Below are 56,126 nucleotides of genomic sequence, written 5' to 3' on the forward strand. Positions count from 1 at the left end.
GAGAGCGCTTCCCTGACACGGAAGAGGTCACTGGTTCAATCCCAGTATCGTCCACACACCGGAGCCCCCGGCCGCCTCGCGCGGCCGGGGGCTCTTTCGTGCGGGCTCCTCGGTGCTGTCCGGGTCAGCTGGAGAACAGCATGCGCCCGAAGCTCTTCTGGCGGTGACCGTAGTGGCCGCCGCCATGGTGACCACCGGCGTGGTGACCGCCGCCGTGCGGGGCGCCCCAGGCGGGTGCGCCCGGGGCGGCGGGGGCCGCCGGGTACTGCGGAGCGGCCGGCGGGGGCGGGGGGCCGGGCTGGGCCCACTGGGACTCCAGCCGGGCCAGCGCCTCCAGCTCGCCGTAGTCCAGGAAGATCCCTCGGCAGTTGTTGCACTGCTCTATCTGAACACCATTGCGGTTGTATGTGTGCATCTGTCCAGGGCACTTCGGACACTGCATGCTCGGCTCAACTCCTCGCCGGTCGGTCCTGCTTCTCGTTTCGCCAGAACAGACTCTGTCCGGCGGCGGTCGGTTGCACCCTACTTCGCGTGATCTCGATTCAACTCCGTGGGTACGGGGGTGGTTGCCGGGGTGGGCACTGTGGTGGGTGCTGTGGCGGGTGCTGTGGCGGGTTCGTCTGGTGGGAGGGCCGCCATTCTCGCCACGGCGTCGATGACGGACTGTTCCACCTCGTCCAGCGGGCGGTCGGCGGCGAGGGCCTTGGTGAGGGTGGTGGCGGCCGTCTGGACGGTGAGGGCGCGGGCCGCGATGTCCAGGGCGGGCCAGGGGTCGCCGTCGGGCGGGACGGCGGGGCCACGGGCGGCGCGGTAGGCGGTGAGGAAGCGGGTCCACTCGTCGGGGGCGAGGAGTCCGCAGGCGTACCAGGCGGCGGGCCGGGCGAGGTCCCAGGCGGGGACGCCCACGCCGAGGTCGTCGACGTCTATGAGACGCCAGGGGCCGTCCGGGGCCGGGTGACGGACGAGCTGGCCGAGGTGGAGGTCGCCGTGACACAGGGTGGTGGCGTCCGGCATGGGGGCCTCGGCCCGGGCCCAGGCCGGGAGGGCGGCCCAGGCGCGCAGGACGGCGGAGGTCGCGGGGTGCGGGCCCGCTGCGCGCAGCCGGTCGACGGCACGGGCCGCCTTCGCGGGGCCGCGCATCGGGGGGAGGCGGGTGGAGTCGGGGGCGGGTGTGCGGTGGAGCGTGGCGAGGAGGGTGGCGGCGGCCTCCCACGGGGCGGCGTCGGGATCCTCCGGGTCGACCGGGGTGCCGTACGGCCAGAAGGTCACCGGGCGGCCGTGCAGGGAGACGGGGTCCGGGCGGAGCGGGGGGACGAAGACGCCGGGGAGGTGGGCGGCGGTGGCGAGGAGGGTGGTGAGGTGGGCCGGGTCGGTGGTGGGGGCGTGGGCCTTCGCGACGGTGCCGGCATGCCGGACGACGGTGGCGTCCGGGCGATCGGCGAGGGTGGCGGCTCCGCAGGCGCAGCCGGGGGGTGGGGCGGGCGGGGTGGGGCGGGTCATGCCGGTGGGGTGGCCGGGGTGGGAGTGGGCTGCGGTTCTGACTTTGGCCGTCAGGGCGGAGAGGAGGGTGGTCACGGGGGCCTTTTGGGGGTGGGGATTGGCTGCGGGCGTTTGTGGAGGGTACGGGAGGGAGGGTGGGGGTGCGGGGGGTTGGGGGTGGGGGCGCGGGGGGGGCGGTGGTCGGGGGTGGGGGTGACCGAGTGGGGAGGGACGTACATGTGGGGGTGGAGGGTGCGGAGGAGGTGGAGGAAGTGGAGGAAGCGGAGGGGTGAGTGTGTGTGGGTGTGTGGGTGGGTGCGGTGGCTTGGCGCGGGAGGGCCAGTGGGTGGGGCTGGTGAGCGTGGCCCGGCTGCCGCCCGGCGGGGCACGCAGGGCCGGGGGGGCACGCACGGCCGGGGGGGCACGCAGGGCCGGGGGGGCACGCAGGGCCGGGGCGGCACGCACGGCCGGGGCGGCACGCACGGCCGGGTGGACGCAGGTCTGGGGGCACGCACGGCCGGGGGCTGGTGAGGAGGGTCCGGCTGCCGCCGGCGGGGGGTGCGGGGCGGCCGGAGTCGCGGCGCGCGTGGGCCGGCAGGCGGCATGGGGCCGGAGGGGGGCGCGAGGTCGGCGGGGGCAGGGACACGGGTGGCCGTTGCTGGTCCCGGCGTGCGGGGGCTCTGGGCTGCCGGGCAGGTGTGAGGGCCCTTGGGGCGCGGAGGCGGCGGGCTGTCACAGGGCTCGGTGGAGGACGGATGGGCCGGCGGGGCTCGCTCGGTCGCTCGGTCGCTGTAACTGGCCGCGCCTGGTGGGGAAGGTGCGCCGCGAGGGGGCGGGCGTCGGTTGGCGTGGCTCGGGGTCGGGGACGTGCCGGGCCTGGGGGATGTGCCGGGCTCGCGGGATGTGCCGGGCCCGCGCGTGGGCGCAAAGCAATGCCGGCGCAGCTCCCCAGCTGCGCCGGCATTTTTTGCCGTCCGCCGCACCCCCGTCCCCACGGGGTTATGGGTGGATGTCCCCGCCCGGACCGCTCTTCCGGGCCTGGGGTCGCCGCTCAGCGCCCCAGCATCACGCCCACGGACGACGCCTGTGTGGCCACTGTCTCCCAGCCGTCGAAGACGACGAGGAGCAGGACCGCCAGGGGAAGGGCCATCAGCGTCGCCACCAGCGGGTGGCGCCTGTCCGCACGGCGCGGGCTTTCCTCTTCACGGATCAGTGTCCGCGGTGCCGTGTGGGCCATGGTCCCTCTCCTGACCGAACTCAGTTGTCGTTGGCAGCGGCGGGTGTCTGACCTCGGGGGACGAGTGCTGCACCCGCCGCTTGACCTCAAATCTAGGTGCGCGGGCGGCGCCGGGCGTCATGCCCTCGTACCGATTGGCGGGCCTCCCGGAGGATGAGCCACCTGCCGGTGAGTACTCCCCTGGGTGGAGACCAGGTCCTACGTCCTGGCCTAGGTCTCCGGGTCTTCCCGGAGGGGGCGCCCGGTCTGCCCGGACTTTTCCGAGCCGTCCTCCCGGGGTACCGGCTGCTCGACCAGAGCCAGCACACGGGTCGCCATGAAACGGGCCGTCCGCACGGGCGTGCCATTCCGAGTGACTTCGCTCACTTCGACCACTCCCCGGCGTACCGCCGTCTCCACGCGGCGGCCCGCCCGGCTCGCCACCACCTCGTACGTACGTGTCGTGTCCCCGGCGTCCACGACTATCTCCACACGATCACCCTTCACGCGGCCAATCCCCCTTCGATGTCGGCCCGTTGAGATCATGAGCGGCCCGAAAGCTCCCTGTTCGCACGCTCTCTGACCACTCTTCAAGTGTCCCACCCGGCACTGACAATCCGTCGGGCCGAGAGGGCGCGGCCTCTGCGCGCGGGCGGCCGTGGAAACGTAAGCTGTGGCTCGTCATACGGACCGGGCAGCGGGGATGAACATGGCGATGATGCGCCTGAGGCGCGAGGACCCGCGCGTCGTCGGCTCGTTCAAGCTTCACAGACGGCTCGGCGCGGGCGGGATGGGCGTCGTCTACCTGGGCTCCGACAAGAAGGGCCAGCGTGTCGCGCTGAAGGTGATCCGGCCGGATCTGGCGGAGGACCAGGAGTTCCGCTCGCGGTTCGCGCGTGAGGTGTCCGCCGCCCGGCGGATCCGGGGCGGGTGCACGGCCCGGCTGGTCGCGGCCGATCTGGAGGCGGAGCGGCCCTGGTTCGCCACGCAGTACGTGCCCGGTCCCTCGCTGCACGACAAGGTCGCCGATCAGGGGGCGCTGACCGCGGCCGAGGTCGCCATGGTGGGTGCCGCGCTGTCCGAGGGGCTGGTCGCGGTGCACGAGGCCGGGGTGGTGCACCGGGACCTCAAGCCGTCGAACATCCTGCTGTCGCCCAAGGGGCCACGGATCATCGACTTCGGCATCGCCTGGGCGACGGGCGCCTCGACGCTCACCCATGTCGGTACGGCCGTCGGCTCGCCGGGGTTTCTCGCGCCCGAGCAGGTGCGCGGCGCGATGGTCACGCCGGCCACCGATGTGTTCTCGCTGGGGGCCACCCTGGCGTACGCCTCGACCGGTGACTCGCCCTTCGGGCACGGCAGTTCCGAGGTGATGCTGTACCGGGTGGTGCACGAGGAGGCGCACCTGGACGGTGTGCCGGACGCCCTCGCCCCGCTCGTACGGGCGTGTCTGGCGAAGGATCCCGACGACCGGCCCAGCACGCTCGATCTGTCGTTGCGGCTGAAGGAGATCGCCGCGCGGGAGGCGCAGGACATGTACGACGGGCGTCCGCCCGCGCCGCGCGCCGCCGAGGCGGACCGGCCCACCGGGCGGCTCGCGGACACCTATCCGGAGCCGCAGCGGGTGCAGCGGCGTCCGCAGGGGCAGCGCGGGGCGACTCCGCCGCCACGGGGTGCCACTCCCCCGCCGCGCGGGGCCACGCCTTCGCGCGGGTCGGCTGCCGCGCGCGGCAACGCGCCCTCGCGCGGGGGCGGCGCGTCCCGTCCCGATGGTCCCGGGACCGGGACCTCGCGGTCCGGGGCGCGGCCGACTCCCGCCGGGCGCGGCACGCCCGCCGCGCGGAGCAACACGCGTTCCGGCGGGCAGTCCGCGCAGCGGCGTCCGCCTCCGCGCGGTACCGGGACGCGGTTGCGGCCCGCCAATCCCCGGCTGCTGCGGCAGCGGATCTTCGTCTTCGTGGTGGTGACGCTGCTGGTGGCGCTGGGGATCGCGCTGGTGCAGGGGTGTCAGGGGCCGGGCTGAGGGTTCGGTCCGAAGGCGGTTCGGGCCGCGGAGGGTTCGGGCCGGAGACGGTTCGGGCCGGAAGGCTGCGCCCTGTGGAGTGGTTGTGGTGCGGGTGCGGAGGGTGCGGCACGCGCGCGTGGGTGTGGTTTTTGCGGTGCTCGCGACACGCCCGGGGGCCTGAAGGCAGGGGCCGACCGGCGTGTCGGATGCGGGACGCGGCGGTGTCTACAGCTGTGGGCGGCCCGTCGCCACCGCGTAGAAGGCGACCGCCGCCGCGGCGCCCACGTTGAGGGAGTCCACGCCGTGGGCCATGGGGATGCGGACCCATGCGTCGGCCGCGACCAGAGCTTGGGTGGAGAGGCCGTCGCCCTCGGCGCCGAGCATCAGGGCGACGCGGTCCATGCGGTGGGGCGCGGCCTCGTCCAGGGACGCGGCCTTCTCGTCGGGGGTGAGGGCCAGCAGGGTGAAGCCTGCCTCACGGACGGAATCCAGGCCCCTGGGCCAGGTGGTGACGCGGGCATAGGGGACGGAGAAGACCGCGCCCATGGAGACCTTCACACTGCGGCGGTAGAGCGGGTCGGCGCAGTCCGGGGAGAGCAGCACGGCGTCCATGCCGAGGGCGGCGGCCGAGCGGAAGATCGCGCCGATGTTGGTGTGGTCGTTGACCGACTCCATGACGACGACCCGGCGGGCGCTCCGGAGCAGGTCGGCCGCCGTGGGGAGCGGCTTGCGCTGCATGGAGGCGAGGGCACCGCGGTGGACGTGGTAGCCGGTGACCTGTTCGGCGAGTGCGGGGCTGACGGCGTAGACCGGGGCGGGGAGTTCGTCGATGACGTCGCGCATGACGTCGACCCATTTCGCGGACAGCAGCATCGAACGCATCTCGTAGCCCGCGTCCTTGGCCCGGCGGATCACCTTCTCGCCCTCGGCGATGAACAGGCCCTCGGCGGGTTCGCGTCTGCGCCGTAGCTCCACGTCGGTCAGGTCCGTGTAATCGCTCAGGCGCGGGTCGTCGGGATCATCGACGGTGATGAGATCGGCCACAGGGTGTTACTGCCTTGTCGTGCGTGCGGTGCCAACGGCTGGGAATGAGTTGCGTTACCCGGGGTTACTCGCGGGTGGGGGTGCCGGGGCGGGCGGCGGGGTCCGGGCCCACGTTCACGACCTCGCCCATGACGATCACCGACGGGGGCTTCACCTCGTGCGTGCGGACCGCCTCCGCGACCTCGGCGAGGGTCGTGTCCACGCGGCGCTGGGCGGCCGTGGTGCCCTCCTGGACCAGGGCGACCGGGGTGTCCGGGGACTTGCCGTTCGCGATCAGGGTGTCGGCGATCTTGCCGATCTTGTCGACGCCCATGAGGATCACCAGGGTGCCGGAGAGCTTGGCGAGGGACGCCCAGTCGACCAGGGAGTTCTTGTCGTCCGGTGCGATGTGGCCGCTGACCACGGTGAATTCATGGGCGATGCCCCGGTGGGTGACCGGGATGCCCGCGGCCCCGGGCACGGAAATGGAGCTGGAGATGCCGGGGACGACCGTGCAGGGGATGCCGGCCTCGGCGAGGGCCTGGACCTCTTCCATGCCCCGGCCGTAGACGTACGGGTCGCCGCCCTTGAGGCGTACGACGGACTTGCCCTGCTTGGCGTGTTCGATCAGGGCGTTGTTGATGGCCTCCTGGGCCATGAAGCGGCCGTACGGGATCTTCGCGGCGTCGATCACCTCGACGTGCGGCGGGAGTTCGGCGAGCAGGGCGCGCGGGCCTAGGCGGTCGGTGATCACGACGTCGGCCTCGGCGAGCAGGCGCCGGCCGCGCACGGTGATCAGGTCCGGGTCGCCGGGGCCGCCGCCGACCAGGGCGACGCCGGGGGTGCGGGTGCGGTGGTGGGGGGCGACGAGGGTGCCGTCGCGCAGGCCCGCGACGACCGCGTCCCGGATGGCGGCGGTGTGGCGGGGGTCGCGGGACCTGGAGTCGGTGGTGAGGATCGCGACCGTGACGCCCTCGCTGTGGCCGGTGGCCGGGGTCCAGGCGGTGGCGGCGTCGGCGTCGTCGGCGCGGACGGCCCATACGCGGTGGCGCTCCGCTTCCGCGGAGGCTCGGGCGTTGGCGTCGGGGTCGCTGGTGGCGATCAGGGCGTACCAGGCGTCCGCGAGGTCGCCTTCCGCGTATGAGCGGCGGGACCAGGTGATCTCGCCGGTGTCCGCCATCGCCTCGACCGAGGGGGTTGCCTCCGGCGAGATCAGCAGGATCCGTGCGCCGGACGCGATCAGGGCGGGCAGGCGGCGCTGGGCGACCTGGCCGGCGCCGAGTACCACGACCTTGCGGTCGGCCAGGCGGAGTCCTACCGGGTAGGCGGGGTGTTCTGCCATGGGTGTGGCTCCTTGTGCGGGCGGGGGGCTTGGTGGGTGGGTGGGTGTGTGTGGGTGTCGGTGTGAGTGTGGGGTGCGGTGTGGGTGGTGATGCCCTGACGTGCGGATTTTATGTCGGGGGGGTGGGGGTGTGCGGGTGGGGTTCGGGCGCGAGGGGTTGTGGGGGGTGGGGAGGGTGGGCGAGTGGCGGTTGTGGGGGGCTGGTCGCGCAGTTCCCCGCGCCCCTTACGGCGTTAGCCCCCAGGGCGTAAACCGTCGCAGTGTCGGGCCTCGGGGCGTCACATCGCATCGTGGCTGACCTTGGGGCGTCGGACTTTGCCTGCGTCGGGTTCATCCGCCCGTTGGGTGGGCCCCCGGCCCCCTTCCCGGCGTCGGAGAAGGGGGCCCGGGTGTTACTTCTCCGTGACGCCGGCCGAGTCGAATGTGGCGACCTCGTGCATCGCTCTGGCCGTGCTCTGGACCATGGGGAGGGCCAGGAGGGCGCCGGTGCCCTCGCCCAGGCGGAGGTCCAGGTCGACCAGGGGGCGCAGGCCGAGTTTGTTGAGGGCGGCCACATGGCCCGGTTCGGCGCTGCGGTGGCCCGCGATGCAGGCGGCCAGGACCTCGGGGGCGATGGCGCGGGCGACCAGGGCGGCGGCGCCCGCGCTGACGCCGTCCAGGATCACCGGCGTACGCAGGGACGCGCCACCGAGCAGCAGGCCGACGATCGCCGCGTGTTCCAGGCCGCCGATCGCGGCGAGGACGCCGATGGGGTCGGCCGGGTCCGGCTGGTGGAGGTCGATGGCCCTGCGCACGACCTCGGTCTTGCGGGCGAGGGTCTCGTCGTTGATGCCGGTGCCACGGCCCGTGACCTCGGACGGGTCGGTGTCCGTGAAGACCGCGATCAGCGCGGCGGACGCGGTGGTGTTCGCGATGCCCATCTCGCCGGTCAGCAGCGCCTTGTTGCCCGCGGCCACCAGATCGCGGGCCGTCTCGATGCCCACCTCGATCGCCGCCTTGGCCTCCTCGCGCGTCATCGCGGGGCCGGTGGTCATGTCGCCCGTGCCCGCGCGGACCTTGCGCGGCAGCAGACCGGGGGTGGCGGGGAGGTCGGAGGCCACACCCACGTCCACGACACACACCTCCGCGCCGACCTGGCTCGCGAAGGCGTTGCAGACCGCTCCCCCACCGAGGAAGTTGGCCACCATCTGGGCGGTGACCTCCTGCGGCCAGGGGGTGACGCCCTGGGCGTGGACCCCGTGGTCACCCGCGAAGACCGCCACCGCCGCGGGCTCGGGGATCGGCGGCGGGCACTGCCGGGACAGCCCGGACAGCTGCGCGGAGATGATCTCCAGCATGCCGAGCGCGCCGGCCGGCTTGGTCATCCGCTTCTGCCGTTCCCACGCCTCGCCGAGCGCCTTGGCGTCCAGCGGGCGGATCTGGGCGACGGTCTCGCCCAGCAGGTCGTGCGGCTCCTCACCGGGCAGCGCGCGACGGCCGTACGTCTCCTCGTGCACGACCCACGACAGCGGGCGGCGTCTGGACCAGCCGAACTGCGCCAGCTCGCATTCCTCCGGGAACTCGTCCACGTACCCGACGCACAGGTACGCCACGACCTCCAGGTGTTCGGGCAGGCCGAGCGTGCGGACCATCTCCCGCTCGTCGAAGAACGAGACCCAGCCGACGCCCAGGCCCTCGGCGCGCGCCGCCAGCCACAGGTTCTCGACGGCCAGCGCGGAGGAGTACGGCGCCATCTGCGGCTGGGTGTGCCGGCCCAGCGTGTGGCGGCCGCCGCGGGTCGGATCGGCGGTGACCACGATGTTCACCGGGGTGTCGAGGATCGCCTCGATCTTCAGTTCCTTGAACTGCTTCGCCCGGCCCTTCGGCAGCGACTTGGCGTACGCGTCGCGCTGGCGCATCGCCAGGTCGTGCATCGCGCCGCGCGTCTCCGTGGAGCGGATCACCACGAAGTCCCAGGGCTGCGAGTGCCCGACCGAGGGCGCGGTGTGGGCGGCCTCCAGGACCCGCAACAGCACCTCGTTGGGGATCGGGTCACTGCGGAAGCCGTTGCGGATGTCCCGCCGCTCCCGCATGACCTTCAGCACGGCCTCGCGCTCCGCGTCGTCGTACGCGGGGGCGGCCGGCGTACTTGCCGGTGCGCCTGCCGCCGTACCTGCCGGCTGGGGTTCCGGTGTCTCCGGGAGTTCCTCGGCCACGGGGATCTCCGGGGGCTCCGGGGACTGTTCGCCGACCTCCTGCGTCACCTGGATCACCTGGACCACCTGGGTCTCCAGGATCGCCTGGTCTTCCTGCTCGGCGGCCCTGGTGTCCAGGTCGTCCGCGTGCTGTACGACTCCGGCGTCCTGCTGCTCCCCCGCCGAGGGCGTCTCCTCGGCCTCGCGCGGGGCCGGGACCGTGACAAAGGGTTCCGGCTGGGCGGGGGGCTCGGGGGCCTGCCGCGGCTGGATCGCTTCCGGCGGTACGACGATGGGGTGCGGTGGGGTGGGGGCGAGGTGGGGAGTGGTGGGCACCTGGCCGGCCACCGGGACGAACTCGCCCAGGGGTTGGTGGGGAGGAGTCTCCACCGGGGCTTCGGTCACGCCCTGCGCGGGGGCTACGGGCTCGGGCTCGGGAGCCTCGTCGGGTGCGGGTGCGGGTGCGGGTGCGGGTGCGGGTGCGGGTGCGGGTGCGGGAGCTGGGGCGTGCTCGGGGGCGGTGACATCGGTGTCCAGGGCCGGTACGGGCATGGGCTGCGCCTCTGCCACCGGCGCGGGGGTGGGCGTCGTACCGGAATCGTCGGCCGGGGCATCCGCCGGGACCGGGACGGCAACCGGCTCCTCCGCCGTCGGCACGGGCACGTCCGCCGCGACCGCCTCGACCGCAGCGGCATCGAGCGTGCCCGTCGGTCCCGGCTGCTCTCCCGGAGCCGTGACGCCGGGTTCCTCTCCTGTGGTCGCGGCGCCCTCCACGCTCGCGGCGCCGCCGGGCTCGGGTGCCACGCCGGGCTCGGAGCCGTCGTACGACTGAGGCTGCGCTTGCGGCTGCGGCTGTGGCTCCGGCTGCTCGACGACCGGCTCCGGGGCCGGTTCGACGGCCGGTTCCACGGCCTGCTCCGCGACTGGCTCGACGGCCTGCTCCACAGCGGGCTCGATCACGGGCGCGGTCACGGGCGCGGTCACTGGCACGGTCACGGGCGCGGTCACGGGCTCGATCGCAGGCTCAGGGACCGGCTCGGTGACGGGCTCAGTGACGGGCTCATCCACAGGCTCGACGGACGGTTGTGCGGCCGTCTCCACGACCGGCTGCGCGATCTGCTCCGCCGCCACCGGCTCGGCGACAACCCCCACGGCCCCGCCCGCCATCACGGGCTGCGGCACGAGCGCCGGGGCAACCGTTTCCGCGGGTGACGGGGTGACCGGCGCCAGGGTGGGGGCCGCGGGGCCCCAGGGGGCGGCGCTCTGAGGGGCCGTCTCGTGCAGGCGGGAGGTGTCGAGGTACTCGGGGCCGGGGGGGCGGGCCGGGACGCCCGCGGGGCCGCGGTCGGCGAGGGAGCGGACCGGGCTGGCGGAGGCGTCGGGGGTGGGCGGGCCGAGGTGCAGCGGGCGGCGCGGGGCCATCGCGGCGGCGGGCACGGCCGGGCCGGGGAGCCGGACGCCGGTGAGGTCGACGTGGCCGCTGTCCCGGCCCGCGGTCTCGTGTGCGCCGGGCTGGTGCGGGGCGTCGGCCACCGGCACCGCGTCGGCCACCGGCTCGGCCTCGACCACCGGCTCGGGCGCGGGCGGCGCCACCTCGTTGCCCCATGCGCTCTGGGCACCCGGCAGCAGCAGGTCTTCGTCCTCGGAGAGGAAGGTGTACGCGCCGGGCGTGGGGACTCCCGGCTGCTCCACCGTGCCTGCGTGCTCCGGCAGTCCCTCGCCCGGGATCTGGCCGGTGTCGGTCATGCGTACCCCTCGCCCATCGGTTAGTGCTCCTGCCAGCTCACCCGGAACGGCGCACCGACCGCCCGCAGTGAAGAACGAGCGTGCGTGCCCTGCGGCACGAACGACCCGCCGGAAAAGACGACAAAGCCATACGGTGGCATTGTCGCGGGCATTCACCCGCCACGACAGCTTGATCCGCGACGGCCCGCTGTGGACTGCGCCACGTTGCGCGTCCCCCGGTACGTGCCGTACCACACCCATCCCAAAACGGGCAGGTTTTCCGGACATTGACCGACGACTCGACGGGCTTCCGGCTGCGGTACAACGATCGGCCAGCCTACCGCGCGCGGTACGACAACCGGATCACAGGGCGCATGCGAGCAACCCCTTTTGACCTGCTTCGCCGGGGTTTTCGGCCGACTTTGTACGGGCCTTCGCTAGGGGCGTCCCAGCTCGCCGGAGATCAGGAAAGCGACGCTGCGTTCCGTCTCGGTCCAGGCCCTGGTGTCCAGTTCCACGGACTGGAGCAGGGCGCACTCGATCCGGTAGCCGTGCTCGGTCAGCTCGCGGCCGATGCGCTCGGCGGCGTCGCGGGTGGCGGCGTGGGTGACGATGCGTTCGGGGCGTCGGTCGGCGACCGCGAGGACCACGGCCGCTCCGCCGCCGCCGACGCGGACGACATCGGGCTCGGGGAGGTCCTCCAGGGCGTGCGGGGCGATGCCGTGGACGATCTGGAGGTGGACGCCGTGCCGGCGGGCGGCGGCGTCGGTGCGGGCGCAGGCGCGCGGGTCGAGGTCGACGGCGATGACGGCGGCGCCCGCCGCGGCGGCCTCGGTGGCGAAGGCGCCCGCCCCGCAGCCGATGTCCCAGACCAGGTCGCCGACGCGGGGGCCGAGGCGGGCCAGTTGGGCGGCGCGCAGCACCTGCCGTTCGCCCTCGGCGAGTTCACCCCCGTACGCCTCGGGGGGCCGGGTCCAGCCGCGCGGTCCGGCGGCCGGGTCGCGGCCCGCGATCCAGCCGCCGCCCTCGACATGGGCGACGGGACCGCCGATGACGATGACCACGTTGGGGTCGCGCCAGATGCGGTCGGCGGCGTTGTCCGAGCTGACGACGGAGACCTTCTCGCGCCCGGTGCCGAGTTCCTCGCAGACGACGAAGGAGCGGTGCACCCCGTCGAGCAGCAGGCCGAGTTCGGCGGGTCCGGCGCCGGGTGAGGTGAGGACGGCGACTTTGGTGTGGGCCCGGCATACGTTCACCGCGCGTCGCAGGGTGCGGGGGTGTGCGACGACCACTTGGGCGTCGTCCCAGGGCATTCCGGCGCGGGCGAAGGCGGCGGCGACGGAGGAGACCGCGGGGACGACCTCGACCTCCAGTCCGTGCTCGGGCGCGCGCAGGGCGCGTACGACACCGAAGAAGCCGGGGTCGCCGTCGGCGAACACCACCGCCGTGCCGCGGTGGGCGGCGATCCGGCGGGCGGCGAGGGCGAGGCTGCCGAGGCGGACGCGCTCGGCGGTGCCGGGTACCTCGGGCAGTGCCAGGTGATGGGCGGCACCGGCCACCAGTGTGGCGGCGCCGAGGGCGGAGCGTGCCGCGGCGGTCAGCGGCGAGCCGTCCCAGCCGATCACCGTGACCCGGTCGGCCATGGTCGTCAGTCTCCAGGGGGGGGATGTGCGCAGGTCGTCGGGTGCTCGCGGCGGGCGCGGGCTCCGAGAGCGTACCCCGCGATCAGTTCGGAGCGCGGCACCGCGTTCGGTCCGGCCGGGCGCGGACGGACGGACGGACGGACCGGAGAGTCTGCGGGAAGGACTGTGGTGCCCGCTCGGGTCGGGGCGGGGGTATGGCGATCGGTTCCCGTCGGGATGTTCACCCCCCGTCGGGATACGGCCGTCAGTTCCAGTCGGGATACGAGTGGAAGCCCCCGGTGTCCGCGAGTTGGCCGCTGGTGCCCTCCAGGTCCTCCGGGAGCAGGCTCCAGACGATGTAGTCCGTGCGGGCCTCGCTCCAGGTGCCGTTCTCCGCGCGGACGCGCGCTATGCAGGCGCCGCGCAGCACGCCCTCGCTGATGCTGCCGATCTTCTGGGCGACCTGCTGGGCGGCGGTGTTGTCGGCGCCCGTCCGCAGCTCGATCCGTTCGAACATCTGGTCCTGGAACAGCCATCGGGCGGTGGCGAGCGCGGCCTCGGAGGCATAGCCCTCGCCCCTGGCCCAGGGGGCGATGAGATACATGAGTTCGGTGGAGCGGACATGCCAGTTGGTCCTGCCGAGGCGGATGACACCGACCAGCCGCTGGGTGAGGAACTCGGTGACGGCCAGGTCGAGGCCGCGGCCCGCGACCCGCTCGGCGAGTGCGCCCCGGCTGATCCAGGCGCGGGCGGCCGGTTCGGAGAACGGATGCTCCACGTCCGTCCAGGCGACGACCTGCTCGTCGTTCATCATCTCGGTCAGCGCGGGCACGTCGTCGTCCTCCAGCGGACGCAGCACCAACCGCTCCGTGCTGATGGAGATGGTGGGAAAGGTGCTCATCATGCGCCGCTCCGTAACCGTCGGTGTGACCGTCTCAGCCGTCAAGTCCCGCTGAACTGCCCAGCATGCAGCATGCGAGCGCCGCGTCGCACCACGGGGTGCGCTCCGTCGTGGGGAGCGCACCCCGTGGTGCCGGCGGTCGCGGGGTCAGCCTCAGGCCACCGGAAGCACCGAGCCCTGGTACTTGTCCTCGATGAACTTCTTCACGTCGGCGGAGGCCAGCAGCTTCGCCAGCTTCTCGACCTGCGGGTCGTCCTCGTTGCCGCGTTTGACGGCGAGGATGTTGGCGTAGGGGTTGTCCTTCGCGGATTCCAGCAGGACGACGTCCTTCGCCGGGCTCAGGCCCGCGTCCTGCGCGAAGTTGTTGTTGATGACCGCGGCGGCCACGTCGTCGAGCGAGCGCGGCAGCTGGGCGGGTTCCAGTTCCTTGAAGGTGAGGTTCTTCGGGTTGTCCGCGATGTCCGCGGGGGACGCGTCGGTGCCCGCGTCCGGCTTGAGCGTGATGACGCCCTGCGCGGCCAGCAGTTGCAGGGCCCGGCCCTCGTTGGTCGTGTCGTTGGGCACGGCGACGGTGGCTCCGTCGGGCAGCTCGCGGACGTCCTCGACCTGCTTCGAGTACACGCCCATGGGCGGCAGATAGGCGTCCACGACCGGGACCAGGTCGGTGCCCTTGGCCTCGTTGAAGTCGTCCAGGTAGGGCTTGTTCTGGTAGAGGTTCGCGTCCAGCGAGCCTTCCTGGAGGGCGGTGTTGGGCACGACGTAGTCGGTGAACTCGCGGATCTCCAGGCTGAGCCCGGCGTCGGCGGCGAGGTGGTCCTTGACGTACGTCAGGACCTCGCCGGCCGGGACCGCGGTGGCGCCGACGACGAGGGTGTCGCCGTCGGCGCCGCCGCTGCCGGAGCCGGTGCCGGAGCCGCAGGCCGTGAGCGCGAGGCCCAGGGTGAGTGCGGCGGAGGTCGCGAGCAGTGCGGTGCGGCCGCTGGGGGCGCGGTGCTTCCCGGTGTGCTGCTTCACGGCGTCCTGCTTCTCGGCGTCCTGCTTCTCGGCGTGCTGCTTCTCGGCATGCTGCTTCACGGTGTGCTGCTTTCCCGTGCTCAGAAGGCAGCGACGACGGAGCCGTCGTACGTGTCGTCGATGAACTTCTTCACCTGGGCGAGGTGAGCAGCTCGGCCAGTTCCTTGATGCGCGGGTCGTCCTCGTTGCCCTGCTTCACCGCGAGGAAGTTGCCGTACGGATTGCCCTCGGGGGACTCGGCGACCAGGGCGTCCTTGGCCGGGCTGAGGTCGGCCTCCAGGGCGTAGTTGCCGTTGATCACGGCCGCGTCGACATCGCCGAGGGAGCGCGGCAGCTGGGCCGCCTCCAGCTCCTTGAACTGGAGGTCCTTCGGGTTGGACGCGATGTCCTTGGGCGTGGCCTCGTAGCCGACGCCGGACTTCAGGGTGATGACGCCGTTGGCCTCCAGCAGCTTCAGCGCGCGGGCCTCGTTGGTGGTGTCGTTGGGGACGGCGACCGTGGCGCCCTGCTCCAGTTCGTCGAGGCTCTTCAGGCCGTCGGAGTAGACGCCGAGCGGCTCCAGATGGACGGTGGCGCCGGGGACGGCAACGATGTCGGTGCCGTTCTTCTCGTTGAAGTCGTCCAGGTAGGGCTGGTGCTGGAAGTAGTTGGCGTCGACCTCGCCGTCCTGGACGGCCGTGTTGGGGGTCACGTAGTCGGTGAACTCCTTGACCTCCAGTTCCAGGCCGGCGTCCGCGGCGAGGTTGTCTCTGACGTAGTTGAGGATCTCGGCGTGTGGGATGGCGGTGGCGGCGATGGTGAGCGGACCGTCGGCGCCGGCGCCGGAGTTCTCTTGCGAGCCGCAGGCGGAGAGTCCGAGGGTGAGGGCTCCGGCGGCGAGGGCAGCGGTGGTGATCTTGGCGGTGTTACGCACGAAAAGTGCCTTTCCTGTGGGGTGGTGCGGCCCCGCGGTGGTGTGCGGGGCGCGCGGGCATATGGGGTGGGCCGGACGGCCCTCGGGAAGGGAGGGGTGGGGCCGGACGGCCCCGGTGGACCGGGCGTGGGGCCGGACGGCCCTCGGGAACAGGGGAGGTGGGGCTAGACGGCCTTGCCGATCTCGGCGGTCCCGGTCTCCTTGGCCCGCAGCAGGGCGAGCCGGGGCAGCGGGCCGGACGCGCCGCCGCGGCGGTGCAGCCTGCGGGCCGCGTAGTCGCCGGCGAACTGGATCAGGGAGATCCCGACGGCGAGGATCGCCACGGTGATCCACATCAGGCCGGTCTCGAAGCGCTGGTAGCCGTAGCGGATGGCGAGGTCGCCGAGTCCGCCGCCGCCGACCGTGCCGGCCATCGCGGAGTAGCCGATGAGGGCGATGACGGTGGTCGTGGTGGAGGCGATCAGGGACGGCAGGGACTCGGGGATGAGCACCTTGCGGACGATGGTCCAGGTGTTGCCGCCCATCGACTGGACGGCCTCGACCAGTCCGTGGTCCACCTCGCGCACGGCCGTCTCGACCAGCCGGGCGAAGAACGGGATGCCGCCGATGGCCAGCGGGACGATCGCGGCCTCGCTGCCGATGGTGGTGCCGGTGACCCAGCGGGTGAAGCCCATCAGCGCGACCATCAGGATGATGAACGGCATCGAGCGGCCGACGTTCACGATCTGCCCGATGACCTTGCTGACCACGGTGTTCTGGAGGAGCCCGCCCCGGTCGGTGAGGACCAGCAGCACCCCGATCGGCAGACCGGCGGCGACGGCGATCAGGGTGGACCAGCCGACCATGATCAGGGTCTCGGTACACGCCTGCTCCAGCAGGGGCTGTATCTCGGACCAGGTCACTGGGCACCTTCCTTGGCGAGAGTGGGCCGGGCGCCCGTCGTGTCGGTCCCCGCACCGGCGGCGGCGTCGCGGTCACCGGCGGCGTCACCGGCCGGGTCGGCGGCCCGCTCGCCGACCACGTCGATCTGGAGTCCCTGCTCGCGCAGGAACCCGACGGGCACGACGTTGTCCTCGTAGCGGCCGGGCAGTTCGATGCGCATCCGGCCGACCTGGAGGCCGCCGACGGTGTCGATGGCGGCGCCGAGGATCGAGATGTCGATGTTGTAGGTGCGGGACAGCTGGGAGATGACCGGCTGGGTGGCGGTCTCGCCGTGGAAGGTGATGTCGAGGACGGTCCGGTCGTCGGCCGAGGCGTCGCCGGTCACCGGGAAGAGCGCGGCTGCCAGTTCCGAGCCGGGGGTGGCGAGCAGTTCGCTGACCGTGCCGGACTCGACGATCCGGCCCCGGTCCATCAGGGCGGCGGAGTCGCAGACGCTCTTGACCACATCCATCTCGTGGGTGATGAGCAGGACGGTCAGGCCGAGTTGCCGGTTGAGGTCGCGCAGCAGGTGCAGGATCGAGCGGGTGGTCTCGGGGTCGAGGGCGCTGGTGGCCTCGTCGGAGAGCAGCACCTTGGGGTCACCGGCCAGGGCGCGGGCGATGCCGACGCGCTGCTTCTGGCCGCCGGAGAGCTGGGCCGGGTAGGACTTGGCCTTGTCGGCGAGGCCCACCAGGTCGAGCAGCTCCAGCGCCTTGAGGGAACGTTCCCGCCCCGACTTGCCGAGGATCTCCAGCGGCAGTTCGACGTTGTCCTGCACGGTCCGCGAGGACAGCAGGTTGAAGTGCTGGAAGACCATGCCGATACGGCTGCGGGCCCGCCGCAGTTCCTTCCCCGCGCGCGGGCCGCGTCCGGCGAGCGCGGTGAGGTCCTGGCCGGCCACGGTGACCGTGCCGGAGGTGGGGCGTTCCAGCAGATTGACGCAGCGGATGAGCGAGGACTTACCGGCCCCGGACTGGCCGATGACGCCGTAGACCTCGCCTTCGCGGACATGCAGATCGACGCCGTCGAGGGCGGTGACCGCACGGCCGCGCGAGCGGTAGACCTTGGTCAGGTCCGTTGTCGTGATCACTGAGGATTCCGTCACTGTCGAGTGCGGGCGTGGGTGTGCGCCGGGCACGGGTGCATACGGTCGGGAGCACGGCACGGTTCTCGCGGTGGCGAGCAAGCCGGGGAGAACAGGCGCGCGGGGCGGGCTCGGTCCGGCCGCATCCGGTACGGGAACGCGGGCGCGGACGTGAGCGGTCCCGCTTCGGGGCGCGGGACTCGGGTGGTGCGGGGGCCCTCTAGAAAGCGCGCATTCGACACATACAGCGAGCACCGGGCGTCGTGGTCGCCTCGGTCGCAAGGGTGCGGCTGCTCGTCGTGGTCATGCGAGCAGTAAACCAGACGTACGGTCCTTACCGGTGACCGTTGTCCGGATAGTGGACACACGTGGACACCTCTGTCCGGTGTCCGGGGCACGGCCCGGGATCTCCGCTCCCCCGCCCGTGACCAGCACGGACAGGGCGGAGAGGGCTGCCGCGACCAGGTGGGCGGGGAGTTCCCGGGCCGGCCGGGCTGTGGCCAACGCCACGGTGGCCGTCCCGGCGGAACGGGGCACTCCGGGGGCGGCGGCGGCAGGCGCTCCGGCCCGTAATAGGGTCGGCGGCATGCTCGAAGTCCTGACTCTGGTGACCGGTGTCGCCGCGTTGCTGCTGGCCGCGTGGTGCGGCTGGGCCGCGTACCGGGATCAGCCGACGAAGGACTGGCACTTCATCGGGATGGCCGTGGTGTCGGTGCTGGCGCTGGTCCAGCTGGTCGCCGGGATCGTGCTGCTGGCGCGCGGCGAGCAGCCGGACCAGGGCACGACGATCTTCGTGGCGTATCTGATCGGGTCGTTCGCGTGTGTGCCGGCCGCCGGGTTCATGTCGCTGGCCGAGCGGACCAAGTGGGGGTCGGTGACGGTCGCCGCCGGCGGGGTCGTGCTGGCCGTTCTGGAGGTGCGGCTCTATGACATCTGGGCGGGCTGAGGTGGGTACGGCGGCACGCTCCCGGCTGATCAGCGGTCCGGGGACGCTGCTGGTGTGGCTGTACGGCGTGATGGTCGTCGGTGCGGTGTCGCGGTCGGCCGTGCAGATCGCGACGCAGTTCGACAGGGCGCCGCTCGCGTACACGCTGTCCGCGCTCGCCGGGGTTGTCTACGGGTTCATCACGTACTCGCTGGTGCGGGGTGGGGAGCGGGCGCGGCGGGCGGCGTTCGTGTGCTGTGCGGTGGAGTTGGCGGGGGTGCTGGGGGTGGGGACCTGGACCCTGATCGAGCCCTCCGCGTTTCCCGACTCGACGGTGTGGTCCGACTTCGGGATGGGCTATCTGTTCATTCCGGTGATCCTGCCGGTGACGGCGATGTATTGGCTGCGGAGGGCGCGGGGCGGGGCGGGGGGCTGAGCGTTGTCGGCGGCTTTCCCCACGTCGTGGTTGCTCGCGCAGTTCCCCGCGCCCCTTGGGGCGTGGCGGTCGCCGCTCGCTGACAGGGTCCGGCGTCGGGCTGTCTGACGGTCTGACGGTCTGGCCTCAGGCCGCCTTTAAGTCCGGCCTTATGCCGTCTGTACGAACGTGCCCGCCGGCTTTTCCAGGATGACCATCGGGACGCCGTCCTTGCCCTTCTCCGTGCCGACCGTCTCGTAGCCCACCTTGCGGTAGAGGCGGAGGTTGCCCTCGCTGCGGTGGCCGGTGTGGAGGCGGAAACGTTTCGTGCCGTGCCGGTCGGCGAGGGCGGACTCGGCGGCCTTGAGGAGACGGGCGCCGATGCCATGGCCCTGGAGGCGGGGGTGGACGCAGAGCCGGCCGATGGCGGCGGAGCCGTCCTCGCGCGCCGCGCCGCGCACCGCGCCGATCACCTCGTCGCCGAGCCGGGCCACGAAGACACAGTCCCCGGCGATCTCCGCGCGGACCTCGTCCAGGGTCTCGACCAGCGGGTCGATGCGGTAGTTGCCGTACAGGGCGGCCTCGCTCTGGAAGCACAGGTATTGAAGCTTGAAGATCTGCTCGGCGTCGTGCCCGGTCGCCTCGGAGATGACCACGCTCATGCCCATGTGTGCACGCCTCCCGCTCACCTGTCGCCTGTCGTCCCTCACTCCTATCCCCGTGCTCCGCGAGCCGCAACCACCCGAGCGGGGAGGCGGCGCCGACATTCCGGATACTTGGAATATTCCGGGCCGGGTCTGCCCTGTGAGATACCCAACTCCCCCGCGACCGCCCGGAGCGTGATTGCCCCGGGCGGTGGTTCCTCACCCCCTCAGGGGTGTGTTCTCGTCAGGGGTGTGTCTCGTCAGCGGTGGGTCTCGGCCGTCAGCCGGCCTGGAAGTCCGCGCGGGCCAGCAGGCCGGTGTCCGGCTGGTCGGTGAAGACACCGTCGATGCCGGTGGCGAAGTACGTCCGGTAGAGGCCGAAGACATCGCCGTACGCGTCGGCGTCGGTGCCCTTGCGGAAGGCCGGGGGCAGGAACGGGTTCTCGTTGCGCAGGGTGTAGGGGTGCAGGATCAGGCCGACCTTGTGCGCGTCGGCGACCAGCGTGCTCGGCTCGGTCAGGTTGCCGGCGGCGTCCTTGGGGATGACCAGGTCCACGGTCGGGCCGATGCCGCCCGCGTAGGAGGCGATCTCGCGCAGGCCGGCCGGCTTGATCAGGTCGGCGACGGTCCGGGGGTCGCCGGAGTCCACGAAGTCGTACGGGCGGCTGCTCGCGCTGGAGAGCAGCACGACCAGCGGGTTGTCGACCAGCTTGTTCAGGCGCTGGATGCTGGTCGGCTCGAAGGACTGGAGGATGACCGGCGAGTTCGATTTGGCGCGCCCGTACTTGCGCAGCACGTTCGCGACCCGCTCCTCCAGGGCCAGTCCCTGCTTGCGGAAGTAGGTGGGGTGCTTCAGCTCGGGGTAGATCCAGACCTGCTTGCCGCGCTTACGGGTCTGCTCGTCCTGCCAGGTGAGCACCTCCTCGAAGGTGGGGATCTCCCAGCGGCCGTCGTAGAGGGTGTTGTGCGGGCGGTTGGCCGGAATGCGCTCGATGGCGCGCAGGGTCTTCAGCTCGGCGAGCGTGAAGTCCTCGGTGAACCAGCCGGTGGTGGCGTAGCCGTCCAGCAGCTTGGTCTTCTTGCGGTCGGCGAACTCGGGGTGGTCCGCGACATCCGTGGTGCCGCCGATCTCCGGTTCGTGGCGGCAGACCAGATGACCGTCCTTGGTGGGGACCAGGTCACCGGCCTCCACGATGTCGGCGCCCAGGTCCAGGGCCAGCTGGTAGGCGCCGAGGGTGTGCTCGGGGCGGTAGCCGCTGGCGCCGCGGTGACCGATGATCGTGGGCTTGGGCAGGTTCTTCAAGCCGTTGCCCGTCTGGCGGGCATCGGCGGCGCTCGCCGTGCCGGGCAGTCCGAGGACGGCCCCACCCGCGCCGAGCACGGCGGCGCCGAGCAGCGCCCGTCGTCCCGTGTACGCCTGGTTGTTCGCCTGGCTTCTCGCCGGGCTCTTCGCCTGCTCGTTCGGCTCCTGCGATCCCATCAGCGGCCTCCTCGCCGTCCGCTCCGCACCCCACCGGGGCGCGTCCCTCCGGCCGGGCGCCGGGTGGTGCGCGCCGATCGTAGGGTGGCGGACGTGACGGAAGGGGGGCGGTGGCCCGAACACATGGGTGACGGTGGATGTCGTACGGGCGGCCGGGTCTGACGGTGTGTCGAACGGGGCTCGTGGGTGAACTCAGGTGAACGCAGGTCAATAGTGCGTAAGAGGTTGATGAACCCGATGTGCGTTGGGCGGGTAACCGCGAGTATCGTCCTCACCTGCGCAGACTCATACGCACGGACGCATTACGCCACAAACCCATTTCGAAATTCTTGACACCGGAGGGCCCGTTGTCCCGCTTCGCGCTCATCAAGGCAGTGCTCGGACCGATCATGCGCCTGATGTTCCGCCCCCGGGTGGAGGGAGTGGAGCACATTCCCGGCGACGGCCCGGTGATTTTGGCCGGGAACCATCTCACGTTCATCGACTCGATGATTCTGCCGCTGGTCTGCGACCGTCAGGTGTTCTTCATCGGCAAGGACGAGTACGTCACCGGCAAGGGCCTCAAGGGCCGGGCGATGGCGTGGTTCTTCACCGGCGTCGGCATGATCCCCGTCGACCGCGACGGCGGCAAGGGCGGGGTCGCGGCGCTGATGACCGGGCGCCGGATCCTGGAGGAGGGGCGGCTGTTCGGCATCTACCCCGAGGGGACGCGCTCGCCCGACGGGCGGCTGTACCGGGGGCGAACGGGGATCGCGCGGCTGACGCTGATGACGGGGGCGCCGGTGGTGCCGTTCGCGATGATCGGCACGGATCGGATTCAGCCGGGGGGGTCGGGGATGCCTCGGCCGTGCCGGGTGACGGTGCGGTTCGGGGAGGCGCTGGAGTTTTCCCGGTACGAGGGGATGGACCGGGATCGGTATGTGTTGCGGGCGGTGACGGATTCTGTGATGACCGAGGTCATGCGGTTGTCTGGGCAGGAGTATGTGGATATGTACGCGACCAAGGCGAAGGACGCGGCGTAGGTTTTTTGGGGGGTGGGTTTCGGGAGGGGGAGGGGGGCGGTGGGGTCTGCGCATTCTTTCGTGCGGGTGCGTTGTGGCTTTGTCGCGCAGTTCCCCGCGCCCCTGGCGGTGGGGTGGTTGCGGCGGGTTTTGCCGTGCGGGCTCGTTGTGGTTGTTTGCGCAGTTCCCCGCGCCCCTTAGGGGGGTGGGGGTTTCGGTCGGCTCCGGCGCGCAGGGCCGTGGGTCTCTACGGCCCCGCGCGTCCGGTACCTGTTCGGTTATTCGGTGCCGCTCCTCATGTCGCCGGTGCTCTTGACGAATCCGGCGTCCGTCGGGGCCCCGGCGTTCTGCCACTCCTCGGCGGTCACCGGCTCGCCGGCGCTCTCCAGTCGGGCGCCGCGTAGCAGGAACCATGCCGCCACCGAGGCGGCCAGCAGGACCGCCGCGCCGATGCCGGCCGCCATGGTGAGGCCGTCGACGAAGGAGTTGCGGGCCGAGTCGAGGAGTTGGTCCGCCGTCGCGGGCGGCAGTCCCGCCGCCGCCTCGACCGCGCCGCCGAGCGACTCATGGGCCGACTCCGGGGTGCCCGGCGGGGCCGGGAAGCCGCGGTAGACGCCGGTCACGATGGAGCCGAGCAGGGCGATGCCGAGGGCCGCGCCCAGTTCGTACGCCGTCTCCGAGACCGCCGAGGCCGCGCCCGCCTGCTCCTTCGGTACGGAGGCGAGGATCACGTCCGCCGTGACGGTGAACGCGAAGCCCGCGCCGATACCGACGACCAGCAGGGCGGCGCCGAGCAGCGGATAGCCGGTGGACTGGTCGAGGAAGGACAGCGTGCCCAGGGCGAGGCCGACGGCGGCGAGACCGCCGGAGACCACGGACCGCACCGAGAAGCGCCGGGCCGCCGTACCGGCGATCAGACCGGCCGCCACCGCGCCGACCGCCGCGGGCAGTTCGGCGAGGCCGGCCTCCAGGGGCCGCCTGCCCTGCACCAGCTGGAGGTACTGCGACAGGAAGAAGACCAGGCCGGCCATGCCCAGGATGGTCAGCAGATCGGCGAGGACCGCGCCGCTGAAGCCGCGGTTGCGGAACAGCCGTACGTCCAGCAGCGGGGCCGGGAGCGTGAACTGCCGGCGGACGAAGCCGTACAGCGCCGCCGCGCCGAGCAGGCCCGCCGCCAGGGTGCCCCACGCGAACCCGTGGCTGGCCGCCTCCTTGATCGCGTACACCACGCCGATCATGCCGACCAGCGAGAGCACGACGCTGGCCATGTCCCAGGGGCCGGGCCTCGGATTGCGGGACTCGGGGAGCATCTTGGCGCCGACCAGGACCAGGACCGCCATCACGGGCAGGTTGATCAGGAAGACCGAGCCCCACCAGAAGTGCTCCAGCAGGAATCCGCCCATGATCGGGCCGATCGCCATACCGGCGGAGGCGGTGGCGCCCCAGATGCCGATGGCGAGGCTGCGCTCGCGCGGGTCGTGGAAGATGTTGCGGATCAGGGCGAGCGTGGCGGGCATCAGGGTCGCGCCCGCGACTCCGAGCAGGGCCCGCGCCACGATCAGCAGTTCCGGCGAGGTCGCGTAGGCGTTGAGCACGGACACCGCGCCGAACGCGGTCGCGCCGATCAGCAGGATCTTCTTGCGGCCGATACGGTCGCCGAGGCTGCCCATGGACACCAGCAGACCGGCGATGACGAACGAGTAGACGTCACCGATCCACAGCAGCTGGTTGCCGGAGGGGCTGAGATCCTCGCTGATGTACGGGGTGGCGAGGCCGAGGACGGTCGCGTCGACGGCCACCAGCAGAACGGCGAGCACCAGGACGGACAGCGCCAGCCAGCGTCCGGGGCGCTTCACGGCCTCGGTGGCACTCGCCGGCCGCAGGGTGCTGCTCATGATTGCGTTCTCCGTATCGCTCCGCCGAGCAACAGCTCGACGATCATGGTTTCGAAGTCTTTGGCGGCGACCCTGCCGTCCATGACGGCCCAGGCGGCGGAGCCCACCAGCCCGTAGAGGGCCTCGGTGAGCCAGACGGCCGAGAGGTCGATGCGGAACTCTCCGCTGTCCTGGCCACGCCGGAACAACGCGGAGATCCGCGCGTCGAGCCGCTCCCATCCCGCATTGCGCTCCTCGCCCTCGAAGAGCTGGTTCTCGGTGACGAGGAAGCCGAGCAGACCGGCCGCCGGTTCGATCTCGCGGATCAGCCGGCGTACGGCGTCGCTCGCGTTGCCGTCGGCGAGCCGGGCCCGGTCCAGCGCGGCCTCGCACTCACCGAGGCCCAGCGTCTCCAGGGCGCGGACCAGGGCGTCCCGGCCCGCGAAGTGCCGGTGCAGGGTGGCGCGGCTGATGCCCGCGGCCTTGGCGACCTCGTCCATGGTCGCGGTGGCTCGGTGGGTCAGCAGGGCTGCGGCACTGCGCAGCACGTGGTCACGGTCGACAGCCATGAGACGACCATAACCCATATGAGACATTCTTGTCTCATTCAGGGGGTGGGGAGGCCGCCCATCCGCAGCCGGGGCAGGTCAGTGCCAGGGCAGTCGGGACCGCTCCGACCAGTATGTTTCCGGGTTCTCGGCGAGCTGGGCGAGGCGGGCGAGCTGGTCCTCGTCCAGGTCCACGAGGGGTGCGTGGAGGTTGGCGGCGAGCTGGGCGACGGTCGCGGCGCCGGACAGCACGACCCCGGCCCACGGCCGGCGCAGGACGAGGGCGAGGGCGACCGCGTCACAGCCGTGGGAGGTCTCCTCGGCGACCGCCCGCATGGCCTCGGGGGCGTGCGGCTGCGCGAGCCGGCCGTTGGCCATGGCCTCCTTGACGATCACCGTCAGACCGGCGTCGTGCGCCTCCGTGAGCGCGGGCCCGGCCGAGGTCTCCAGCGCGTTGTAGGTCGCCTGCACGGTACGGAAGAGGCGCTCGCCGGCGACCGTGATGTCCAGGGCGGCCCGGATCGCGTCGGCCTGGGCGGGGCCGCTGGTGGAGAAGCCGACGGTGACGCCCCCGGCGGCGGCCTCGGCCAGCGCGGTGTGCAGGGCGCGGTCGGTGAGGGCGGGGCTGTCCGGGGTCACCGAGTGGATCTGGTAGAGGTCGAGCCGGTCGCCGAGCAGGGCGGCGGTCTCCGCGCGCTGGCGTTCGTAGGCGGCGAGGCTGTGGTCCTTGACCTCGTGGCGGTCGGCGTCGATGGTCCAGTCGGCGGTGTAGGTGTAGCCCCATTTGCTGCCGATGACCACGTCGTCGATGCCGGGGTTGGCCGTGAGCCAGTCGGCGAGGAACTCCTCCGCCCGGCCGTAGGAGCGGGCCGTGTCGAAGTAGCGGACGCCCTGGGCGTGGGCGGCGGTGAGGAGGTCGTGGGTGCGGGTGCGTAGGGCTTTGGCGGTGCGGTGCTCTCCGAGGGTTTGGGCTCGGTCGAGGGTGAGGTAGGCGGGGCGGCCTACCGCGGCCAGGCCCAGGCCGATGTGGGCGGTGGGGGTGGTTGCCTTTGCCAGGCGGGCGAAGGGCATCGGGGGCTCCGGGGGTTGGCGTCGGTCTCGGTCAACGTAACCCCTTGCGTGGAGTTGGGCGGGGTGGGGTGGGGCGGGGCAGGGGGTGGGGGGTGGGGGTGGTTCGCCGGGTGCGGGTGGTGTGTGGTTGCTCGCGCAGTTCCCCGCGCCCCTAAGAGGACCGGCGGTCCGGCCCCCCGCAACTAAGCAGCACCCGGCGTCCCCGCCCCCGCAGCACCCGGCGTCCCCGTCCCCGCAGCACCCCGCGCCCCCGCAACCACGCTGCACCCCGCGTCCCGCGCCCCGAAAAGACCGGCGTCCCGGCCCCCTCCACCGGGCAGCACCCGGCGCCCCGCACCCCCCAAGCGCCCGATCCCCCCACCCCCCAACCCCCCGGCGTCGCCGCTCAGGCCCCCTGTTTGGCCTGGGCCCATTCGTGTTGGCGGGTCACGTTCGTCTTCAGTTCCGCCAGTTGGATGGCTACCGCCGTGGGGGCCGTGCCGCCTCGGGCGTTGCGGGAGGCGATGGCGCCGGGGACGTTGAGGACCGTGCGGACCTCGGGGGTGAGGTGGGTGGAGATCTTGGCGAACTGCTCGTCGGTGAGGTCGGCCAGTTCCTTGCCCTCGGCCTCGGCGGCCTTGACGCACTCGCCGGCCACCTCGTGCGCGACGCGGAACGGGACGCCCTGCCGGACCAGCCACTCGGCGATGTCGGTGGCCAGGGAGAAACCGGCCGGGGCCAGTTCCTCCAGGCGCTCGCGGTGGACGGTGAGGGTGGCCATCATGCCGGTGAAGGCGGGGAGCAGGATCTCCAGCTGGTCGATGGAGTCGAAGACCGGCTCCTTGTCCTCCTGGAGGTCCCGGTTGTAGGCGAGCGGGAGAGCCTTGAGGGTGGCCATCAGGCCGGTGAGGTTGCCGATGAGGCGGCCGGACTTGCCCCGGGCCAGCTCGGCGATGTCCGGGTTCTTCTTCTGCGGCATGATCGAGGAGCCGGTGGAGAACGCGTCGTGCAGCGTCACGAAGGAGAACTCCTTCGTGTTCCAGATGATGACCTCCTCCGCGATCCGGGAGAGATTCACCCCGATCATCGCGGTGATGAACGCGAACTCGGCGGCGAAGTCCCGGGAGGCCGTGCCGTCGATGGAGTTGGCGGCGCTGCCGTGCTCGAAGCCGAGGTCCTTCGCCACCGCCTCCGGATCCAGGCCCAGGCTGCTGCCCGCGAGCGCGCCGGAGCCGTACGGCGAGACGGCCGTGCGCTCGTCCCACTGGCGCAGCCGCTCGGCGTCCCGGGACAGGGACTGGACATGGGCGAGGACATGGTGGGCGAAGAGCACCGGCTGGGCGTGCTGGAGGTGGGTCCGGCCGGGCATCGCCGTGTCGGGGTGGGCCTCGGCGAGGCCGACGAGGGCGTCCTGGAGATCGGCGATCAGGCCGCCGACCGTACGGGCGTGATCCCTCAGGTACATCCGGAAGAGGGTCGCCACCTGGTCGTTGCGGGAGCGGCCCGCGCGCAGCTTGCCGCCGAGGTCGGGGCCGAGCCGCTCCAGGAGCCCACGCTCCAGGGCGGTGTGCACGTCCTCGTCGGCGATGGTGCCGGTGAAGGAGCCGTCGGCGACATCCGCTTCCAGCCGGTCCAGCCCGGCGATCATGCGGGTCAGCTCGTCGTCGCTGAGCAGCCCCGCCTTGTGCAGCACACGCGCGTGGGCGCGGGATCCCGCGATGTCATAGGGCGCGAGCCGCCAGTCGAAGTGGACGGACGCGGACAGCTTCGCCAGCGCCTCGGCGGGACCGTCGGCGAAACGGCCGCCCCAGAGCCGGACGTCCTTGCTGTTGCTGCTCACTTGCTTCGCTCCTCACACTGCGTTCGCCGGTCGGTGCACGACTCCACATGACCACTCCTGCACGACCCTGCATGAGTATGCAGAGTCCCGTATGAATAGTCAATTCAATCCCATTGCCGCAGAGGTCGTTAGGCTGAATAATCTTTAGGCGTGGGAAAGACATATGAGCGCATTGACGGCAGACTCCGTACGTTCATCGAAGAGCAGCCGCTCTTCTTCACCGCGACCGCCCCGCTGTCCGGCGAGGGTACGGTCAATCTCTCTCCCAAAGGCCTCAAGGGCTCCTTCGTCATCCTCGACGAGCTGACGGTGGCGTATCTCGATTTCGCCGGGTCGAACGCCGAGACCATCGCGCATCTGCGTGAGAACGGCCGGATCACCCTGATGTGGTGCGCCTTCCAGGGGCCGCCGAACATCGTCCGGCTGCACGGCCACGGCGAGCCGGTCTTCCGGGACGACCCCCGCTTCCCCGGCCTGCTCGCCCGCTTCCCGGACATCGACGCCACCCGGCACGGGCTGCGCGCGATCATCGTCGTGACGGCCGATCTCCTGCGCGACAGCTGTGGTTACGCCGTTCCGCTGATGACGTACGACGAGGACCGCGAGTTGCACGGGCGGCGCTTCGCGCGCGAGGACGACGACTCGCTCGACGCGTACTTCCACAAGAAGGACCACATCGCCAGCAGCCTGGACGGCCTGCCGGGGCTGCCGCTCCCGCTCCCGCCGACACCCATATAGCCAGGCACCCGCAGAGCCGGGCACACATACAGCCAGGCACCCGCCGAGCCGGGCACACATACAGCCGGGCACCCGCAGAGCCAGGCACCCGTACAGCCGGGGGCCGTTGCGGCGGGCCGGTCACGCGGTGCACTCGAACGGGTCACCCGCACTGCCACCGTCCCCCCGCTCCCCTAGCGTCGGCGCCATGCGCCCCACCCTCGCCGCCGCCCTCGCCCTCATCACCTCCGCCGCCCTCCTGGGCATGGCCCCGCCCGCCCCCGAGGAGCCACCGCCACTGCCCGCCACGCTGGCCGACACCGGGGGCGGCGATCAGCTGATCACCGCCGTGGCACCGGCGACCGGCTCCACCACCGGCACCGTCACCTGGTGGGACCGGCGCGACGGCGACTGGGTGGAGGCGGGCTCGGCGCCGGCCCGGTTCGGGGCCAACGGGCTGGTCGAGGGCGGCACCCGCAAGCAGGGCACCAACACCACCCCCACCGGGCTGTACGACCTCCCGTACGCCTTCGGCATCGAGCCGGCGCCGACCGGGACGACGTACACCTACCGGCCGGTGCGGCAGGAGTCCTGGTGGTGCCAGGACAACGACTCGGCGGACTACAACCGCTGGAGCGAGCCGCGCGCCGCCGACTGCCGGGCCGGGCACGCGGAACATCTGGTCACCTACGGCACGCAGTACGCGTACGCCCTCGTCATCGGCTTCAACTACCACACGCCGGTGCGCGGGCGCGGTGCCGGGATCTTCCTGCACGTCAACGGCAGCGGCCCGACGGCCGGTTGTGTGTCCGTGCCCGCCGACGCGATGCGCGCGATCCTCACCTGGGCCCGCCCGGAGGCCCGGCCGCACATCGCGGTCGGCACGCAGGACGGCACGACGGCGATCACCCGTTACTGAGCCGCGCCCACCTGCCGCCGCTCTGAACGGTGCGCGGGCGCCGCACGTATCTCTGGGCCGAGGGACCACGACACACCCGTTGCCCCCGTCCCCGGAGGAACCGTGACCAGCACGCTCGCAGGCGGCCGTGCCGCCCGGCGGCAGACCATGCGCCGCATCCGCCCGCGCCGCTCCCCCGCCGTCCCGCTGCTGCTCGCGGTGGGGGCGGGTGCCGCCGCCGTGCTGTGGCTGTGGTGGGGCAACACGCCCTCGATCGGCGACGACACCGGCCGGATCATCAACGCGGGCCGGATCACCGGACTGCTCGCGGGCTATCTGATGGCGCTGGTGGTGCTCCAGATGGCCCGGGTGCCCGCGCTGGAACGGCGGGTCGGCTCGGACCGGGTGGCCCGCTGGCACGCGATGACCGGCCGCTACACCCTGTGCCTGGTCCTCGCCCATGTCGTCCTCATCATGTGGGGCTACGCCCGCCAGGCGGGCCTCGGCCTCACCGGCATCGTCCGCCAGACCACCGACTCCGTCACCCACCTCCCCGACCTGGGCAAAGCGGCGATCGGCACCGCCCTGCTGCTGCTGATCGGCCTGGTCTCGATCGGCGGGGTGCGGCGCAGGATGCCGTACGACACCTGGTACCACGTGCATCTGATGACGTACGCGGCGGTGTTCCTGACGTTCTGGCACCAGATCTCCACCGGCAACGACTTCGCCGTGCAGCCGCTCGCGAAGACGTTCTGGTACGGGCTGTACGGGGTGGTCAGCGCGCTGGTGATCTGGTTCCGGATCCTCACCCCGATCCGGCTGAACCTGCGCCACCGGATGCGGGTCGAGGCGGTGATCGAGGAGACGCCGGGGATCGTGTCGGTGCTGATCGGCGGGCGCAGGCTGCACCGGATGGGCGCGGAGGCCGGGCAGTTCTTCCGGTGGCGGTTCCTGGCGCCGGGGATGCGGTTCAGCTCCCACCCGTACTCGCTGTCGGCGGCGCCCCGGCCGGATCTGCTCCGGATCACCGTGAAGGCGATCGGTGACCACAGCGCCGGGCTGCGCGGGCTGCGGCCCGGGACGCGCGTGTGGGCGGAGGGTCCGTACGGCGCCCTGACCGCCTCCCGGCGCAGCCGGGGCAAGGTGCTGCTGGTGGCGGGCGGGGTCGGCATCACTCCGATGCGGGCACTGTTCGAGACGCTGCCCGGTGCGGCCGGTGACATCACCCTCCTCTACCGGGCCACCACCACCCAGGACCTGGCCCTGTGGGACGAGCTGTCCGCCATCGCCGACGAGCGCGGCGCCCGCCTGATGTACGCCGTCAACAGCCCGGACGGGGCCCGCCCCGACATCTCCGCGGAGACCCTCCGGGGCAAGATCCCCGACATCGACCGGCACGACGTCTTCCTGTGCGGGCCCCCCGGCTTCGCGCGGTCGGTGTACGAGGCGCTGCGCGGCGCGGGTGTCCCGGCCCGCCGCATCCACCACGAGTCGTTCGCGATGTGAGCGAGGGCCCCCTCAGGGCCCCTGCCCCGCCTTCTTCCCCTTCGTCCCCCTCCCCGACGGGTCATCAGGAGACCGGCAACCATGAAGAAGAGACACCCCGTCCGGCGTGCCGTGCTCGCCACCGCGGCCACCGTGTCCGGCATCGTGCTGCTGCTGTCGCTGAAGCCGGGCTCCGACCCCGGCGCGGCGGCCGACGCCCGGTCACCCGCCGCGGGCGGTCAGTCGGCGCAGGGCGGCGCCCAGCCCACCGGCGGCTCCACGGTCACCGGCACCCCCGCGCAGACCCAGTACGGCCCGGTGCAGGTCCGGATCACGGTGAGCGGCGGGAGGATCACCGGGGCGGAGACCGTCCAGGCGCCCAGCGGCGGCCAGAGCACGCAGGTCACGGCGGACGCCGTACCGAAACTGAACCAGGCGGCCGTGGCGGCGGGCAGCGCCCGGATCGACGCCGTGTCCGGGGCGACCTACACCAGCGCCGGGTACAAGGAGTCCCTCCAGTCGGCGCTGGACCAGGCCGGTGGCTGAGCCGGTGGCCGGATCCGCGCCCGCGCCCGGCGTCGTACGGCACGCGGAGGAGGTCATGGGCACCGTGTTCTCCCTCGATGTGCGCGGTGGTGAGCCGGACGCGGTCCATGCCGCCGTGCGGGAGGTGGTCGCCGGGCTGCATCGGGTCGACGCGGTGTTCAGCACGTATCGCGAGGACAGTCAGGTGTCGCGGCTGGCGGCGGGGGAACTGACGGTCGGGCGGTGCGATCCGGAGGTGGCCGAGGTGCTGGCGCTGGGGGCGGAGGCGGAGCGGGTGAGCGAGGGGTGGTTCAGCACGCGGTACCGGGGGCGGCTGGATCCGACCGGGATCGTGAAGGGCTGGGCGGTGCGGCGGGCCGCGCTGCGGTTGAGGGCGGTGGAGGGGGTGGTGGGGGTGAGTGTGAACGGCGGCGGCGATGTGCAGTTGCTGGGCGTGCCGGGCGCCGACCGTCCCTGGCGGGTGGGGGTCGCCGACCCGCTGCGTCCCGGGGGGCTCGCGGCGGTCGTCTCGGCGGCGGGCCTGCCGGAGCTGGCGGTCGCGACGTCGGGGACGGCGGAGCGGGGTGCGCACATCGTGGATCCGCGCACGGCGAGGTCGGCGGTGACCGATCTGGTGGCGGTGACGGTGGTCGCCCCTGACCTGACCTGGGCGGACTGCTGGGCGACGGCGGCGTTCGCGATGGGGTCGCGGGCGGGGCTGGGGTGGCTGGAGGGCCTCCCGGGCGTGGAGGCGCTGCTGATCACGGCGGGGGACGAGGTGCGGTGCACGGGGGGACTGGCGGCGCGGCTGGGCTGAGGCGGGGGGCGTGTCGCTCACCCGCGCCGGCGGGGTGCCTCCAGCTACGGCACCAAGAGACGCAGGCGACGGCAACGCCTCTAGGGGCGCGGGGAACTGCGCGACCAGCCACCGACCACCCGCACCCGGCAACGCACCGGCCAACCCCCCACCTCACCCCCCGTTCTGAGCCAACCGCAGCATGTGGTCCGCCAGGGCCTGCCCCCCGTCGGCCCGACGGCTGATCAGCAGCAGCGTGTCGTCACCGGCGATGGTCCCCAGGATGTCGTGCAGCTCGGCCTGGTCGATGGCCGAGGCGAGGAACTGGGCCGCACCCGGCGGCGTACGCAGGACCACGAGGTTCGCGGACGCCTCCGCGGAGATCAGCAGCTCCGCGGACAGCCTCCGCATCCGCTCCTCCTTCGCCGACTCCCCCAGCGGCGCCCGAGGCGTACGGAACCCGCCCTCGCTCGGCACCGCGTAGATCAGATCCCCGTCGTTGTCCCGGATCTTCACGGCGTTCAGCTCGTCGAGGTCCCGGGACAGGGTCGCCTGGGTGACATGCAGCCCGTCGTCCGAGAGCAGCTTCGCCAGCTGGCTCTGCGACCGCACGGGCTGCCGGTTGAGGATGTCCACGATCCGCCGGTGCCGCGCGGTCCGCGTCTGCGGCACCGCGGACCCGGCCGCCTGCTCATGGTCCTGCGCCTGACTCATCGTCGTCTCATTCCCCGGACACTAGTCCCTCGGACACCAGTTCCTCGGATCGTGCGTCATCGCCGGCCGCGTCGAGAACCCCGGGCAGCGCCCGCAGCAGCGCCGCCACGTCACCGTCCCCGGTGTTCAGCGGCGGCATCAGCCGTACGACATCGGGGGCGGGCGCGTTGACCAGGAAACCGGCGTCCTGGGCCGCCTGCTGCACCCGCGGCGCGAGCGGCCTGGTGAGCACGATACCCAGCAGCAGGCCCGCACCCCGGACATGGGCGACCAGCGGATGCCCGAGCGCCTCGATCCCGTCCCGCAGGCTCTCGCTCTGCCGCTTGACGTTCGCCAGCAGCCCGTCAGTCGCGATGGTGTCGAGAACGGCGAGCCCGGCCGCGCAGGCGACGGGGTTGCCGCCGAACGTCGTACCGTGCTGGCCCGGCTGGAGCAGCTCCGCGGCCCGCCCGAAGGCGATGGTCGCGCCGAGCGGCAGCCCGCCCCCGAGCCCCTTGGCGAGGGTGACGACATCGGGCAGCACACCTTCGTGGGCCTGGTACTCGAACCAGTGTCCGGTACGGCCGACCCCCGTCTGCACCTCGTCCAGGACGAGGAGACTGCCGCTCGCCGCCGTGATCGCGCGGGCCGCCTTCAGATAGCCCGGCGGCGGGACGACGACCCCGTTCTCGCCCTGGATCGGCTCGATGATGACGAACGCCGTGTTCTCGGTGACGGCGGCGGCCAGCGCCTGCGCGTCGCCGTAGGGCACATGGGTGACATCGCCGGGCAGCGGCAGGAAGGGTTCCTGTTTGCCGGGCTGGCCGGTGAGGGCGAGGGCGCCCATGGTGCGGCCGTGGAAGCCGCCGTCGGTGGCGACCATATGGGTGCGCCCGGTCAGCCGCCCTATCTTGAACGCGCCCTCGTTGGCCTCGGCGCCGGAGTTGCAGAAGAACACCTTGCCGTCCCGGCCGAACAGCTGGAGCAGCCGTTCGGCGAGCGCGACGGGCGGTTCGGCGACGAACAGGTTGGAGACATGCCCGAGGGACGCGATCTGCCGGCTCACCGCCTCGACGATCGCCGGGTGGGCGTGGCCGAGCGCGTTGACCGCGATGCCGCCGACGAAATCGACGTACTCGGTGCCGTCGGCGTCCCAGAGCCGGGTGCCCTCGCCGCGGACGAGGGGCAGCCGCGGGGTGCCGTAGTTGTTCATGAGCGCGCCTTGCCAGCGCGAGGTCAGCTCAGCATTGCCCGCGATGTCGGTCACGGCTCCCCCTGTCCGTCGGGCACGACCATCGTGCCGATGCCTTCATCCGTGAAGATCTCCAGCAGGATCGAGTGCTGGACCCGTCCGTCGATGACCCGGGCGGTGGTGACGCCGTTGCGGACGGCGTGCAGACAGCCCTCCATCTTCGGCACCATCCCGGCGGACAGGTCGGGCAGCAGTTTCTCCAGCTGGGTGGCGGTGAGCCGGCTGATCACCTCGTCACTGTGCGGCCAGTCCTCGTAGAGTCCCTCGACGTCCGTGAGGACCATGAGGGTCTCGGCGCCCAGCGCCGCAGCGAGTGCCGCAGCCGCCGTATCAGCATTGACGTTGTAGACATGTCCGTCGTCCTGACTGCGGGCGATGGAGGAGACGACCGGGATACGGCCGTCGGCGAGCAGGGCCTCGATCGCGCCCGTGTCGATCTCGGTGATCTCGCCGACCCGCCCGATGTCGAGAAGTTCGCCGTCGACGCGGGGCCGGTGCTTGGTGGCGGTCATGGTGCGGGCGTCCTCGCCGGTGATGCCGACGGCGAGCGGCCCGTGCTGGTTGAGCAGCCCGACCAGCTCGCGCTGGACCTGTCCGGCCAGCACCATCCGTACGACGTCCATGGCCTCCTCGGTGGTGACGCGCAGGCCGGCCTTGAACTCGCTGACGATGCCGTGCCGGTCGAGGGCGGCGCTGATCTGCGGGCCGCCGCCGTGCACGACGACCGGTTTGAGGCCGGCGTGCCGCAGGAAGACGACGTCCTGCGCGAAGGCGGCCTTCAGTTCCTCGTCCACCATGGCGTTGCCGCCGAACTTGATGACGACGGTCCTGCCGTGGTGCCGGGTCAGCCAGGGCAGGGCCTCGATGAGGATCTGCGCCTTGGGCAGCGCGGTGTGCTTGCGGGTGCCGCTCATGACGAGTACGCGCTGTTCTCGTGGACGTAGTCGGCGGTGAGGTCGTTGGTCCAGATGGTGGCGGTGTCGGAACCGGCGGCGAGGTCGGCGACGATGTGCACCTCGCGGAAGCGCATGTCGACCTGGTCGCGGTCCTCGCCGACACCGCCGTTCTTGCACACCCAGACGCCATTGATGGCGACGTTGAGACGGTCGGGCTCGAAGGCGGCGGCGGTCGTGCCGATGGCGCTGAGCACCCGGCCCCAGTTGGGGTCCTCGCCGTGGATGGCGCACTTGAGGAGGTTGTTACGGGCGATGGAGCGCCCCACCTCCACGGCGTCGTCCTCGCTCGCCGCGTTGATCACCTCGACCCTGATGTCCTTGCTGGCGCCCTCGGCGTCCCGGATCAGCTGCTGCCCGAGGTCGTCGCAGAGCGCCCGTACGGCCTCGGCGAACTCGGCGTGGTCCGGGACGATCCCGGAGGCGCCGGACGCCAGCAGCAGGACGGTGTCGTTGGTGGACATGCAGCCGTCGGAGTCGACCCGGTCGAAGGTGGTCCGGGTGGCGGCGCGCAGCGCCCGGTCCAGCACGTCGGCTTCGAGGTCCGCGTCGGTGGTGAGCACGACGAGCATGGTGGCGAGGCCGGGGGCGAGCATCCCGGCCCCCTTGGCCATGCCGCCGACGCTCCAGCCGTCCTTGGCCACCACGGACGTCTTGTGCACACTGTCGGTGGTCTTGATGGCGATGGCGGCCTTCTCGCCGCCGTGCTCCGAGAGCTGTCCGGCGGCCGCCTCGACGCCCGGCAGCAGCTTGTCCATGGGCAGCAGCAGGCCGATCAGCCCGGTGGAGCACACCGCGACCTCACCGGCGCTGTGCCCGTCGAGGACCTCGGCGACCTTCTCGGCCGTGGCATGGGTGTCCTGGAACCCCTTGGGCCCCGTGCAGGCGTTGGCGCCACCGGAGTTGAGGATCACGGCGCTGACCCGGCCGCCCTTGAGCACCTGCTCCGACCAGAGCACCGGGGCGGCCTTGACCCGGTTGGAGGTGAAGACGCCCGCGGCGGCCCGGCGCGGCCCGGTGTTGACCACGAGGGCCAGATCCGGATTGCCGTTCTCCTTGATCCCGGCGGCGATGCCCGCAGCGGTGAACCCTTGTGCTGCCGTGACACTCACGGTGCGACTCCGATCGTGGAAAGCCCGGTCGTCTCATCGATCCCCAGGGCGATGTTCATGCTCTGAAGGGCGCCTCCCGCGGTGCCCTTCGTCAGGTTGTCGATGGCGCTGATCGCGATGATGCGTCCGACGGCCGCGTCGTACGCGACCTGCACCTGAACGGCGTTGGAACCCTGGACGGACGCGGTGGCGGGCCACTGCCCCTCGGGCAGCAGATGGACGAACGGCTCGTCGGCGAACGCCTTCTCGTAGGCGGCCCGCACGGACTCGGCGCCGGCCCCGGGGCGGCCCTTCACATTGCAGGTGGCGAGGATGCCGCGGGACATGGGCGCGAGGGTGGGCGTGAAGGAGACGGACACCCGCTCACCGGCGACCGCGCTGAGGTTCTGGATCATCTCGGGGGTGTGCCGGTGGCCGCCGCCGACGCCGTAGGGCGACATGGAGCCCATGACCTCGGAGCCGAGCAGCTGCGCCTTGGGCGCCTTGCCCGCCCCGGAGGTGCCGGAGGCGGCCACGACCACGGCCTCGGACTCGGCCAGCCCGGCGGCGTACGCCGGGAACAGGGCGAGCGAGACGGCCGTCGGGTAGCAACCGGGCACCGCGACGCGCTTGGACCCCTCCAGCGCGGCGCGGGCACCCGGCAGTTCGGGAAGGCCGTACGGCCAGGTCCCGGCATGCGCGGAACCGTAGAAACGCTCCCAGTCGGCGGCGTCCGTCAGCCGGAAGTCGGCCCCCATGTCGATCACGAGAACGTCCGGCCCGAGCTGCTCGGCGACCGCGGCGGACTGCCCGTGCGGCAGGGCCAGAAACACCACGTCATGCCCGGCGAGCACGTCGGCACTGGTCTCCTGGAGCACCCGCTCCGCCAGCGGCAGCAGATGCGGCTGAAGCCCCCCGAGCCGCTGCCCGGCGTTGGAGTGCCCGGTCAGCGCGCCTATCTCGACCCCGGGGTGCGCGAGCAGCAGCCGCAGCAGCTCCCCGCCCGCGTACCCGCTCGCCCCGGCCACCGCCGCACGTACCGTCATGGAAACCCTCCTCATGGATGGCATGACTATACGCAGCGCTGCACGTTTATGCAATCACGTCCAGGTCGGGAGGCGGCGGAGTGATAAGCTGCCCGGCGTTCGTATCTGATCGAGAGACCGAGGAAGTGGGGAGGTGGGGTTGATGACCGCGCACCAGGCCACTGCCATGTGCTCCGCCCGGACCACCCTCACGTCCCGGGCCGTGGCCTGACCTCATCCGGATCCGCCTCGCTGGGAGCGTGAGCTCGCGGGGCACCCCCGATACGAACCGATCATGAAACGGATCTCCATCCATCGTGAGCATCAACTGGATCACGCGCGCCGAGACCGGCGCCGACATCCCCGCCCTTCGTGACATCAGCCTCGCCGCGTTCGACACTCCGCTGGAGGCGGACCTCATCGACGCCCTGCGTGCCGACCCGTCGTGGATCGACGGACTGTCCATCGTGGCCACCGGCCCCGACGGCGGGCCCATCGGTCACGCGCTGCTGACCCGCTGCCACATCGGCGACACCCCGGCCCTGTGCCTGGGCCCCGTCGCCGTCCGGCCCGAGCACCAGGGGACCGGCGCGGGCTCCGCCGCGATCCGCGCCGCGCTGCGGGCCGCCAAGGAACGGGGCGAGCACTTCGTCACCGTCCTCGGACACCCGGCGTACTACCCGCGGTTCGGCTTCAGCCGGGCCTCGGAGCACGGCATCAGCCTCACCATCGACGTCCCGGACGAGGCCATGATGGCCCTCACCCTCGACGCCGAGCACCCGCTGCCCAGCGGCACGGTCCGCTACGCGGCACCGTTCGGCATCTAAGGCCCCAGCTGGTGGAAAGCCGCGTGCCGGGGTGCCATCGCGCCCCGGCACCGCGGTTCTCGACCGCGCAGTACGCTCGCCCCATGGTGCAGAGCGAGGCGCGGACCGTCGAGGCGTATCTGGACGAGGCGCGGGAGTCGCAGCGGGCGGCCCTGGTCCGGCTGCGTGAACTGTGCCGCGGCGAGCTGGCCGGGTTCGGTGAGGTGATGGCGTACGGGATGCCCGCCTATACGCGGGACGGGACCGCCGAGATCGCGTTCGCCGGGCAGCGGCAGTACATCTCGCTCTATCTCATGCGGCCCGATGTGCGGGACGCCTTCGCAAAGCGGCTGGCCGGGCAGGACATGGGCAAGGGGTGTCTGCGCTTCCGCCGTCCCGACCGGATCGACTACCCGCTGGTGCGGGATCTGCTCCGGGCGACGGCGGCCTCTCCCGGGCCGGTCTGCTGACCGGGAGGCCCGCGATGGGTGAGTTCTGGGCGGTGCCGAACCCGCTGGCGTATCTCGCCGGGCGCTGGCGCGTCGAGCGGACCGTGCGGGATCTCGGCGGCGGCGACGAGGGCCGGTTCACCGGCACGACCGTCTTCGAGGCGCTGGCGGGCGGCGGGCTGCTGCACCGGGAGTCGGGGACGTTCGTGTGGCAGGGCGTGGCCCGGCCCGCCGAGCGGACCCTGCGCTTTCTGCCGGGGGCCATGCCGGGGACAGCCGATGTGCGGTTCGCGGACGGACGGCCCTTCCACGACCTGGATCTGCGCACCGGGCGGCACACCGCCGGCCATCCCTGCTCCGCCGACCTGTACCGCGGCGAGTTCACCGTCACCGACGCCGATCACTGGCGCACCCTCTGGCGGGTGGGCGGCCCGGCGAAGGATCTGCTGCTGGTCACCGGGTACGCGCGGGAGCCGGGCGACGGCGATGACCTTGGCACCGGCTAGCTCGGTGATCTGGCCGCCGTCCCGTCGAAGCGCAGGTTCCAGCGGCCCGAGTGGCCGGTGAGCGTCGTGGTCGACAGGGGGCGCACGTCGATGTTCCAGTAGCTCGCGGGTGGTGCCTTCAGGGCGTAGACCAGGGCCGCGCGGATCACCGACGGCTCGGCCACGGCGACGATGTACACGCCGTCCTCGAACGGGCGGGTGTCCAGCCAGCCGCCGACCCGGGTGATGAAGGAGATCAGGGACTCGCCGCCGTGCGGTGTGCCGCGCGGGTCGGACAGCCAGGCGTCGACCGCCTGTGGCTCCCGGGCCATCGCCTCGCCCAGCGTCAGCCCGCGCCAGCGGCCCATGTCGCAGTCGCGCAGCGCGGGCTGCACCAGCGGGGCGTAGCCGAGGGCGTCACCGGTCGCGCGGCTGCGCGGGGTGGGCGAGCAGTACCGCAGCTCGGCGGCGGCGAGCGGCACCAGTTCATGGGCGGCGCGCTGTACCTCGGCCCAGCCGGCCTGATCGAGCGGCCGGTCGTCCTGGAAGGTCTCGGCGAGCAGTGGTGAGTTACGGGCGGCGGCGACGAAGGTGACCCGAATGGCCATGCGGGGATGGTGTGCCTGGAGTGTGCCCAGGTCAAGGGGGGAATTGCTATGAGCTACCGTCGGTGCGCAAGGGTTTACCGGGAGGTAAGGATCAGCCGGGCATTCGCCCTGAAACCACCCTCACCCTTCACCCCTTCACCCCTCACCCCTCACCACTCACCCCTCACCCCTCCAGCATCAGCGCCATCCACTGGTCCGGCCGCTCCAGTTCCCGGAAGCCCAGCTTCCCGTACACCCCGTGGGCGTCGTGGGTCGCGAGCAGCACCCGCCGTACGCCGTACGACCGCAGCTCCTCCCGTACGGCGGCCACCAGGGCCGTGCCGAGGCCCTTGCCGCGGGCCGGGCGGTCCACGTAGACGTCGCACAGCCAGGCGAAGGTGGCCCGGTCCGTGACGACACGGGCGTAGGCGGCCAAGGCGCCGGACGCGGTCTCGTACACGCCGAAGTTGAGGGAGCCGGCGATGGCCCGGTCCTGGACGTCGCGAGCGCGGCCGAGGGCCCAGTACGCGTCGGTGGAGAGCCAGTGGTGCACCCGCGCCGCGTCGAGGCGGGCGGGGTCGGTGGAGATCTCGTAGCCCTCGGCGAGGCCGGTGGGGGTGGTGACGATGTCGGTCATGGCGGGATCCTCACAGCACGGCCGGACCGTGTCGAACAAATTGCGGCGCCGGGCGGCCGAGGGCCTCGTCGAAGGCGGCGCGCAGCCGCCTCAGTCCTTCGGCGATCTCCTCGGTGCCGCTGACCGCGGCGAAGCTCAGCCGGACGTGGGCGGCGGTGGGTTCGGCGCTGAAGTAGGGACGGCCGGGGGTGAAGGCGACGCCCGCGCGCAGGGCGGCGGACTGGAGGACCGGCTCGTCCAGTCCGTCGGGCAGGCGCAGCCAGAGGTGGTAGCCGCCGGACGGGATGTGCGGGAGGGCGAGTTCGGGCAGCCGCAGGGCGAGGCCCGCGGTCATGGCGTCGCGGCGGGCGCGGAGTTCGGTGGACAGGGTGCGCTGGTGGCGGGGCCAGGCGGGCGAGCCGACGAGTTCCAGGGCGGCCTCCTGGAGCGGGCGGGGCACGAAGAAGGTGTCGACGATCTGGATGGCGCGCAGCCGTTCCAGGACCGGCCCGCGTGCGGCGAGGGCGCCGACCCGGAAGCTGGGCGAGGTCGCCTTGGTGAGCGAGCAGACATGCACGACGACGCCGTCGGGGTCGTCGGCGGCCAGCGGACGCGGCAGCGGCCCGGAGTCCTCGTGCGGCAGCCGTCGTACGAAGTCGTCCTCCACGACGAACGCGCCCGCCTCGCGGGCGATGCGCAGCACCTCGGGGCGGCGGTCGGCGGCGAGGACCGCGCCGGTGGGGTTCTGGAAGAGCGGCTGGCAGACGAACACGCGGGCGCCGGTGGCCCGGAAGGCGTCGGCGAGCAGGTCGGGGCGCACGCCGTCCCGGTCGACCGGGACGGGCACCGGGCGCAGTCCGGCCGCGCGGGCGATGGCGAGCATGCCGGGGTAGGTGGGCGACTCGACCAGGACCGGTGCGCCGGGCGGGGCGAGCGCGCGCAGGGCGGTGGTCAGCGCGGACTGGCCGCCCGAGGTGATCAGCACATCGGCGGCGGTGACGGTGTCGCCGATGCCCCGCGCGAACCACTCCCGCAGCTCGGGCAGCCCGTCCAGCGGCGGCCGGCCCCAGACGCCGGGCCGGCGGCCCGCCCGGGAGAGCGCGGCGGCCATGGCCCTCTCCGGCTGGAGCGAGGGGTGCGGGTAGCCGCCGCTGAACTCGATCACCCCGGGCGGCGGCGCGGCCAGACAGACGGTGACACCGGAGGCGTCGACCGTGCGCGGTACGAGGTCGGCGGCGCCGTCGGCGCTGAGCGCGACCTCCTGCCAGGAGGTGTCGCCGGTCGCGGCGAGCGGGGTGCGCGGCCGGGCGCGGTAGGCACCGGCGCCGGGCCGGGTCACCACCAGTCCCTCGGCGGCGAGCTGCGCGAGGGCGCGGGAGACGGTCACCGGGCTGACCCGGAACCGCTCGACGAGCGCCCGGCTCGACGGGAGCTTTCCACCTGGCGAGTAGCGGTTCACTTCTTTGCGCAGCTGATTCGCCAGATCCACCACACTGCTACTCTCATTCATGAGAGCACAGGATAGCGCTATCGCGTCCGCCCCGATAGCGGTGAGCGGCGCCCCGGGCCGCGCGAGCCACGGCACCTTGTTGGCCGCGCTGGGCGTCGTCGCCTTCTCCCTCACCTTTCCCGCCACCGCCTGGGGCCTTCAGGGGTTCGGGCCCTGGTCGCTGTCGGCCGTGCGCTGTGTCCTCGCGGCGGTCATCGCCGGGGGCTGTCTGCTGGCGCTGCGCGTCCCGCTGCCGGACCGGGCGCACTGGCCGGGGCTCGCGGTGGTGGCGGGCGGTGTCGTGATCGGCTTCCCGCTGCTGAGCACGCTGGCGCTGGAGACCTCCAGCACCTCGCACGCCGCCGTCGTGGTGGGTCTGCTGCCGCTGACGACGGCCCTGATGTCCGCCCTGCGGATGGGCACCCGGCCCTCGCGCACCTTCTGGTGGGCGGCGGTGACCGGCGCGGCGGCGGTGATCGCCTTCACCGTCCAGCAGAGCGGGGGCGCGCTGTCCACGGCCGACCTGTATCTCTTCGCGGCGCTGCTGGTGTGCGCGGCCGGGTACGCCGAGGGCGGGCGGCTGGCCCGCCGGATGCCGGGCTGGCAGGTGATCGGCTGGGCGCTGGTGCTGTGTCTGCCGCTCGCGCTGCCGGCCTCGGTGATCATGCTGGCGGCCGAGCCGGTGCGGCTGACCGCGCACAGCGTGGCCGGGCTGCTGTGGGTGGCGGCGGGCTCGCAGTTCCTCGGGCTGGTGGTCTGGTACCGGGGCATGGCCGCCATCGGCATCCCCAGGGCCAGTCAGTTGCAGCTCGCCCAGCCGCTGCTCACACTGGTGTGGTCGGTGCTGCTGCTGGGCGAGCACCTGACACCGGCCGCCCCACTGACGGCCGCGGCGGTGCTCGTGTGCATCGCCGTCACGCAGCGGGCTCGCGGCTGAACGACACAGGGCGGCCGGTGGTGAGCGGGCGCGAGCCGGTTCCGGTCCGCGCTCCCGACCGTAGGCACCCGGCCGTACGGCCGTAGACTCGACACCACGGACCGCTGCTCCCGCAACAGCGTGAGGAGGCCCCAGATGCGTGCAACCGAGGGCGACCAGCTTGTCCAGCACGGCAGGGTGGTCGGCCAGAACGACAAGGTCGGCGAGATCGTCGAAGTGCTCGGCCAGGGCGGTCAGCCGCCGTACCGGGTCCGCTTCCAGGACGGCCACGAGGGCGTCTGCTCCCCGGGCCCCGACACCGAGATCCGGCACCGGGAAGCGACCCCGGGCCGCTGACCCGCCGGACCACCTGCCCGGCCCATCAACCCCACCGGAAATCTCCGGCCGACGGGCCCGACGGGCGCGCGAAGAAATACACCGCCCACCACGGACCCGCGGGCCGGGGATACCAACCACCCACCGGAACCCCCCACCTCACCTCACCGCACCACCACCCCACTCGCCCGCCCATAATGCTCGGCGCTCACCCGAGCCATCGCCCCCACCGGATCCGCCGCCACCTCCTTCGCGGCGAAGAACACATGCCCGCTCACCTGCGCGTACTGCGCGGCGAGCGTCAGATGCCGGGACAGTTCGGCCGGGTCCTGCCAGGCCGCCGCCTGTGCCGGGTCGCCCGCGCGATACAGCGCCTCCCCCACGTACAGCTTCGTACCGCTGCCCTCGGCGACCTTGGCCCACCAGGGCACCAGCTTGGCGTAGTCGGCGGCGGAGTTGCCGATGTGCCAGTACAGCTGGGGGCAGATGTAGTCGATCCAGTTCTCGCGGACCCAGCGCCGGGTGTCGGCGTAGATGTCGTCGTACGACTGCATGGCCCGGGTGTCCGAGCCCAGCGGGTCGGTGGCGGCGTTGCGCCACACGCCGAACGGGCTGATGCCGAACCGGACGCCCGCCCGGGTCCGCCGGATCCCGGCGGCCATGTCGCGCACCAGCCGGTTGATGTTGTCGCGCCGCCAGTCGGCGCGGGTCGCGAAGGCCCCGCCGTGGGCGGCATGGGCGCTGTCGTCGTCGAAGACCTGCCCGGCCACCGGGTACGGGTAGAAGTAGTCGTCGAAGTGGACGGCGTCCACCGGATACTTGGCGACCGCGTCCAGCATCGCCTCCTGGACGAAGGCGCGGACCTCGGGCAGTCCGGGGTTGTAGTAGAGCTTGCCGCCGTAGGCCACCACCCAGTCCGGATTGCGGCGGGCCGGATGGGTGGCGATGAGCTTGCCCGGGTCGGTGTGCATGGCGACCCGCAGCGGATTGCACCAGGCGTGCAGTTCCAGCCCGCGCGCGTGCGCCTCCGTCACGGCCGTGCCCAGCGGGTCCCAGCCCGGGTCCTTGCCCTGCGTGCCGGTCAGGAACTGCGACCAGGGTTCGTACGGCGACGGCCACAGGGCGTCCGCGCAGGGCCGCACCTGGAACATCACCGTGTTGAGCCCGGCCGCCACGGCCCGGTCGAGATGGGCGAGGAGTTCGGCGCGCTGCTGTGCCGCCGTCAGCCCGGTGCGCGAGGGCCAGTCGCGGTTTACGACCGTGGCCAGCCATACGCCCCGCATCTCACCGTCGGCGGCGGGCCGCCCCCGGCTGCCGGGCACGGCCCGCGCCTGGCCCGAGGTCACCAGGACCGACAACGCGGCCAGTGCGAACGTCCGTCGGGACAGCCGTCCCATGACTTCCACCTCCGTGACTTCCCCCGTACCCTGCGGATCCGTCCGGTCACGGACCGCGTTCGCACCCCAGGATGCCCGCAGCCGCCCGCACCCCGGCGATCGATCATCGATCCGGGCGGGTAACGTGCACGAACGGAGCAGGGAGCCGGGACCGTCGGCACGGTTCCGGTCGGCGCGGAGCAGCGAAGGGGACGATGTGAGCGACATCGAGCGGGTCGGAGTGGTCGGCTGCGGACAGATGGGCGCGGGCATCGCGGAGGTGTGCGCCCGGTCCGGACTGGACGTCAAGGTCGCCGAGACCACCGGCGAGGCTCTGGAGATCGGCCGGACCCGGCTGTTCAACTCCCTGACGAAGGCCGCCGAGCGCGGCAAGCTCACGGAGCAGGAGCGGGACGCCACGCTGGCCCGGCTCAGCTTCACCACCGATCTGGGCGAGTTCGCCGACCGTGATCTGGTGATCGAGGCCGTCGTCGAGAACGAGCAGGTCAAGACCGAGATCTTCCAGGTCCTGGACCAGGTGGTGAGCCGCCCGGACGCGATTCTCGCCTCCAACACCTCCTCGATCCCGCTGGTCCGGCTGGCGGTGGCCACCTCGCGCCCGGACCAGGTGGTCGGCATCCACTTCTTCAACCCGGCCCCGGTGCAGCAGCTGGTGGAGCTGATCCCGGCGCTCACCACGTCCGAGGGCACGCTCTCCCGGGCGCAGCTGTTCGCCGAGAAGACCCTCGGCAAGCACGCCATCCGCGCCCAGGACCGCTCCGGCTTCGTGGTCAACGCGCTGCTGATCCCGTATCTGCTCTCCGCGATCCGGATGTTCGAGTCCGGCATCGCCAGCCGCGAGGACATCGACAACGGCATGGAGCTGGGCTGCGCCCACCCGATGGGCCCGCTGAAGCTGTCCGACCTGATCGGCCTGGACACCGTGGCCTCGGTCGCGTACTCGATGTACGAGGAGTTCAAGGAGCCGCTGTACGCCGCTCCCCCGCTGCTCCAGCGGATGGTGGACGCGGGCCGACTGGGCCGCAAGAGCGGCTCGGGCTTCTACAGCTACGGCTGACCGCCGAGCCGCAGATGATGCAGTAACAGCAGCGCCGCCGCCATGTTGGCGGCCGGCACCTCACCACGGGCCACCAGGTCGGGGACCAGCTTCAGCGGCACCCACTCCCGCCGGTCCGACTCGAAGTCGTCCATCGGATGGCCGATGTACTCGCCCTCCTCGGCCCAGTAGATGTGGTGCCGGGCGTCGGTGAGCCCGTTGGACGGCTCCACGCTCATCAGATGGCGCAGCGGCCCGGGGCGCCAGCCGGTCTCCTCCTCCAGTTCCCTGGCGGCGGCCTGCGCGATGTCCTCGCCGTCCTCGACCACACCGGCGGCCAGTTCCCACCCCCAGCTGTCGGTGATGAAGCGATGGCGCCACAGGAGCAGCACCTCATTGGCCTCGTTGACGACGGTGGCCACGGCGACGGGCCGCAGCCGGATCAGGAAATGGTCGAGATGCCGCCCGTCCGGCAGCTCGACATCCGCGAGATTTACGCTGAACCAGCGGTTTTCATACACAGTTTGTTCATTCTGTTTCGTCCACTGCACGGTTCTGCCACCTTCCGCTGAGTAAGGGGCAATATCGCAGCAGGAGCGTTCCGGCAGCAGGCGCAAAAGGAGCGGCTCACGATGCAACGGCGGGCGCGCGACGACGCCCGGCAATGGCCAAAAAGCGCGCCCCACGGACCATCGGGGGCGCGCTCCCACCATCGTGCGCCGGGGCGCGGCCCGCGCGGGGCGCTCAGCTCTACAGGGGTACGCGCAGCGCCCCGTCGATCAGTTCGGCCGCCTCGGCGGTGCCCGCGCCCCCGCTGCGCACCAAGTGCTCGCGCACCGAGCGGAGCCGGTCACGCAACCGGTGGGACTCCATGCCCCGGGCCTGTTCGGCCATGAGCAGGGCCGTCGCCACGGCCTTGTCGGCGTTGCCCTGGCGCAGTTCGACGGTGCTGAGCATGGCGAGCCGGTGCACCCGGCCCCGGTCGTGCGCCGGAGTGTCCACGGCCGCCGCCGCGTGCTCACCGGCCGCCGCCAGCTCACCGAGGCTCAGCAGCGCCTCCGCCACCTGGACATTGACCAGCCCCGGCTGGACATAGCCGGTCTCGTCGGGTTCGTAGGGCGGCCGGATGCGTTCGGCGGCCTGCTCGGCCCGCCGGATGCAGGACAGCGCGCTGCTGCCGTCGCCGAGATGGGCGTACGCCTTCGCCTGCATCGCGTACAGGTCGGAGGCGAGCGCCGGGGTGGTGTGCTTGCCCGCCGCGCGGAGCGCCGCCTCGGCGAAGGCGACGGCCTGCCGGTACTCCCGCATGAACAGCGACTGGTTGACCAGCAGCGCGATGACGTACGCGCCGAGCCCCCGGTCGCCGCTGGCCTTGGCGAGCCGCAGCGCCTGATGGAAGTAGCGCTGGGCCAGGCCGTGCGCGTCGGAGTCGTACGCGCAGATCCCGGCGATCGCGACCAGCCCGCCGGTCGCCCGGTGCAGCTGGCGGCCGGTGGCGTCGGTGTAGCTGCCGCGCAGCAGGGGCGCCGCCTCGGCGGTGAGGAAGCCGACGATCCGGGTGCGGGTCGCCATGCCGCCGGCCTTGCGGTACATCTGCTCGTAGTGGGCGCGGGCACAGCGCAGCATGCCGAGGTCGGACGCGGTGACCAGGTGCCGTCCGCCGCGCGAGACATCGGTGTCCTCGGGCGGGTTCTCCCACTCCCACACCGGCATCACCGCGGGCGTCCCGGTCACGGCGGGGGCGCCCAGCAGGTGCGGGCGGTGCTGCTGGTCGGAGCGCCACAGCGCGGTGGCCCGCTCCACGAACCCGGACAGCGACCCGGCGTGCGGGGCGGCGGGCTCGCCGGGCACCCCGAGGCCGATGTCGTCGAGGGTGACGGTGCGGTGCAGCCGGGCGGCGAGCACCTCGCAGATCAGGTCGGGCACCTGGCCCCTGGGCCGCTGCCCCTTCAGCCAGCGGGCCACGGCGGTGTGCTCGTAGCGGAGCGTCAGCTCACGCCCCCGCCCGGCCTGATTGACATGCGCGGCGAGCCCGGCGTGCGAGATCCCGGCCTCGTCGAGGATCGCGTCGAGCAAGGTGTTCGGCTGCATTCCGGGCCCCCCGTGGCTTTGGTGCGGGACAGCGTAGTGAAGACGGGTTCACACGGGGTGTGAACGGAGTGCCCGAATCCGCTGCGTGTGCGCGCTGTCGCGGAGAGTGCCCGACCGGTTGACTGAGATGCCTCGTCAAGAGGCCGGCTGGGCCGCCGGCTCCCCCTCGTACAGTGCGGCGGCCCGTCTTCGCGCCGTCCGTCCGGCCGCCTGCCCGACACTCCGCGGCAGGACGGACGGCGCCGCCGCGCCGCCGAGTGACCGACGGCGGCAGGCACAGGAGCGGACGGAGCAATGCTCAGCCCCCTTCCGCCGCGTCCACACGACCCCGCGAGCCTCGGCCCACACCCACGCCCCCCAGCACGCCGAATCCCCGCATCACCTGACCCACACCCACGAGCCTCAACGGCCTCGACGTCACGGGACGTGGCACGCCCTCCCGACCAGCCCACCGGGCACCGGCAGAGCAGCCGCCCGGCGGCCGTCGCCCAGCACCAGCATCGCCACCTCCAGGCGGACACACAGAGACCAGACGGACCGCCTGACACACTCAGAGCCCTCCCGCTCGGCCCTCCCGGCATCGCGCCACCCGGCACCCACCCACGAACCCCGCCCCGACCTCACGGGACCTGGCACGCCCCCTGCCCGACCGGGCCGCCCGGCAACGGGAGGGCGGCCGCCCGGCGGGCGTCGCGGAGCGCCAGCATCGCCACGTCGTCGGTGGGCCAGCCGCCGGCGTGCCGCAGGAGCCGGGTCCAGACCGCGCCGAGCACGGTCTGTGGCGGCTCCGGCCCGTCCCGGACGGCCGCGCGCAGCGCGTCGGCGAGCGAGAAGAACCGGCCGTGCGGGTCGCGGGCGTCGTCGGCCCCGTCCGTGTGCAGGAACAGCGTGTCGCCCGGCCGCAGCCACCCCACCGGCACCGCCGCCAGTTCGGCGGGCAGCGGAAACGGCCCCAGCGGCGGCAGCGGCTCACCCAGATCCACCGCCTCCACCTGCCCGTCCCGCAGCAGATGCGGCCGGGGATGCCCGCAGTTGAGCGCCCGTACGTCCCCGTCCGGGCGGATCTCCAGCAGCAGTACGGTGACGAACTCCTCGCCGGCCGGGCAGTCGGGGCCGGTCACCGGCTGCCCCGGGCAGGCCCGTTGCCGCAGATGCCGGGCGAGCGCGCGCTCCAGCCTGCGCAGCACACCCGCCAGGTCCCGTTCGTCGTGCGCGGCCTCGCGGAAGCTGCCCAGCACGGCGGCGACGGTCCCGATGGCGGCGAGCCCGTGTCCGCGCACGTCCCCCATGACGACCCGCACGCCGTGCTCGGTGGCGATCACGTCGTACAGGTCCCCGCCGATGCACGCCCCGCGCTCGGCGGACAGCTGGGCCGCGGCGACCTCCAGCCCGCCGACCTTCCCGGGCAGCGGCCCGAGCAGCGCCTCCTGTGCCGCGCCGGCCACCCTGCGGACCTGCCGCAGCTCACTGAGCAGCGCGCGCCGCACCCGCAGCACGATCCCGGTGCCGACGGCGAAGAACACGGCGCTGGTGAAGAGCCGCGCCCCCAGCCCGGTCTGCTGGGCGAGCGGACAGGCGAGCTTGTACGTGATCGCCGCCGCGCCCCACGCGGCCGGCAGCCCCAGCAACGCGAGGCCGCGCCGCGCAGCCCCCCGGCCGGGCACCCCGGTCCCGAAACTCATCATGCCGATGGCCCCCTACCCCCGATAGGCCCGGACAGCACGGACCGGCCCCGAAAGGCCGGTCCGATTCTGTCGCCCCATGCCCCGAACGCACCGGATCACCCGACTTCACCACCCGAACGAGTGAGGTGACTCGACATGCGCCGCAGACCCCCGAACAGGGGCCCAGAAAACGCCCCAAAGGGGCGCGGGGGAACCGCGCGACCAGCCACGGACAACCCGCAGCCGCCAACCACCCGCAGCTCCCCGCACATCAGGCGACAGATCAGGCGCCAGATCAGGCGCCCGAAGTCACCTCAGCCCCGCAGCACCGCCCCCGTCCGCTCGCCCGCGAGGGCCACCGCCGCGTCCCGGGCCGCCGACGCCTCATCGACGGTCAGCGTCCGATCCCCCGCGCGGAACCGCAGCGCGTACGCCAGCGACTTCTTCCCGGCGCCCAGCTGCTCGTCGTTGACGTACACGTCGAACAGCCGGATGCCCTCCAGCAGTTCACCCGCGCCGTCGCGGAGCGCCGCCTCGACCCGGGCGTGCGGTGTCCCGGCGTCCACCACCAGCGCGACATCCTGCGTCGCGACGGGGAACGTCGAGATCCGCGGCGCCTGGAGCGCCCCGCCCCCGGCGGCCTCCACCGCGTCGAGATCCAGCTCCATCGCACAGCTCCGCTCGGGCAGCCCGAACGCCTTGAGCACCCGCGGATGCAGCTCGCCGGCATGTCCCACGATCCGCTCGGCACCGTCCACGACGACCGCCAGTTCGGCGCAGCGCCCGGGGTGCCAGGGCCCGTACCGCCCCTGGCGGACGAGAAGTTCGGCCCCGGCCTCGCGGGCGACGGCGCGTGCCGCCTGCACCGCGTCGGCCCAGTCCGCCGGACGCCCCTTGCCCCACCAGCCGGCCTGCTCGCGCGCGCCCGCGAGGACGACGGCGACATGGCGCGGCTGCTCGGGCAGCGTCGCGTTCAGCGCGGCCAGTTCCGCGTCCGTCGGACGCCGGTCCACCGGCGGCTGCGCGGCGCTGACCCGGTCCTCGCGCGGGAGGAAGACCAGCCCCGTCTCGAACAGCGCCAGGTCGTGCGACCCACGCCCGTCGTTGCGGCGCAGCGCGCCGAGCAGCCCCGGCAGCAGCGTCGTACGGAGCGCCGGTTCCTCGTCGTTGAGCGGGTTGGCCAGGGTGACCACCCGGCGGGCCGGGTCGTCGGCGTCGAGACCGAGCTGGTCGAAGGCGGTCGCGCCGAGGAAGGGATAGTTCAGCGCCTCGACATAGCCGGCCCCCGCCAGCGCCCGGCCGACCCGGCGGTGCAGCCGCTGCCGGTCGGTCAGTCCGCGCCCGGGTTCGGGCCTGGGCAGGGTGGAGGGCAGGTTCTCGTACCCCTCCAGGCGGATGACCTCCTCGGCGAGGTCGTTGCGCTCCAGCAGGTCGGGCCGCCACGACGGCACGGTGACGACCAGTTCGTCCTGCCCGTACACATCGCAGCCGACCTGCTGAAGGCGGCGTACGACGATCTCCCGGCCGTACACCACGCCCGCGACCCTGTCGGGGTGGTCGGCGGGGGCGGTGATGGTGTGCGGTGCGGACGGGGCGGCGACCTCGGTGACGCCGGCCTCGGCGGTGCCGCCCGCGAGCAGCACCAGCAGATCCACCGTGCGCTGGGCGGCGGCGGACGCGGCCTGCGGGTCGACGCCCCGCTCGAAGCGCCGGGACGCCTCGGAGGACAGCTTGTGGCGGCGGGCCGTACGGGCGATGGAGACGGCGTCGAAGTGCGCGGCCTCGATGACCACGTCGCTGGTGGCGCCCTCGGCGGCGTCGTGATCGGCGATCTCGGTGTTGGCGCCGCCCATGACGCCCGCGAGGCCGATGGGCCCCCGGTCGTCGGTGATCACCAGGTCCTCGGCGTGCAGCGTGCGCTCCACCCCGTCGAGGGTGACGATCTTCTCGCCCTCGCCGGCCCTGCGGACCCCGATGGTGCCCTGGACCAGGCCCCGGTCGTAGGCGTGCAGCGGCTGGCCCAGCTCCATCATCACGTAGTTGGTGACATCGACGGCGAGCGAGATCGGGCGCATGCCGACCTTCTGGAGCCGGCGCTGGAGCCAGAGCGGGGAGCGGGCCTCGGGGTGCAGCCCGGTCACCGTACGGGCGGTGAAGCGGTCGCAGCCGAGTGGGTCGGCGACCTCGACGGGGTAGCCGAAGGCGTTGGGCGCGGGCACGTCCAGCAGCGCCGGGTCGCGCAGCGGCAGCCCGTAGCCGATGGCGGTCTCGCGGGCGACGCCGCGGATCGACAGACAGTCGCCGCGGTTGGCGGTGACGGCGATGTCGAGGACCTCGTCGACGAGTTCCAGCAGCTCGATGGCGTCCTTGCCGACCTCGGTCTCGGCCGGCAGCACGATGATGCCCTTGCTGCCGTCGTCGCCCATGCCCAGCTCGTCGCTGGAGCAGATCATGCCGTGCGAGGTTTTGCCGTACGTCTTGCGGGCGGAGATGGCGAACCCGCCGGGCAGCACGGCCCCGGGGAGCACGACCACGACCTTGTCGCCGACGGCGAAGTTGCGGGCGCCGCAGACGATCTCCTGCGGCTCACCGGTGCCATTGGCCTGGCCGACGTCGACCGTGCAGAAGCGGATCGGCTTCTTGAAGCCCTCCAGCTCCTCGATGGTCCGTACCTGGCCGACGACCAGGGGGCCCTTGAGGCCGTCGCCGAGCTGTTCGACCGTCTCGACCTCAAGTCCGGCCGCGATGAGCTTGGCCTGGACGTCACGACCGGTCTCGGTGGCCGGCAGGTCGACGTACTCCCGCAGCCAAGAAAGCGGGACCCGCATCAGATCTCCATCCCGAAGGGCCGGGTGAACCGGACGTCACCCTCGACCATGTCTCGCATGTCTTCGACGTTGTGGCGGAACATCAGCATCCGCTCGATGCCGAACCCGAAGGCGAACCCGCTGTACTTCTCCGGGTCGACCCCGCAGGCGGTGAGCACCCGGGGGTTGACCATGCCGCAGCCGCCCAGCTCGATCCAGCCCTCGGAGGAGCAGGTGCGGCAGGGCCGGTCGGGGTTGCCGACGGAGGCGCCCCGGCAGACGTAGCACACCATGTCCATCTCGGCGGACGGCTCGGTGAAGGGGAAGAAATTCGGCCGCAGCCGGGTCTTCATGTCCGCGCCGAACAACGACTGCACCATGTGGTCGAGGGTGCCCTTGAGGTCCGCCATGGTCAGGCCCTCGTCCACGGCGAGCAGCTCGACCTGGTGGAAGACCGGGGTGTGGGTGGCGTCCAGCTCGTCGGTGCGGTAGACGCGGCCGGGACAGATCACGTACACCGGCAGCTCACGGTCGAGCAGTGAGCGGATCTGCACGGGCGAGGTGTGGGTGCGCAGCACGACCCCGGACTCGGCGCCACCCTGCTCGCCGCGCACGAAGAAGGTGTCGGCCTCGCCGCGCGCGGGGTGGTCGGGGCCGATGTTCAGGGCGTCGAAGTTGAACCACTCCGCCTCGGCCTCGGGGCCCTCGGCGACCTCGTAGCCCATGGCCGTGAAGACGTCCTCGATGCGCTCGGAGAGGGTGGTCAGCGGATGCCGGGCGCCCACCGGGACCCGGTCGAAGGGCAGGGTGACGTCCACGGCCTCCTCGACCAGCACCCGGGCGTCCCGCTCGGCCTCCAGCTCGGCCTGGCGGGCGGCCAGGGCCGTGTTCACCGCGCCGCGCGCCTGGCCCACCCGCTTGCCGGCGTCGGCCTTGGCGTGCGGGGGCAGGGCGCCGATCTCCCGGTTGGCGAGGGCCAGCGGGGAGGTGCCGCCGGTGTGCGCGACCTTGGCCTCCTGGAGCGCGTCGAGCGAGGTGGCGGCGGCGAAGGCGGCGAGCGCCTCGTCCCGCATGCGCTCGGTCTCTTCCGGTTTCAAGGTCTGGACCTCTACCGGGTCGTACGACTTATTGGGTGCCGACATCTCTTCCCGTACTTCCGATTGGCTGGCTGAAGGTCCCGTCACCGACTCACGGTCACCGGCTCGCCGGGACGCGCTGGGCCACGCGCGGGCACAAAGGTGCCAAAGGCCGAGTCTAACGGGGTGCGGATATCCGGATGCGCCCGTGGCCGCTAGGCGAGATACGCCGGGATCGCCACGGGCAGCGTAAATCGGAACTCGGCGCCGCCGCCGGGGGCCCGGCCGACCGTGATGGTGCCGCCGTGGGCCTCCACGATGCCCTTGACGATGTAGAGCCCGAGGCCGGTGCCGCCGCGCTTGCTGCCGCGCCAGAAGCGGGTGAAGACGCGGTTCATGGACTCCTCCGGGATACCGGTGCCCTCGTCGCTCACGGTGACCGATGTGCCGGCGTCCTCTCCCTCCCGGGGGGACGCGGCGGGCATGACATCGATGGTGACGGTTCCCTCGCCGTGCCGCACGGCATTTTCGATCAGGTTGCTGAGCACCTGGTCGACCTTGTCCGGATCGGCCCACAGGGGCGGCAGCGGCTGTCCGACCCGCAGCAGGAAGCGGTCGGCGCGCTGCCCGGCGGCGACATACGCCTGGATGTGCCGTCCGACGGCGGTGCCCATGTCCACGGGCTGCCTGCGCACCTCCAGCCGCCCCGAGTCGATCCGGGAGATGTCCAGCAGCTCGGCGATGAGCCGGGTGACCCGGTCGGCGTCGGCGTCGACGGTCTCCAGCATGAGCCGCTTCTGGTCGTCGGTGAAGCGCTCCCACTTGGCCAGCAGGGTGGCCGTGAACCCCTTCACGGAGGTCAGCGGGGACCGCAGTTCGTGCGCGACGGTCGCTATCAGCTCGGCGTGACTGCGCTCGGTGCGGCGCCGGGCCTCGGTGTCCCGCAGCGAGATCACCAGCCGCCGTACGGGTCCGGTGGGCTCGTCGCGCACATACCGGGCGGAGACGAGCACCTCCCGCCCGCCGGGCAGCAGCAGATTCCGCTCGGGCTGCCGCACCCGGATGGCGAGCCCGCCGTACGGGTCGGTCAGCTGCCACCAGCGGCGCCCCTCCAGATCCTCCAGCGGCAGCGCATTCTCCAGCGGCTGCCCGAGGGCGGCGGCGGCGGCGAGGGCGGTGATCCGCTCGGCGGCGCGGTTGAAGCAGACGACTCGGCCGTGCTCGTCGGCGACGACGAGGCCGTCGGGCAGGTCGTCGGGGTGGACGCCCTCCGCGGGGCCCGCGGACCCGGCGGGCGGGCGGGGCGCGACGGGGCGCGGCACCTGAGGCGCACCCGGCACGCTGCTCGTACCGACACTCATCCCCGTACCCCACCTCTCGGACCACGCAGGAGGCCCCCGGGTTGGTCACCCTACTAGGGGCTGTCCGACAATTGCCGCCGTCCGCCCGGAGGGGGTGGGGGGTAGGGGGGTAGTTCTTCGGCTGCGGGTGCGTGGGGCTGGTCGCGCAGTTCCCCGCGCCCCTAGGGGGTGTGGGCATCCGGCATTCCCGCGCCCCGTTGCTCTTGGGGGGCCGCCAGCGGGGCCCTAGCTCCCGGTCGTGGTGCGGCAGCCGCCCGGGGCTCGCTGTGCGCGGGCCGACGCGTAGAGGCATACGGCGGCGGCGGTCGCCAGGTTCAGGCTCTCGGCGCGGCCGTGCAGGGGGACGCGGACGACGGCGTCGGCGAGCGCGCGGGTCTCCTCCGGCAGGCCCCACGCCTCATTGCCGAACACCCACGCGGTGGGGCCGCCCATGGTGCCCTTGTCCAGCTCGTCGTCGAGATCGTGCCGCCCGGCCCCGTCGGCGGCGAGCACCCGTACCCCGGCGCCCCGGAGCCCCGCCACGGCCTCCTCGACGGGCACACCGACGGCGACGGGCAGATGGAACAGCGACCCGACCGAGGCCCGGACGGCCTTCGGGTTGTACAGATCCACGGACGCGTCGGTCAGTACGACGGCCTCCGCCCCGGCGGCGTCCGCGCACCGCAGCACGGTCCCGGCGTTGCCGGGGTCCCGGACGTGGGCGAGCACGGCGACGAGCCGGGGCCGCGCCGCGAGGATCTCCGCGAACGGCGTGTCGATGAACCGGCACACCCCGACCAGCCCCTGCGGGGTCACGGTCGTCGAGATGTCGGCGATGACCTGCTCGGACGCGAGATGCACCCGGGCCCCGACCGCACGAGCCTCCCCGATGATGTCGGCGTACCGCTCCGCGGCGTCCAGCGTGGCGAACAGCTCCACCAGCGTGTCCGGCTGCGCCCCCGCCTCCCGTACGGTCTGCGGCCCCTCCGCGAGAAACAGCCGCTCCTTCCCCCGGAAACTCCGCTTCCCGAGCCGCCGGGCGGCGGTGACCCGGGGCGAGCGGGGGGAGATGAGATCGGGGGTGGGGGCAGGCATGTGTTCACTTTCGCTGGGGTCAGATGTTCTCGGCATGGCCGGACCGCCGCGCCCCTTCAGGGCGCGGGGAACTGCGCGACCAGCCCCCACCGGCCCGCACCCGCCCTCGGGACTCGTGGCCAGGTGAGGCAAGAACGTGGCTGATCGCGCAGTTCCCCGCCCTGAGGCGTCGCGGCCGACCCGCGTGGATGCGCGACCGGCAGGGGACCGGCCCAGGTCACAAGCAAAGGGACCCGCAGGCATACGCACCCACGGGTCCCGAAATCACCGGCACAGCCAGCGCAGCGATCACGCCGCCTTGGGCGCGTTCACGTCCGCCGGCAGCGCCTTCTGCGCGACCTCGACGAGCGCGGCGAAGGCGTTGGCGTCGTTGACGGCCAGCTCGGCGAGGATCTTGCGGTCGACCTCGACGTTCGCGGCCTTCAGGCCCTGGATGAAGCGGTTGTACGTGATGCCGTTGGCGCGGGCAGCGGCGTTGATGCGCTGGATCCACAGCTGGCGGAAGTCACCCTTGCGCTTCTTGCGGTCGTTGTAGTTGTAGACCAGCGAGTGGGTGACCTGCTCCTTGGCCTTGCGGTACAGGCGCGAACGCTGACCGCGGTACCCGGAGGCCTGCTCCAGGATCGCCCGGCGCTTCTTGTGGGCGTTGACTGCCCGCTTGACGCGTGCCACTTGTTAACTCCTTGTAGCGGGGCCGCGGTGGAACTCACGCGGCCCGGAAACGATTTGGGTCCCGGTCAAAGATCAGGCGCGAAAGCAACCTCCGCGCCGGAGGTCACTTGCCGAGAAGCTTCTTGATCTTCTTGGCGTCGCCCGGGGCCATCTCGGCGTTGCCGGTGAGGCGGCGCGTCACGCGGGACGACTTGTGCTCAAGCAGGTGGCGCTTGCCGGCGCGCTCACGGAGCACCTTGCCGGAGCCGGTGATCTTGAAGCGCTTGCTGGCACCGCTGTGCGTCTTGTTCTTCGGCATAGCGCCGTTATCTCCTCGTTGTGGCGCTCCGGTGCCCGGTCGGATGAACCGGGCACGGCGGAACGTCGCTCTGTCGTGCGGTCATGTCCTGGGACTGGCGTCCCCGGAATCACGCGTCGGCGTGCTCCTCGGCGGGGGTCTCCGCGTCGGCGTCGGCCTCCGCACCCTCCGGAGCGTCCGCGTCGGCGGGGTTCTGCGAGCGACCGGGGTTCGCCTTCGCGGACGCCTTGCGGGCTTCCTGCGCCTGGCGGGCCTCGGCCATCGCCTCGGTCTTCTTCTTGTGCGGACCGAGGACCATGATCATGTTGCGGCCGTCCTGCTTCGGATTCGACTCC

52 protein-coding genes and 1 pseudogene (1 of these 53 running past the window's edge) are annotated in these 56,126 nt (G+C 72.4%); 15 read left to right on the forward strand and 38 right to left on the reverse strand.

The genetic code is table 11. From position 1 onward, the window contains the following. Positions 1-124: 124 nt before the first annotated feature. The 4 genes from ACFRFC_RS21595 to ACFRFC_RS21610 all read right to left on the reverse strand — a co-directional run bounded on the left by ACFRFC_RS21595 (position 125) and on the right by ACFRFC_RS21610 (position 3,202). The gene (locus ACFRFC_RS21595) at positions 125-442 is read right to left on the reverse strand and encodes a zf-TFIIB domain-containing protein (protein ID WP_382687671.1); all 318 of its coding nucleotides are present in this window, start codon (positions 440-442) and stop codon (positions 125-127) included. A gap of 80 nt (positions 443-522) precedes the next feature. Continuing rightward, positions 523-1,575, reverse strand: a complete 1,053-nt coding sequence (locus tag ACFRFC_RS21600) for a phosphotransferase family protein (protein ID WP_382687674.1) — start codon at positions 1,573-1,575, stop codon at positions 523-525. 955 nt (positions 1,576-2,530) lie between these two features. Beyond that, the gene (locus tag ACFRFC_RS21605; protein WP_382687675.1) at positions 2,531-2,716 is read right to left on the reverse strand and encodes a hypothetical protein; all 186 of its coding nucleotides are present in this window, start codon (positions 2,714-2,716) and stop codon (positions 2,531-2,533) included. A 210-nt stretch (positions 2,717-2,926) separates the two neighbouring features. Continuing rightward, positions 2,927-3,202, reverse strand: coding sequence for a hypothetical protein (locus ACFRFC_RS21610; RefSeq protein WP_382687678.1), 276 nt, complete (start codon positions 3,200-3,202; stop codon positions 2,927-2,929). A gap of 196 nt (positions 3,203-3,398) precedes the next feature. On the opposite strand from ACFRFC_RS21610, the gene ACFRFC_RS21615 reads away from it, so the two are divergent. Beyond that, the gene (locus tag ACFRFC_RS21615) at positions 3,399-4,718 is read left to right on the forward strand and encodes a protein kinase (RefSeq protein WP_382687952.1); all 1,320 of its coding nucleotides are present in this window, start codon (positions 3,399-3,401) and stop codon (positions 4,716-4,718) included. A 207-nt stretch (positions 4,719-4,925) separates the two neighbouring features. Here ACFRFC_RS21615 and ACFRFC_RS21620 read toward each other — a convergent pair whose 3' ends face one another. The 9 genes and pseudogenes from ACFRFC_RS21620 to ACFRFC_RS21660 all read right to left on the reverse strand — a co-directional run bounded on the left by ACFRFC_RS21620 (position 4,926) and on the right by ACFRFC_RS21660 (position 17,425). After that, a complete protein-coding gene (locus ACFRFC_RS21620) occupies positions 4,926-5,744 on the reverse strand; it encodes a TrmH family RNA methyltransferase (RefSeq protein ID WP_382687681.1) in 819 nt (272 codons plus the stop codon). Positions 5,745-5,808: 64 nt separating this feature from the next. Continuing rightward, positions 5,809-7,065, reverse strand: a complete 1,257-nt coding sequence (gene cobA / locus ACFRFC_RS21625; RefSeq protein ID WP_382687683.1) for a uroporphyrinogen-III C-methyltransferase — start codon at positions 7,063-7,065, stop codon at positions 5,809-5,811. A 392-nt stretch (positions 7,066-7,457) separates the two neighbouring features. Further along, complete coding sequence (cobT, locus tag ACFRFC_RS21630; protein WP_382687686.1) at positions 7,458-10,985, reverse strand: nicotinate-nucleotide--dimethylbenzimidazole phosphoribosyltransferase; 3,528 nt, start codon at positions 10,983-10,985, stop codon at positions 7,458-7,460. 416 nt (positions 10,986-11,401) lie between these two features. Then, positions 11,402-12,607 (reverse strand): precorrin-6y C5,15-methyltransferase (decarboxylating) subunit CbiE, encoded by a 1,206-nt coding sequence (gene cbiE, locus ACFRFC_RS21635; RefSeq protein WP_382687688.1) that lies wholly within the window; start codon positions 12,605-12,607, stop codon positions 11,402-11,404. Positions 12,608-12,851: 244 nt separating this feature from the next. Beyond that, on the reverse strand, positions 12,852-13,490 hold the full coding sequence (locus ACFRFC_RS21640; RefSeq protein WP_382687690.1) for a GNAT family N-acetyltransferase: 639 nt from the start codon (positions 13,488-13,490) through the stop codon (positions 12,852-12,854). Between the two features lie 150 nt (positions 13,491-13,640). Further along, positions 13,641-14,453: a MetQ/NlpA family ABC transporter substrate-binding protein gene (locus ACFRFC_RS21645; RefSeq protein ID WP_382687954.1), complete on the reverse strand. Its 813-nt coding sequence runs from the start codon at positions 14,451-14,453 to the stop codon at positions 13,641-13,643. A gap of 128 nt (positions 14,454-14,581) precedes the next feature. Further along, positions 14,582-15,414 (reverse strand): annotated as a pseudogene (locus ACFRFC_RS21650) (MetQ/NlpA family ABC transporter substrate-binding protein). Positions 15,415-15,578: 164 nt separating this feature from the next. Next, positions 15,579-16,316: a methionine ABC transporter permease gene (locus ACFRFC_RS21655; protein WP_382687693.1), complete on the reverse strand. Its 738-nt coding sequence runs from the start codon at positions 16,314-16,316 to the stop codon at positions 15,579-15,581. After that, positions 16,313-17,425, reverse strand: coding sequence for a methionine ABC transporter ATP-binding protein (locus ACFRFC_RS21660; protein ID WP_382687695.1), 1,113 nt, complete (start codon positions 17,423-17,425; stop codon positions 16,313-16,315). The genes ACFRFC_RS21655 and ACFRFC_RS21660 overlap by 4 nt, the downstream gene beginning before the upstream one ends. Before the next feature lie 580 nt (positions 17,426-18,005). Here ACFRFC_RS21660 and ACFRFC_RS21665 point away from each other — a divergent pair. Both ACFRFC_RS21665 and ACFRFC_RS21670 read left to right on the forward strand, forming a co-directional pair. Further along, on the forward strand, positions 18,006-18,365 hold the full coding sequence (locus ACFRFC_RS21665) for a hypothetical protein (RefSeq protein WP_382687698.1): 360 nt from the start codon (positions 18,006-18,008) through the stop codon (positions 18,363-18,365). Further along, complete coding sequence (locus tag ACFRFC_RS21670; protein WP_382687700.1) at positions 18,346-18,780, forward strand: hypothetical protein; 435 nt, start codon at positions 18,346-18,348, stop codon at positions 18,778-18,780. Before ACFRFC_RS21665 ends, ACFRFC_RS21670 begins: the two co-directional genes overlap by 20 nt. Before the next feature lie 149 nt (positions 18,781-18,929). On the opposite strand, the gene ACFRFC_RS21675 is transcribed toward ACFRFC_RS21670, so the two are convergent. After that, the gene (locus tag ACFRFC_RS21675) at positions 18,930-19,427 is read right to left on the reverse strand and encodes a GNAT family N-acetyltransferase (RefSeq protein ID WP_382687702.1); all 498 of its coding nucleotides are present in this window, start codon (positions 19,425-19,427) and stop codon (positions 18,930-18,932) included. A gap of 256 nt (positions 19,428-19,683) precedes the next feature. After that, positions 19,684-20,883 carry a glycerophosphodiester phosphodiesterase gene (locus ACFRFC_RS21680; RefSeq protein WP_382687704.1) on the reverse strand — a complete coding sequence of 400 codons (1,200 nt, stop codon included), beginning with the start codon at positions 20,881-20,883 and terminating at the stop codon, positions 19,684-19,686. Positions 20,884-21,230: 347 nt separating this feature from the next. On the opposite strand from ACFRFC_RS21680, the gene ACFRFC_RS21685 reads away from it, so the two are divergent. Further along, positions 21,231-21,905: a lysophospholipid acyltransferase family protein gene (locus ACFRFC_RS21685; RefSeq protein WP_382687706.1), complete on the forward strand. Its 675-nt coding sequence runs from the start codon at positions 21,231-21,233 to the stop codon at positions 21,903-21,905. A 257-nt stretch (positions 21,906-22,162) separates the two neighbouring features. On the opposite strand, the gene ACFRFC_RS21690 is transcribed toward ACFRFC_RS21685, so the two are convergent. From ACFRFC_RS21690 to argH, 4 genes are all read right to left on the reverse strand, one after another. Next, entirely contained in the window at positions 22,163-23,779 is a 1,617-nt protein-coding gene (locus ACFRFC_RS21690; RefSeq protein WP_382687707.1) for an MFS transporter, read from the reverse strand. Beyond that, complete coding sequence (locus tag ACFRFC_RS21695; RefSeq protein ID WP_382687709.1) at positions 23,776-24,327, reverse strand: TetR/AcrR family transcriptional regulator; 552 nt, start codon at positions 24,325-24,327, stop codon at positions 23,776-23,778. Before ACFRFC_RS21695 ends, ACFRFC_RS21690 begins: the two co-directional genes overlap by 4 nt. Before the next feature lie 78 nt (positions 24,328-24,405). Next, a complete protein-coding gene (locus ACFRFC_RS21700; RefSeq protein ID WP_382687711.1) occupies positions 24,406-25,377 on the reverse strand; it encodes an aldo/keto reductase in 972 nt (323 codons plus the stop codon). Between the two features lie 385 nt (positions 25,378-25,762). Beyond that, entirely contained in the window at positions 25,763-27,196 is a 1,434-nt protein-coding gene (gene argH, locus ACFRFC_RS21705; protein ID WP_382687713.1) for an argininosuccinate lyase, read from the reverse strand. 150 nt (positions 27,197-27,346) lie between these two features. On the opposite strand from argH, the gene ACFRFC_RS21710 reads away from it, so the two are divergent. The 5 genes from ACFRFC_RS21710 to ACFRFC_RS21730 all read left to right on the forward strand — a co-directional run bounded on the left by ACFRFC_RS21710 (position 27,347) and on the right by ACFRFC_RS21730 (position 31,638). Further along, positions 27,347-27,934 (forward strand): pyridoxamine 5'-phosphate oxidase family protein, encoded by a 588-nt coding sequence (locus tag ACFRFC_RS21710; RefSeq protein WP_382687715.1) that lies wholly within the window; start codon positions 27,347-27,349, stop codon positions 27,932-27,934. A 187-nt stretch (positions 27,935-28,121) separates the two neighbouring features. Continuing rightward, a complete protein-coding gene (locus ACFRFC_RS21715) occupies positions 28,122-28,832 on the forward strand; it encodes a L,D-transpeptidase (RefSeq protein ID WP_382687718.1) in 711 nt (236 codons plus the stop codon). A gap of 102 nt (positions 28,833-28,934) precedes the next feature. Then, the gene (locus ACFRFC_RS21720) at positions 28,935-30,317 is read left to right on the forward strand and encodes a ferric reductase-like transmembrane domain-containing protein (RefSeq protein ID WP_382687720.1); all 1,383 of its coding nucleotides are present in this window, start codon (positions 28,935-28,937) and stop codon (positions 30,315-30,317) included. 81 nt (positions 30,318-30,398) lie between these two features. After that, positions 30,399-30,842, forward strand: a complete 444-nt coding sequence (locus tag ACFRFC_RS21725) for an FMN-binding protein (protein WP_382687723.1) — start codon at positions 30,399-30,401, stop codon at positions 30,840-30,842. 55 nt (positions 30,843-30,897) lie between these two features. After that, positions 30,898-31,638, forward strand: coding sequence for an FAD:protein FMN transferase (locus tag ACFRFC_RS21730; RefSeq protein WP_382687957.1), 741 nt, complete (start codon positions 30,898-30,900; stop codon positions 31,636-31,638). Between the two features lie 153 nt (positions 31,639-31,791). On the opposite strand, the gene ACFRFC_RS21735 is transcribed toward ACFRFC_RS21730, so the two are convergent. From ACFRFC_RS21735 to argC, 5 genes are read right to left on the reverse strand one after another with little or no spacing between them, the layout of a single operon-like run. Further along, complete coding sequence (locus ACFRFC_RS21735) at positions 31,792-32,331, reverse strand: arginine repressor (protein WP_382687725.1); 540 nt, start codon at positions 32,329-32,331, stop codon at positions 31,792-31,794. A gap of 7 nt (positions 32,332-32,338) precedes the next feature. Next, positions 32,339-33,577, reverse strand: a complete 1,239-nt coding sequence (locus ACFRFC_RS21740; RefSeq protein ID WP_382687728.1) for an acetylornithine transaminase — start codon at positions 33,575-33,577, stop codon at positions 32,339-32,341. Further along, a complete protein-coding gene (argB, locus tag ACFRFC_RS21745; RefSeq protein WP_382687730.1) occupies positions 33,574-34,476 on the reverse strand; it encodes an acetylglutamate kinase in 903 nt (300 codons plus the stop codon). Before argB ends, ACFRFC_RS21740 begins: the two co-directional genes overlap by 4 nt. Beyond that, complete coding sequence (argJ, locus tag ACFRFC_RS21750; RefSeq protein ID WP_382687732.1) at positions 34,473-35,627, reverse strand: bifunctional glutamate N-acetyltransferase/amino-acid acetyltransferase ArgJ; 1,155 nt, start codon at positions 35,625-35,627, stop codon at positions 34,473-34,475. Before argJ ends, argB begins: the two co-directional genes overlap by 4 nt. Beyond that, positions 35,624-36,652 (reverse strand): N-acetyl-gamma-glutamyl-phosphate reductase, encoded by a 1,029-nt coding sequence (argC, locus tag ACFRFC_RS21755; RefSeq protein WP_382687736.1) that lies wholly within the window; start codon positions 36,650-36,652, stop codon positions 35,624-35,626. The genes argJ and argC overlap by 4 nt, the downstream gene beginning before the upstream one ends. A 296-nt stretch (positions 36,653-36,948) precedes the next feature. Between argC and ACFRFC_RS21760 the strand changes: the two genes are divergently transcribed. The 3 genes from ACFRFC_RS21760 to ACFRFC_RS21770 all read left to right on the forward strand — a co-directional run bounded on the left by ACFRFC_RS21760 (position 36,949) and on the right by ACFRFC_RS21770 (position 38,392). After that, on the forward strand, positions 36,949-37,458 hold the full coding sequence (locus tag ACFRFC_RS21760; RefSeq protein ID WP_382687740.1) for a GNAT family N-acetyltransferase: 510 nt from the start codon (positions 36,949-36,951) through the stop codon (positions 37,456-37,458). A gap of 83 nt (positions 37,459-37,541) precedes the next feature. Further along, positions 37,542-37,907 carry an iron chaperone gene (locus ACFRFC_RS21765; protein WP_382687743.1) on the forward strand — a complete coding sequence of 122 codons (366 nt, stop codon included), beginning with the start codon at positions 37,542-37,544 and terminating at the stop codon, positions 37,905-37,907. A gap of 14 nt (positions 37,908-37,921) precedes the next feature. Continuing rightward, a complete protein-coding gene (locus tag ACFRFC_RS21770) occupies positions 37,922-38,392 on the forward strand; it encodes a DUF6314 family protein (protein ID WP_382687745.1) in 471 nt (156 codons plus the stop codon). Here the strand turns inward: ACFRFC_RS21770 and ACFRFC_RS21775 are convergent. From ACFRFC_RS21775 to ACFRFC_RS21785, 3 genes are all read right to left on the reverse strand, one after another. Then, positions 38,389-38,979, reverse strand: a complete 591-nt coding sequence (locus tag ACFRFC_RS21775; protein ID WP_382687748.1) for a histidine phosphatase family protein — start codon at positions 38,977-38,979, stop codon at positions 38,389-38,391. The genes ACFRFC_RS21770 and ACFRFC_RS21775 overlap by 4 nt on opposite strands. A 163-nt stretch (positions 38,980-39,142) precedes the next feature. Continuing rightward, positions 39,143-39,595 carry a GNAT family N-acetyltransferase gene (locus ACFRFC_RS21780; protein WP_382687750.1) on the reverse strand — a complete coding sequence of 151 codons (453 nt, stop codon included), beginning with the start codon at positions 39,593-39,595 and terminating at the stop codon, positions 39,143-39,145. 10 nt (positions 39,596-39,605) lie between these two features. Next, on the reverse strand, positions 39,606-41,084 hold the full coding sequence (locus tag ACFRFC_RS21785) for a PLP-dependent aminotransferase family protein (RefSeq protein ID WP_382687753.1): 1,479 nt from the start codon (positions 41,082-41,084) through the stop codon (positions 39,606-39,608). Between ACFRFC_RS21785 and ACFRFC_RS21790 the strand changes: the two genes are divergently transcribed. Beyond that, complete coding sequence (locus ACFRFC_RS21790; protein ID WP_382687755.1) at positions 41,083-42,000, forward strand: DMT family transporter; 918 nt, start codon at positions 41,083-41,085, stop codon at positions 41,998-42,000. The genes ACFRFC_RS21785 and ACFRFC_RS21790 overlap by 2 nt on opposite strands. Positions 42,001-42,135: 135 nt before the next feature. Beyond that, on the forward strand, positions 42,136-42,336 hold the full coding sequence (locus ACFRFC_RS21795; protein ID WP_382687757.1) for a DUF1918 domain-containing protein: 201 nt from the start codon (positions 42,136-42,138) through the stop codon (positions 42,334-42,336). A 143-nt stretch (positions 42,337-42,479) separates the two neighbouring features. Here ACFRFC_RS21795 and ACFRFC_RS21800 read toward each other — a convergent pair whose 3' ends face one another. Then, the gene (locus ACFRFC_RS21800; RefSeq protein WP_382687760.1) at positions 42,480-43,712 is read right to left on the reverse strand and encodes a glycoside hydrolase family 10 protein; all 1,233 of its coding nucleotides are present in this window, start codon (positions 43,710-43,712) and stop codon (positions 42,480-42,482) included. 196 nt (positions 43,713-43,908) lie between these two features. Between ACFRFC_RS21800 and ACFRFC_RS21805 the strand changes: the two genes are divergently transcribed. Further along, entirely contained in the window at positions 43,909-44,769 is an 861-nt protein-coding gene (locus tag ACFRFC_RS21805) for a 3-hydroxybutyryl-CoA dehydrogenase (protein WP_382687762.1), read from the forward strand. Here ACFRFC_RS21805 and ACFRFC_RS21810 read toward each other — a convergent pair. From ACFRFC_RS21810 to infC, 10 genes are all read right to left on the reverse strand, one after another. After that, the gene (locus ACFRFC_RS21810; RefSeq protein WP_382687764.1) at positions 44,760-45,299 is read right to left on the reverse strand and encodes an NUDIX hydrolase; all 540 of its coding nucleotides are present in this window, start codon (positions 45,297-45,299) and stop codon (positions 44,760-44,762) included. The genes ACFRFC_RS21805 and ACFRFC_RS21810 overlap by 10 nt on opposite strands. A gap of 199 nt (positions 45,300-45,498) precedes the next feature. Next, complete coding sequence (locus ACFRFC_RS21815; protein WP_382687766.1) at positions 45,499-46,839, reverse strand: transcriptional regulator; 1,341 nt, start codon at positions 46,837-46,839, stop codon at positions 45,499-45,501. Between the two features lie 620 nt (positions 46,840-47,459). Further along, entirely contained in the window at positions 47,460-48,524 is a 1,065-nt protein-coding gene (locus tag ACFRFC_RS21820) for a PP2C family protein-serine/threonine phosphatase (RefSeq protein WP_382687768.1), read from the reverse strand. Positions 48,525-48,817: 293 nt separating this feature from the next. Continuing rightward, a complete protein-coding gene (gene pheT / locus ACFRFC_RS21825; RefSeq protein ID WP_382687771.1) occupies positions 48,818-51,331 on the reverse strand; it encodes a phenylalanine--tRNA ligase subunit beta in 2,514 nt (837 codons plus the stop codon). Further along, positions 51,331-52,452: a phenylalanine--tRNA ligase subunit alpha gene (gene pheS, locus ACFRFC_RS21830; protein WP_382687773.1), complete on the reverse strand. Its 1,122-nt coding sequence runs from the start codon at positions 52,450-52,452 to the stop codon at positions 51,331-51,333. The genes pheT and pheS overlap by 1 nt, the downstream gene beginning before the upstream one ends. Positions 52,453-52,601: 149 nt before the next feature. Beyond that, positions 52,602-53,747 carry an ATP-binding protein gene (locus ACFRFC_RS21835; protein WP_382687775.1) on the reverse strand — a complete coding sequence of 382 codons (1,146 nt, stop codon included), beginning with the start codon at positions 53,745-53,747 and terminating at the stop codon, positions 52,602-52,604. 225 nt (positions 53,748-53,972) lie between these two features. Continuing rightward, the gene (locus ACFRFC_RS21840) at positions 53,973-54,821 is read right to left on the reverse strand and encodes a TrmH family RNA methyltransferase (protein ID WP_382687778.1); all 849 of its coding nucleotides are present in this window, start codon (positions 54,819-54,821) and stop codon (positions 53,973-53,975) included. A gap of 288 nt (positions 54,822-55,109) precedes the next feature. Continuing rightward, positions 55,110-55,493 (reverse strand): 50S ribosomal protein L20, encoded by a 384-nt coding sequence (rplT, locus tag ACFRFC_RS21845; protein ID WP_030744620.1) that lies wholly within the window; start codon positions 55,491-55,493, stop codon positions 55,110-55,112. A 103-nt stretch (positions 55,494-55,596) separates the two neighbouring features. Continuing rightward, positions 55,597-55,791, reverse strand: a complete 195-nt coding sequence (gene rpmI / locus ACFRFC_RS21850; protein ID WP_030418114.1) for a 50S ribosomal protein L35 — start codon at positions 55,789-55,791, stop codon at positions 55,597-55,599. A gap of 109 nt (positions 55,792-55,900) precedes the next feature. Then, a protein-coding gene (gene infC, locus ACFRFC_RS21855; protein WP_382687782.1) for a translation initiation factor IF-3 crosses the window boundary here: on the reverse strand, positions 55,901-56,126 show its 3' end. The gene runs 473 nt beyond the window's last position; the window shows 226 of its 699 coding nt (coding positions 474-699); its start codon lies beyond the right edge, outside the window; its stop codon occupies positions 55,901-55,903.

It is taken from the genome of Streptomyces sp. NPDC056734 (assembly GCF_042790455.1).
Classification (GTDB): Bacteria; Actinomycetota; Actinomycetes; order Streptomycetales; family Streptomycetaceae; genus Streptomyces.

Excerpts from the sequence above, each read along its gene's own strand:
- ACFRFC_RS21595 (WP_382687671.1), bottom strand. The coding sequence starts at position 442 with ATGCAGTGTCCGAAGTGCCCTGGACAGATGCACACATACAACCGCAAT.
- ACFRFC_RS21605 (WP_382687675.1), bottom strand. The coding sequence starts at position 2,716 with ATGGCCCACACGGCACCGCGGACACTGATCCGTGAAGAGGAAAGCCCG.
- ACFRFC_RS21615 (WP_382687952.1), top strand. The coding sequence starts at position 3,399 with ATGAACATGGCGATGATGCGCCTGAGGCGCGAGGACCCGCGCGTCGTC.
- cobA (WP_382687683.1), bottom strand. The coding sequence starts at position 7,065 with ATGGCAGAACACCCCGCCTACCCGGTAGGACTCCGCCTGGCCGACCGC.
- cobT (WP_382687686.1), bottom strand. The coding sequence starts at position 10,985 with ATGACCGACACCGGCCAGATCCCGGGCGAGGGACTGCCGGAGCACGCA.
- cbiE (WP_382687688.1), bottom strand. The coding sequence starts at position 12,607 with ATGGCCGACCGGGTCACGGTGATCGGCTGGGACGGCTCGCCGCTGACC.
- ACFRFC_RS21640 (WP_382687690.1), bottom strand. The coding sequence starts at position 13,490 with ATGATGAGCACCTTTCCCACCATCTCCATCAGCACGGAGCGGTTGGTG.
- ACFRFC_RS21665 (WP_382687698.1), top strand. The coding sequence starts at position 18,006 with ATGCTCGAAGTCCTGACTCTGGTGACCGGTGTCGCCGCGTTGCTGCTG.
- ACFRFC_RS21670 (WP_382687700.1), top strand. The coding sequence starts at position 18,346 with ATGACATCTGGGCGGGCTGAGGTGGGTACGGCGGCACGCTCCCGGCTG.
- ACFRFC_RS21675 (WP_382687702.1), bottom strand. The coding sequence starts at position 19,427 with ATGGGCATGAGCGTGGTCATCTCCGAGGCGACCGGGCACGACGCCGAG.
- ACFRFC_RS21680 (WP_382687704.1), bottom strand. The coding sequence starts at position 20,883 with ATGGGATCGCAGGAGCCGAACGAGCAGGCGAAGAGCCCGGCGAGAAGC.
- ACFRFC_RS21690 (WP_382687707.1), bottom strand. The coding sequence starts at position 23,779 with ATGAGCAGCACCCTGCGGCCGGCGAGTGCCACCGAGGCCGTGAAGCGC.
- ACFRFC_RS21695 (WP_382687709.1), bottom strand. The coding sequence starts at position 24,327 with ATGGCTGTCGACCGTGACCACGTGCTGCGCAGTGCCGCAGCCCTGCTG.
- ACFRFC_RS21700 (WP_382687711.1), bottom strand. The coding sequence starts at position 25,377 with ATGCCCTTCGCCCGCCTGGCAAAGGCAACCACCCCCACCGCCCACATC.
- ACFRFC_RS21715 (WP_382687718.1), top strand. The coding sequence starts at position 28,122 with ATGCGCCCCACCCTCGCCGCCGCCCTCGCCCTCATCACCTCCGCCGCC.
- ACFRFC_RS21725 (WP_382687723.1), top strand. The coding sequence starts at position 30,399 with ATGAAGAAGAGACACCCCGTCCGGCGTGCCGTGCTCGCCACCGCGGCC.
- ACFRFC_RS21730 (WP_382687957.1), top strand. The coding sequence starts at position 30,898 with ATGGGCACCGTGTTCTCCCTCGATGTGCGCGGTGGTGAGCCGGACGCG.
- ACFRFC_RS21735 (WP_382687725.1), bottom strand. The coding sequence starts at position 32,331 with ATGAGTCAGGCGCAGGACCATGAGCAGGCGGCCGGGTCCGCGGTGCCG.
- argB (WP_382687730.1), bottom strand. The coding sequence starts at position 34,476 with ATGAGCGGCACCCGCAAGCACACCGCGCTGCCCAAGGCGCAGATCCTC.
- argC (WP_382687736.1), bottom strand. The coding sequence starts at position 36,652 with ATGACGGTACGTGCGGCGGTGGCCGGGGCGAGCGGGTACGCGGGCGGG.
- ACFRFC_RS21765 (WP_382687743.1), top strand. The coding sequence starts at position 37,542 with ATGGTGCAGAGCGAGGCGCGGACCGTCGAGGCGTATCTGGACGAGGCG.
- ACFRFC_RS21770 (WP_382687745.1), top strand. The coding sequence starts at position 37,922 with ATGGGTGAGTTCTGGGCGGTGCCGAACCCGCTGGCGTATCTCGCCGGG.
- ACFRFC_RS21775 (WP_382687748.1), bottom strand. The coding sequence starts at position 38,979 with ATGGCCATTCGGGTCACCTTCGTCGCCGCCGCCCGTAACTCACCACTG.
- ACFRFC_RS21780 (WP_382687750.1), bottom strand. The coding sequence starts at position 39,595 with ATGACCGACATCGTCACCACCCCCACCGGCCTCGCCGAGGGCTACGAG.
- ACFRFC_RS21790 (WP_382687755.1), top strand. The coding sequence starts at position 41,083 with ATGAGAGCACAGGATAGCGCTATCGCGTCCGCCCCGATAGCGGTGAGC.
- ACFRFC_RS21785 (WP_382687753.1), bottom strand. The coding sequence starts at position 41,084 with ATGAATGAGAGTAGCAGTGTGGTGGATCTGGCGAATCAGCTGCGCAAA.
- ACFRFC_RS21795 (WP_382687757.1), top strand. The coding sequence starts at position 42,136 with ATGCGTGCAACCGAGGGCGACCAGCTTGTCCAGCACGGCAGGGTGGTC.
- ACFRFC_RS21800 (WP_382687760.1), bottom strand. The coding sequence starts at position 43,712 with ATGGGACGGCTGTCCCGACGGACGTTCGCACTGGCCGCGTTGTCGGTC.
- ACFRFC_RS21815 (WP_382687766.1), bottom strand. The coding sequence starts at position 46,839 with ATGCAGCCGAACACCTTGCTCGACGCGATCCTCGACGAGGCCGGGATC.
- ACFRFC_RS21820 (WP_382687768.1), bottom strand. The coding sequence starts at position 48,524 with ATGATGAGTTTCGGGACCGGGGTGCCCGGCCGGGGGGCTGCGCGGCGC.
- pheT (WP_382687771.1), bottom strand. The coding sequence starts at position 51,331 with ATGCGGGTCCCGCTTTCTTGGCTGCGGGAGTACGTCGACCTGCCGGCC.
- pheS (WP_382687773.1), bottom strand. The coding sequence starts at position 52,452 with ATGTCGGCACCCAATAAGTCGTACGACCCGGTAGAGGTCCAGACCTTG.
- ACFRFC_RS21835 (WP_382687775.1), bottom strand. The coding sequence starts at position 53,747 with ATGAGTGTCGGTACGAGCAGCGTGCCGGGTGCGCCTCAGGTGCCGCGC.
- ACFRFC_RS21840 (WP_382687778.1), bottom strand. The coding sequence starts at position 54,821 with ATGCCTGCCCCCACCCCCGATCTCATCTCCCCCCGCTCGCCCCGGGTC.
- rpmI (WP_030418114.1), bottom strand. The coding sequence starts at position 55,791 with ATGCCGAAGAACAAGACGCACAGCGGTGCCAGCAAGCGCTTCAAGATC.